Below are 56,920 nucleotides of genomic sequence, written 5' to 3'. Positions count from 1 at the left end.
TTCTGAACGCATTGAAATCCCCGTATTGCCTTTGCGCGATGTGGTGGTTTATCCGCACATGGTCATTCCACTGTTTGTTGGGCGTGAAAAGTCTATTCGCTGCCTGGAAGCGGCCATGGACAACGATAAAAAAATCATGCTGGTGGCGCAAAAAGAGGCTTCCACGGATGAGCCGGGTGTAAACGACCTGTTCTCGGTGGGGACCGTTGCGTCTATTTTGCAGATGCTGAAGCTGCCCGACGGCACCGTTAAAGTGCTGGTGGAAGGTTTACAGCGCGCGCGTATTACCACGCTTTCTGACAACGGCGATCATTTTACTTCCCAGGCGGAATACCTCGACTCACCGGCTATAGAAGAGCGTGAGCAGGAAGTCCTGGTACGCACAGCGATTAATCAGTTTGAAGGCTACATCAAACTGAACAAAAAAATCCCGCCGGAAGTGCTTACATCGCTGAACAGCATCGATGATCCAGCACGTCTGGCTGATACCATTGCCGCGCATATGCCGTTGAAACTGGCGGATAAACAGTCTGTACTCGAGATGTCCGATATTAACGAACGTCTTGAATATCTGATGGCGATGATGGAGTCCGAAATCGATCTGCTGCAGGTTGAGAAACGCATTCGCAACCGCGTTAAAAAGCAGATGGAAAAGAGCCAGCGCGAGTACTATCTGAACGAGCAAATGAAAGCTATTCAGAAAGAACTTGGCGAAATGGACGATACGCCGGACGAAAACGAAGCGCTGAAACGCAAAATCGATGCGGCTAAAATGCCGAAAGAAGCGCGCGAAAAAACCGAAGCGGAACTGCAAAAGCTGAAAATGATGTCGCCAATGTCTGCGGAAGCAACCGTAGTGCGTGGCTACATCGACTGGATGGTGCAGGTACCGTGGAACGCACGCAGCAAGGTCAAAAAAGACCTGCGTCAGGCTCAGGAAGTTCTTGATACCGACCACTACGGTCTGGAACGCGTCAAAGATCGTATCCTTGAGTACCTCGCAGTGCAGAGCCGCGTCAACAAGCTCAAAGGGCCAATCCTGTGCCTGGTTGGGCCTCCTGGGGTGGGTAAAACTTCTCTGGGCCAGTCCATCGCGAGAGCGACCGGACGCAAATACATCCGTATGGCGCTTGGCGGCGTGCGCGATGAAGCTGAAATTCGCGGCCACCGTCGTACCTATATCGGTTCGATGCCGGGCAAGCTGATTCAGAAAATGGCGAAAGTTGGCGTTAAAAACCCACTGTTCCTGCTTGATGAGATCGACAAAATGTCTTCCGACATGCGTGGCGATCCTGCATCGGCTCTGCTGGAAGTGCTTGATCCAGAACAGAACGTGGCCTTTAACGATCACTACCTGGAAGTGGATTACGATCTCAGCGACGTGATGTTTGTTGCGACCTCGAACTCCATGAACATTCCGGCGCCATTGCTGGACCGTATGGAAGTGATTCGTCTGTCCGGCTATACCGAAGACGAAAAGCTGAACATCGCTAAACAGCACCTGCTGCCGAAGCAGATTGAACGTAACGCCCTGAAAAAAGGCGAGCTGACAGTAGAAGACAGCGCGATCTCCGGCATTATCCGTTATTACACCCGTGAAGCGGGCGTGCGTAGCCTGGAACGTGAAATCTCCAAGCTGTGCCGCAAAGCCGTGAAACAGCTGCTGCTGGATAAAACGCTGAAGCACATCACCATTAACGGCGATAACCTGAAGGATTTCCTTGGGGTACAGCGCTTCGACTATGGTCGTGCAGATAGCGAAAACCGTGTCGGCCAGGTCACTGGTCTTGCGTGGACGGAAGTGGGCGGCGATTTGCTGACTATCGAAACCGCCTGCGTGCCGGGTAAAGGCAAGCTGACTTATACCGGTTCACTCGGTGAGGTTATGCAGGAATCTATCCAGGCTGCGCTGACCGTTGTTCGTGCGCGGGCAGAAAAACTGGGCATCAACGGCGACTTCTATGAAAAACGTGATATTCACGTTCACGTACCAGAAGGCGCAACGCCGAAAGACGGCCCAAGCGCGGGTATCGCCATGTGTACAGCGTTGGTTTCCTGCCTGACAGGTAATCCGGTGCGCGCAGATGTCGCGATGACCGGTGAAATCACGCTGCGTGGGCAGGTGTTGCCAATCGGTGGTTTGAAAGAAAAACTGTTGGCTGCTCACCGTGGTGGCATTAAAACGGTCCTGATTCCGGACGAAAATAAACGCGATCTGGAAGAGATTCCGGACAACGTGATTGCCGATCTGGATATTCATCCTGTTAAGCGTATTGAGGAAGTTCTGGCTCTTGCTTTGCAGAATGAGCCCTACGGCATGCAGGTTGTAACCGCAAAATAGTGACCTGACGCAAATACAGTTAAGAAAAACAGGGCTGGTAAGTGAATTCTCACTTGCCAGCTTTTTTTTGTATCGCTAAGTTAGACTGCTGGCTAAGTCAGCCTCGCATAACGGATGTTGTGCGGGCATGGCAGGCCTGATATAACTGCTGCGCGGTCGTGCTTTGATGGGTATGGGTACGATATAAATAATAACGAGAGGAAGAGAAGAGTGAATAAATCTCAACTGATAGACAAAATTGCCGCAGGTGCTGATATTTCTAAAGCTGCGGCTGGACGTGCGTTAGATGCTGTTATTGCCTCTGTTACCGAAACTCTGCAGTCCGGAGAAGACGTAGCACTGGTTGGCTTTGGTACTTTCGCGGTTAAAGAGCGTGCTGCCCGTACAGGCCGTAACCCTCAGACCGGTAAAGAGATCACCATTGCTGCAGCGAAAGTCCCAGGGTTCCGTGCGGGTAAAGCGCTGAAAGACGCGGTAAACTAAGTTCGATTATCTGTTAACTTAGCCGTAAAGCTTTGTCAGGGGCGCATCATCAGATGTGCCTTTTTTGTTTTAGCCGTCTTATTTTGCGCTTGCATGATGATTTGGAGCGGGTTTCTTGTCACAATAGCCCTCTTGTGCGCAGCGGCAGAGCTCGGCGCGTTCGAAAGGATGCACTGGCATCTGCGCAGGGTTTACCTATTACACTACAGCGGAGTGTTGTATCACCATGATGGACAATTTACGCGCGGCGGCAAACCACGTCGTGCTCAAGATCATTCTGGGTCTGATTATCGTGTCATTCATTTTGACTGGCGTGGGTAACTACCTGATTGGCGGTAATGCCAATTATGCCGCAAAAGTTAATGGCCAGGAGATTGGTCGTGGGCAGTTCGAGAACGCAGTAGCCAGCGAGCGTAACCGCCAGCAGCAGCAATTAGGTGATCAGTTCTCTGAGCTGGCCTCCAGCGAAGGCTACATGAAGCAGATGCGCCAGCAGGTGCTCTCCCGCATGATCGATGAAGCGTTGATGGACCAGTACGCCAGACATCTTGGCCTTGGTATCAGCGATGAACAAATCAAGCAGGCTATCTTTAAAGAGTCTGCTTTCCAGAGCAACGGTAAGTTCGACAACGCCCGCTATAACGCCATTATCAGCAATATGGGGATGTCAGCCGATCAGTACGCACAGGCGCTGCGTAACCAGCTGACCACTCAGCAGCTGATCAATGCGCTGGTGGGAACCGACTTCATGCTCAATGGGGAAACCGACGAGCTGGCAGCCCTGGTGTCACAGGAGCGTCTGGTGCGTGAAGCGACCATTGATGTGGCTGCTCTGACGGCAAAACAAACGGCTTCCGATCAGGAAATCAGCGCCAGCTACGAGCAAAACAAAAACCGCTATATGGCGCCTGAGCAATTCAAAGTGAGCTACATCAAGCTGGATGCTGCATCTATGCCGCAAACCGTAAAAGATGAGGAAGTGCAGGCTTACTACGATCAGCACCAGGACGAATATACCCAGCCGCAGCGTAATCGCTACAGCGTGATTCAGACTAAGACAGAAGCGGAAGCGAAAGCCGTGCTGGATGAGCTGAACAAAGGCGGTGATTTTGCAGCACTGGCGAAAGCGAAATCAGCAGACATTATCTCTGCCCGCAACGGCGGTGATATGGGCTGGCTGGAGCCGGGCACCACGCCTGACGAGCTGAAAAATGCTGGTCTGAAAGACAAAGGCCAGCTGTCTGGCGTGATCAAATCTTCAGTCGGCTTCCTGGTCGTTCGCCTGGACGACGTCCAGCCGGCGAAAACCAAGCCGCTTACCGAAGTGCACGACGCCATTGCGGATAAAGTGAAACAAGAGAAAGCGCTGGATGCTTACTACGCGCTGCAGCAGAAAGTGAGCGATGCGGCAAGCAACGACAACGAATCTCTGGCTGGTGCTGAGCAGGTTGCGGGTGTTAAAGCGGTTGAAACGGGCTGGTTTGGCCACGACAACTTGCCAGCCGAGCTGAACTTCAAGCCTGTATCGGAAGCTATCTTCAACGGTGGTCTGGTCGGTCAGAATGGCACGCCAGGCAGCAACTCCGACATCATTACCGTTGACGGCGACCGTGCATTTGTTTTGCGTGTCACCGAACATAAGCCGGAAGCGATTAAACCACTGGCTGAAGTTCGTGACCAGGTTATCGCTCAGGTTAAACGCCAGAAAGCGGAACAGCAGGCTAAGCTTGACGCAAACAAACTGCTCACTGCGCTTAAACAGGGTAAAGGTCAGGACGAACTGAAAGCGGCAGGTCTGAGCTTCGGCGAGGCGAAAACCCTGGCCCGTACCGGCCAGGATCCTGTGAGTCAGGCTGCCTTCACCTTACCGCTGCCGGCAAAAGACAAACCAAGCTACGGTGTGGCGAACGACATGCAGGGCAACGTGGTTCTGCTGGCGCTGGATGAAGTGAAAGCGGGCACCATGCCTGCCGAGCAGAAAAAAGCGATGGTGCAGGGGATCACTCAGAACAACGCTCAGATTGCTTTTGAAGCGCTGATGACCAACCTGCGTAAAGAAGCGAAGATCAAGATGGGCGACGTGGTCGACCAGCAGCAATAATCTTCGGCGTTTCTCGCAGAAAACTGCAACAGAATGCAAAAATCAAAGGCCGCTTTCGCGGCCTTTTCCACATTTAACTTTCGCTAATTGTTGTGATTTTTTTCTCCGGTTAAGGTGGCATCGCTATCAAACACATGGAGGAAATAGCATGAAAACAGCAGTGAAAGCGTTGTGTCTTACCCTGGTTCTGGCTGGTGCTGGTGCCTGTACTCCCGCCCATGCGGCCCCTGCCAAAGCAACCCCCGTGGCGCAGACATCTCCTGCGGCGGAAAAGATCGGCCCAAAATCGCCCTCAGACAAAGTGAGCGAAGCAAAAGCCGTCGATCCGGATGACGGAGTAGTGAGTATCAACACTGCCAGCGCGGAACAACTTGCTCAGGCGCTGAACGGCGTGGGGCTGAAAAAAGCACAGGCGATAGTCAGCTACCGTGAAGAGTACGGCCCTTTCAAAGAGGCTGACCAGCTACAGGAGGTGCCGGGGATTGGCAGCGCGCTGGTGGAGCGTAACCGCGGGCGCATAAAACTTTAATAGATAGTGCGTGCAGGCTCGCGTAGTCAGAAAACTTTGCTACGCTAAATAACAGGTCATACCAGTTGGTGTGGCCTGGCTATCTTACCTGCTTATTAAAAATAAAAGGTCATCGCGCTATGCAGACACAAATCAAAGTTCGTGGTTATCACATGGATGTCTATCAGCATGTGAACAACGCCCGCTACCTGGAATTTCTGGAAGAGGCTCGCTGGGAAGGGCTGGAGAGCACGGCGGGCTTTCAGTGGATGAACGAACGCAACATCGCCTTTATCGTGGTGAATATTAATATCAGCTACCGCCGTCCGGCGGTGCTGGGGGACGTGCTGACCATTACCAGCAGCCTGCAGCAGCTAAACGGCAAAAGCGGCGTGCTGAGCCAGATCGTGACTCTGGAGCCAGAAGGCCAGGCCGTGGCCGACGCGCTGCTGACCTTTGTCTGCATCGATCTGAAAACGCAGAAGTCGCTGCCCATTGAAGGTGAACTACGCGAAAAGCTTGAGCAGATGATGGAGTGACCGGCAGGGCGTGGCGAGCACCACGCCCGGGAAGGTTATTGCAAACCAGTTTTCTTTTTCATGGCGGCCATCACCATCGGCTTATCCGCCAGGTAATGATTCAGGCCGTTGGCGCGCAGGTGGCAGGCGGCGCATTCTCCGCAGCCGTCGCCCTTGATACCGTTGTAGCAGGTCAGGGTCTCCTGGCGTACCAGGTCCAGCTGCTGCCAGTAGTCCGCCAGCGCCCAGGTCTCCGCTTTATCCAGCCACATCAGCGGCGTTTCAAACCGGATATCGCGGGCCATGCCCAGGCTGACCGCATGGTTCAGCGCTTTAACAAATTCATCGCGGCAGTCCGGGTAGCCGGAGAAATCGGTCTCGCATACGCCGGTAATCACCGCCTCAGCTTCTACCTGATACGCATAAATTGCCGTCAGGGTCAGAAACAGAATATTGCGGCCCGGCACGAAGGTGCTGGGAATGCCGTTTTCCGACGGGTCGTAATGGGGTACGGGAATGCTGTCGCGCGTCAGGCTGCTGACGGCCAGCTCATTCAGAAGCGTCACGTCCAGCACCTTATGCGCGCGGGCACCTAATTTCAGCGCCAGTTCACGCGCGACGTCGATCTCTGCGCGGTGGCGCTGACCGTAGTCGAACGTCACACAGTGAACTTCATCATACTGCTGTAGCGCCTGAATCAGGCAGGTTGTGGAGTCTTGTCCACCGCTGAAAACGACAACTGCACGTTTCATGACTAATCCTGTAATGACCAAATGAATGTTACGTTTCGCCTATGGTAACGCCCTGAAACGTGGCTAACCAGTTTCTTTGCTGATGCGTCAGCTAATCGAAGGCGGGGGGAGCCAGGCTTGAGTAAAATCGAACCAACCCCATGCGTTAAGTTCAATGCCGTTAACCCCGGGCGGGGCGCTTATCTGGTAGCGGTAGTTAAACAGCGGCGTCACGATCGCCTCTTTCATCAGCGAGCTGAAGACATCTTTCAGGCCGGCATAGCGCGTCGCGTTATCGGGATGGATCTGCACCGCGTCAAGCGTAGCCTGAAGTCGCGCATACTGCGCCCCGGACAGCAGGCGCGGCCAGAGAATATCGCTGCGTAGCCACTGTTCGAGGGTGTATTCCGGCGCTTCGCCAATCAGCCTGTCGCCCATCAGAATATCCGCATCATCCAGCGCCGCGCAGTCTGCCCAGTTTTTGGCATCGTGGAAAATCAGCGTCAGTTCGCAGCCGAGCGCCGCCAGATGCTGTTTTATCTGCCGTGCCATGGCGTGCAGCTCCACCGGCAGATGGTAGAGCAGCGTCAGCTTCGGCGGCAGCGCTACGTTTTCGAGGGTTTGCCATTCCGGGATGGTCCAGCCGGGGATCATCTCGGTGCTTGGGGTGATCAAAGACTCTTCCACCGGCAGCGTGGCAATCACCTCGTGCTTGCGCACAATCTGCATCAGCATTCTCGCCTGCTGCGGGGTCAGGCTGCCGTTCTGCTTGATGGCCAGATAGCAAAACCCCAGGCTGATGCTGTTGCTGACCGGGCGCAGGTGAACCAGATCGTCCTGCTGGCCAATGGCGATCTGCACCGGATGGCGACAGCTTGTTCCCAGCGCCGTGTCAAAAAGCGCGGGCGTGATCCAGTATTCAATCGCCTTCAGCAGCGGGTGGCTCAGGTGATAACTCTCGTGGCTTTCAATGCGTACGAGATTCTCCTGAAAGCTAGCAATGCGGAACGCGCCGCAGCCCAGCTGGGCGTCGTCGGGATGGGAGAGGCGGCTGCAGTAGCTCGCCAGCCGCCACGGCAGCCAGTAATCCGGACGATGCAGCACAAACTGCAGACACTGCGCGTGGGGCTGCTCAATCGTCTTAACGCTGATAAACAGGCGGCGCATGGCGGGCAGGGTTAACAGCATCAGCAGGCGCTGCTGCAGCTGCGAGGTTTCTACCGCCTCGCCGCTGTGCCAGTGCAGCGTCGACCGAATAAAGAAATGCCAGCTCAGGCCGTCGTCGGAAACCTGCCAGTGATGAGCAAGATCGGGCTGGGGCAGGGTGCTGTGGGTAACAAAGCGGGTGAGACCGGAAAAAACCTGCCCGGCCAGGTGCTGTTCTGCGCGCCCCGGCATAAAGCCCGGCTGCAGGGGTTCGAGGGGACGATAGTACGGAATACGCAATGTAGGGGTGTCGTTTTGCCACTGGCCGCCCAGAAACGGCTGAAGCAGGTGGCGAAGCTGTTCCGGGGCGATCTGCGCCAGATCGAGCGCGTTCTGGTGCTGCCCTTTATGCAGCACCTCTTCCATCATGCTGGATCGCAGGCTTTCTGGCGTAACCAGGAAAGTCAGCTCTCCCCGCTTGCCGCGCCCGGACCGCGCCCGCCAGGTTAGCCAGCCTGCATCCTGCAGATGATTCAGCAGCGTGCGGACGTGACGCTCACTGCAAAAACAGCGGCCAGCAAGTTCTGCTATGGTTGCCTGCACGGGCTCACCTTCTGAGGGTTGCCACAGGCGCTGGAACTGATTAAGTCGATTAAGTAATCGCATAGCTAAACCCGGAACATTTTTTAAGAAGTATTCACTATTAGTTCCGTATATGCCAGGTAATACTGGCAGCCATGTTTGTAAGGCAATATTCAGGAGTCGCTATGGCACGTCTGGCAGCATTTGATATGGATGGCACGTTGCTGATGCCAAATCATCACCTCGGGAAAGAGACGTTGAACACGCTCAGACGTCTGCGCGACGAGCGACAAATGACGCTGGCGTTTGCTACCGGACGCCATGCTCTCGAAATGCGCCATATCCTTGGCTCGATAGATCTCGATGCTTTTTTAATTACCGGCAACGGCACACGCATTCATAACAGGGAAGGTGAGCTTCTGCACCGCCAGGATCTCTCACCCGACGCCGCCGAAGTTGTCCTCCAGAAGCAGTGGGACACCCGGGCGAGTATGCACGTCTTCAATGACACCGGCTGGATGACGGAGCGAGAAATCCCCGAGTTGCTTCATGCCCACGTATACAGCGGCTTCAAATACCAGATTATCGATTTTAAGCGTTTGCCTTTACATGAGGTCACCAAGATCTGCTTCTGCGGCGATCACGGCGATTTAAGCCAGCTGAAAATCCAGCTCGGCGAAGCGCTTGGCGAAAAAGCGTTCCTTTGTTTCTCGGCGGTTGATTGTCTGGAAGTCCTGCCGGTGGGCTGTAATAAAGGGGCTGCGCTAGGCAAGCTCAGTGAACATCTGGGTATGACGTTACAAGAGTGCATGGCGTTTGGTGATGCCATGAATGACCGTGAGATGCTCTCATCTGTGGGCCGCGGCCTGATAATGGGTAATGCCATGCCGCAGCTGAAGTCGGAATTACCGCATTTGCCGGTTATCGGCCATTGCAGTCAACAGGCCGTTTCGCATTATTTGAATCACTGGCTGGATACACCACACCTGACTTATTCCCCCGAATGACTCAAGGTTTTTTCAGCGCCGGGCTCTGCCCGGTTTTTTTATTCCTGTTATTCCTTGCGAACCATCAAAAAAAATGGCCCTCAAGAGGGCCAAAAGGACTGCCAGGAATAACACAACATCTCAGGTATTCCATTTCATGGAATGGCGGCGAGGATACATACTATTTGGCGTCACCGCTACGTTAAGTTTAATTATGAATATGATTGCATAATTTAAATACCGCCTGGTATGTAAAAAACAAAATAACAGAGTAAAAAGTTGACGATTTGAGCTATTTTTAAATCATCAATATGTCAGCGGCTGGCAGTATTTTCAGGATGTCTTTTGGGGCGGTGTAAACTCTAGCGCTGTATCAGTGGCTAGTTCATCAATAACCCCTTTTATATCATCAATGGTGATTGGCGAGCTTTCATTATCGATTTTTTTCCCTTGTCCCTTCCGCAGGACCTTCATCACCACTTTGTTGGTGTTGGCATCAATCAGCTCGCCTTCAAAGTAGATATGCGTGTCCATGGTGCGGTGTCCCGTGACCATCATGGTGCCAGCAACGACCATAGCAATTGGGACGACTTCATAGAACTGAATGTCCTGAGCGCTGCTGTTAACACCGGTAATCGCCCCACGGAAAATCAGGCTCCGCGGGCCGGGCGTGCTCACCAGCTCTATCTTTTCTGCTGCCCGCTCCCTCAGCCTGGAATTGGTGTAGGTGAGGATTTTATCCAGCGTTTCATGACCTAATTGCGAGTTAGGTTTCGGCTTCGGATAATACGTCAGGGGGTTGAACACCAGGCTATCGTAGCTACCAGGTTTATAGTCCGGTGAAACCCAACGTAAAATTGGCTTCCCGGTTCTGGACTCTGTTTTTTTAAGCCCGGAATAATCCTTCAGGAATCCTGAATATTTTTCTGGTGCTGTCACCGAAGATGAACAACCTGCCAGTGACAATAACCCTGTCAGACAGGCGGCCTTGAATAGAATAGAAAGTTGCATGAGTGCCCTCTAAAACTCCATGTAAAAAATCTGTAATTGCATACTCTGGCATAAAAGCCATGCAGTTATAGCAAATAAGATTTTCCATGACTATCTGGGCGCGAGTAATTGGCACGTTTTGAGATGTTTAACGATTCGTGGCATATTATACGTTCTGGGGTAATTATTATTGAATTAAATTATTGTGGATCTCAGACGGTATTTGTGGCCGGATTCACTCCGGCCATTATTCATTTCAGTAAATTCTGGATTTCAGCGCACCACGGCTGCAAATCACCGATATTTGTTTTCACCCATTGTGCATCGTAATAGGTTTCAAGGTAGCGCTCACCGCTGTCACACAATAGCGTTACGATCGAGCCGGTACGGCCTTCGGTGCGCATACGAGCAGCCATTTGCAAAGCTCCCCACATGTTTGTCCCGGTAGAGGCTCCGACTTTTCGCCCTAAAACGGTTTCGAGCCACTGCATGGTGGCAACGCTTGCTGCGTCCGGCACGCGCATCATTTCGTCGATGACGTCAGGAATGAAGGACGGTTCGCAGCGGGGACGACCAATACCCTCTATTTTGCTGCCAACTTTGCTGCTCAGGCTGCAATCTCGCTGGTGCCAGTAATCAAGAAACACGGAGTTCAACGGGTCAACCACTAACAGCTGCGTGGGATAACCCTGATAACGCAGGTAGCGGCCAATTGTGGCGGATGTTCCGCCTGTGCCTGCGCTCATTACAATGTAATCGGGAACCGGGTTCGGTTCGTGCTCCATCTGACGGAAGATACTGTCCGCGATATTGTTATTGCCTCGCCAGTCCGTCGCGCGTTCGGCGAAGGTAAACTGATCCATATAGTGGCCGTTCAGCTCACGGGCCAGCATCTCAGAGGCAGCATAGATTTCGCAGGCGCTCTCCACAAAATGGCAGCGACCGCCGTAAAATTCGATCTGTTCAATTTTGCGTTTTGCGGTGCAGGCGGGCATGACGGCGATAAACGGCAGGCCAAGCAAGCGCGCAAAATAGGCTTCTGACACGGCGGTAGAACCCGACGAAGCTTCGATAATTGTCGTACCCTCTTTGATCCAGCCATTGCATAAACCATACAGAAACAGCGAGCGCGCCAGACGATGCTTCAGGCTGCCGGTAGGGTGGGTACTTTCATCTTTCAGGTAAAGCTGAATGCCCGGAAAAGCTGGCAAAGCCAGGCGGATAAGATGCGTGTCTGCCGAGCGCTGATAATCGGCATTGATTTCACTGATGGCGTGGTTTACCCAGGGGTTACTCATGGCGGCGTTCCATTTGTCTATTTGTGCTTAGGGTAAAGCAAAAAGGAGATAAAAAAGTTGCCATTTAGCCTGTCTGAGGCTTTCATTATAGAAAATATTTCTCCCAAGAGTCGCCATGTTAGATAAAATTGACCGTAAGCTGCTATCCTTGCTGCAGGAAGACTGCACCCTCTCTTTGCAGGCGCTGGCGGATGCCGTTAATCTGACCACCACGCCCTGCTGGAAGCGCCTGAAAAAACTCGAAGACGACGGTATCGTGCGGGCGAAAGTCGCCCTGTTGGATCCCGAAAAGCTCGGGCTTGGCCTGACCGCTTTCGTGCTGATTAAAACCCAGCAGCACAGCAGCGACTGGTACGGTAAATTTGTCGCCGTCGTGGCGGATATGCCCGAAGTGCTCGGCTTCTGGCGCATGGCCGGGGAGTACGACTATCTGATGCGTGTCCAGGTGGCGGACATGAAACGCTACGATGACTTTTACAAGCGGCTGGTCAACGGTATTCCCGGTTTAACCGATGTCACTTCGAGTTTCGCCATGGAACAGATAAAATACACAACAGCTTTGCCGATAAGCAGCATCTAACCCTGCTTGTGGCGCTTTTCTTTATTTCAATACCCCGTTACCCAGGAACATCGCGTGCGATTATTTGCTCAACTAAGCTGGTACTTCACCCGGGAATGGCGACGCTATCTCGGTGCGGTGGCGCTGCTTATCATCATTGCCATTCTGCAGCTTGTGCCGCCCAAACTGGTGGGCGTGATTGTAGACGGTGTGACTTCGCAAAATCTTTCGGGCCGGCAGGTATTGATGTGGCTTGGGGTGATGGTCGCCATTGCCATTGTCGTCTACATGCTTCGCTATGTGTGGCGTGTGCTGCTGTTCGGGGCGTCTTATCAGCTTGCCGTGGAACTGCGCGAGGATTATTACCGCCAGCTCAGCCGCCAGCACCCTGAATTTTACCTGCGCCACCGCACGGGCGATCTAATGGCGCGCGCAACGAACGATGTCGATCGCGTGGTATTCGCGGCGGGTGAGGGCGTGCTCACGCTGGTCGATTCGCTGGTCATGGGCCTTGCGGTGCTGATTGTCATGTCTACGCAAATCAGCTGGGAGCTAACCCTGCTTTCCTTATTACCTATGCCGGTGATGGCCATCGTGATTAAACGCTACGGGGATCAGCTTCACCAGCGCTTCAAGCTGGCGCAGGCGGCGTTCTCGACGCTTAACGATCGTACCCAGGAGAGCCTGACCAGTATCCGCATGATCAAAGCTTTTGGCCTGGAAGACCGGCAGTCGGCGCTGTTTGCCGCTGAGGCGCAGGATGCGGGCAAGAAGAACATGCGGGTAGCGCGGGTGGACGCCCGCTTTGATCCGACGATTTATATCGCCATCGGCACGGCTAACCTGCTGGCGGTGGGCGGCGGCAGCTGGATGGTGATGCAGGGCACGCTGACGCTCGGGCAGCTCACCAGCTTCGTCATGTATCTGGGGCTGATGATTTGGCCCATGCTGGCGCTGGCCTGGATGTTTAATATCGTCGAGCGCGGCAGCGCGGCGTATAGCCGTATCCGCAGCATGCTGGCGGAAGCGCCGTCGGTGACAGACGGCAAGAAACAGGCACCGGAAGGCCGTGGCACCCTGCAGGCAAATATTCGCGCGTTCCATTATCCGCAAACGGCAAAGCCCACGCTTGAGAACGTTTCGTTTGCGCTCAAGCCGGGTGGCATGCTGGGGCTGTGTGGCCCGACGGGAGCGGGCAAGAGCACCATCCTGTCGCTTATCCAGCGTCATTTTGATATCGACCAGGGCGACATTCGCTTCCACGATATTCCTCTGGTGCAGATGCAGCTCGATTCCTGGCGCAGCCGCCTGGCGGTGGTGAACCAGACGCCGTTCCTTTTCTCCGATACCGTGGCCAGCAACATTGCCCTGGGCAAGCCGAACGCCACGCAGGAAGAGATTGAACATGTCGCAAGGCTTGCGAGCGTGCATGAAGATATCCTGCGCCTGCCGCAGGGTTATGACACCGAAGTCGGGGAGCGTGGCGTTATGCTCTCTGGTGGTCAGAAACAACGTATCTCTATTGCCCGCGCGTTGCTGCTGGATGCCGAAATTCTGATTCTGGACGATGCGCTCTCCGCGGTGGATGGGCGTACCGAGCACGATATTCTCCATAACCTGCGTCAGTGGGGTGAGCACCGCACCGTCATCATCAGCGCGCACCGTTTATCGGCGTTGACCGAGGCGAGCGAGATCCTGGTCATGCAGCACGGACATATTGCGCAGCGCGGCAGCCACGATGCGCTGGCATCGCAGCCCGGCTGGTATCGCGATATGTTCCGCTATCAGCAGCTTGAAGCGGCGCTGGACGAGGCGCCGGTCGAAGCGAACGACAAGGAGAACGCCAGTGCGTAAGTTAACGAAACAGTGGCCGACCATCAAACGCCTGCTGGCCTACGGCTCCCCGTGGCGCAAACCGCTGGCGGGCGCGGTGGTGATGCTGTGGATTGCCGCTGCGGCGGAAGTGACCGGGCCGATTCTGGTCAGCTACTTTATCGACAACATCGTTTCCGAAAACCGCCTGCCGGTTGCGCTGGTGGCCGGGCTGGCAACGGCTTATCTGCTGCTTTCTGTTACCGCTGCGGGCCTGCACTACTGGCAGGCGCTGCTGTTTAATCAGGCCGCGGTTGGCGTGGTGCAGCAGCTGCGGATGGACGTGATGGACGCAGCGCTGCGCCAGCCGCTGAGCGCGTTTGATACTCAGCCGGTCGGGCAGCTAATCTCCCGCGTCACCAACGATACCGAAGTGATCCGCGACCTTTACGTCACGGTTGTCGCCACGGTGCTGCGAAGCGCGGCGCTAATCGGCGCGATGCTGGTGGCGATGTTCAGTCTCGACTGGCGTATGGCGCTGGTGGCGATAACGATCTTCCCGGCAGTGCTGATTGTGATGATGATCTATCAGCGCTACAGCACGCCGATTGTCCGCCGCGTGCGCAGCTATCTGGCGGATATTAACGACGGCTTCAACGAGGTCATCAACGGCATGAGCGTGATCCAGCAGTTCCGCCAGCAGGCGCGTTTTGGCGAGCGCATGGGGGCGGCGAGCCGCTCACATTATCTCGCCCGCATGCAGACCCTGCGCCTGGATGGTTTCCTGCTGCGCCCGCTGCTGAGCCTGTTCTCAGCGCTGGTGCTGTGCGGGCTGCTGATGCTGTTTGGCTTCACTTCTGTGGGCACCATAGAGGTTGGGGTGCTCTACGCCTTCATCAACTATTTAGGCCGTCTTAACGAGCCGCTGATCGAACTGACTACCCAGCAGTCGATGCTGCAGCAGGCGGTGGTGGCCGGTGAACGGGTCTTTGAGCTGATGGACGGCAAGCGCCAGGATTACGGTCATGACGAGCAGCCGCTGCAAAGCGGACGCATTGAGGTGGATAACGTCTCCTTTGCCTACCGTGGCGATCGGCTGGTGCTTCAGGATATCAATCTGGACGTGCCGTCGCGCAGCTTCGTGGCGCTGGTGGGGCATACCGGCAGCGGCAAAAGCACTCTGGCGAACCTGCTGATGGGCTATTACCCGCTGACACGCGGTGAAATTCGTCTGGATGGTCGCCCGCTCGGTACGCTGAGCCACGGCACGCTACGCCGCGGCGTGGCGATGGTCCAGCAGGATCCGGTGGTGATGGCGGATTCGTTCTTTGTTAACGTCACGCTCGGGCGCGACATCAGCGAAGAGGCCGTATGGCAGGCGCTGGAAACTGTGCAGCTCGCGGATCTGGCTCGCACTATGGTTGACGGCATCCATACTCGACTGGGGGAGCAGGGGAATAACCTCTCCGTTGGTCAGAAACAGCTTTTAGCCCTGGCCCGCGTGCTGGTGGATGCGCCGCAGATCCTCATTCTGGATGAGGCAACGGCGAACATCGATTCCGGCACCGAGCAGGCTATTCAGCAGGCGCTAGCTGCCATTCGAGAACACACTACGCTTGTGGTTATCGCGCACCGCCTGTCCACTATCACCGATGCAGACACTATTCTCGTTCTGCATCGCGGGCAGGCGGTTGAGCGAGGCACGCACAGCGAATTGCTGACAGCAGAAGGGCGCTACTGGCAGATGTACCAGCTCCAGCTGGCTGGTGAGGAACTGGCTGCCGCCACGCGCGAGGAAACGCTCACCGCCTGATGCACTATAAGTATGCATAAATCCAGCGGCTACCGCCGTTGGTGCAAAACTGAAACGCACTCTGCACCAGCATGGTGCGTTTTTTCTTTCCAGGAACATTCTTAACCTCAGGTATCCTTTTCTCCCCACGATATATTCCACAAATCCCCTGATTAGCACGCCGGATCATGGCCGACTTTCATTTCTGGCACGGGCCTTGCTTTATCTCTTTCAGTGCTGCTGAGCAATTACCGATTGTCTTACTGGAGGGGAATCTATGAAGCTGGTTACCGTGGTCATCAAACCATTCAAACTCGAAGACGTTCGCGAGGCGTTGTCTTCCATCGGCATTCAAGGGCTGACCGTAACCGAAGTCAAAGGGTTTGGGCGTCAGAAGGGGCATGCCGAGCTGTACCGTGGCGCGGAGTACAGCGTTAACTTCCTGCCAAAAGTGAAAATTGATGTGGCGATTGCCGATGACCAGCTCGACGAAGTGATCGACGTCATCAGCAAAGCCGCCTATACCGGCAAAATCGGTGACGGCAAAATTTTCGTTGCCGAGCTGCAACGCGTGATCCGTATTCGTACCGGCGAAGCCGACGAAGCTGCACTGTAACGCCTCCCCCATCGTGAAAGGGACAGAAAAAATGAAAAAAATCGCCTCTGCTGCAGGCCTCTTAGCCCTGGCGCTTGCGCCATCACTGGCTTTCGCCGCCCCGGCCGTTGCTGATAAAGCAGACAACGCCTTTATGATGATTTGCACCGCGCTGGTGCTGTTTATGACTGTACCGGGTCTTGCGCTGTTTTACGGCGGCCTGATTCGCTCCAAAAACGTGCTTTCCATGCTGACGCAGGTGACGGTGACTTTCGCGATGGTTTGCGTGCTGTGGGTGGTTTATGGCTACACGCTGGCCTTCGGGACGGGCGGCAACTTCTTCGGCAACTTCGACTGGGCGATGCTCAAAAATATCGAGCTGAAAGCGCTGATGGGCTCGTTCTATCAGTATATCCACGTTGCGTTCCAGGGCTCGTTTGCCTGTATTACCGTCGGGCTGATTGTGGGCGCGCTGGCTGAACGCATTAAGTTCTCTGCGGTACTGATTTTTGTGCTGGTCTGGCTGACGCTTTCTTATGTGCCGATTGCGCACATGGTATGGGGCGGTGGTCTGCTGGCATCCCATGGCGCGATGGACTTTGCGGGCGGTACGGTTGTGCACATCAACGCTGCGGTGGCGGGCCTTGTAGGCGCTTACCTGGTTGGCAAGCGCGTGGGCTATGGCAAAGAGGCGTTCAAACCTCACAACCTGCCGATGGTCTTTACCGGCACCGCGATCCTCTACTTCGGCTGGTTTGGCTTTAACGCAGGCTCCGCAAGCGCGGCTAACGAAATCGCCGCTCTGGCATTCGTTAACACGGTTGTGGCGACGGCTGCGGCAGTCCTCGGCTGGGTGTTCGGTGAATGGGCGCTGCGTGGTAAACCTTCTCTGCTGGGTGCCTGCTCCGGCGCCATTGCAGGTCTGGTTGGTATCACACCAGCTTGCGGCTATGTAGGGGTTGGCGGGGCGCTGATTATCGGTATCGTGGCGGGCCTGGCTGGTCTGTGGGGCGTTACGCTGCTGAAGAAATGGCTGCGTGTGGATGACCCATGCGATGTGTTCGGCGTCCACGGCGTCTGCGGTATTGTAGGCTGCATCATGACCGGCATCTTTGCGGCGACGTCACTGGGTGGCGTAGGCTACGCGGAGGGCGTGACCATGGCACATCAGGTTCTGGTTCAGTTGGAAAGTATCGGTCTGACTATCGTCTGGTCCGGCGTGGTGGCATTTATCGGCTTCAAAGTCGCTGATCTGACCGTCGGGCTGCGCGTGCCGGAAGAGCATGAGCGCGAAGGTCTGGACGTCAACAGCCACGGCGAGAACGCTTACAACGCGTAATCGTCAGATTAAAAAAAGGCGGAACGTTTGTTCCGCCTTTTTGCATTTCAAATCGTAGGTCGGATAAGCGCAGCGTCATCCGGCAGGTTCTTAACTCCGTTTACGCATCACCCCTTCCTGCACCGTCGATGCAACCAGCACCCCATCCTGGGTATAAAACTCACCGCGAACAAAACCGCGGGCGCTGGACGCAGACGTACTTTCCACGCTGTACAGCAACCATTCGTTCATATCAAACGGGCGGTGGAACCACATGGAATGGTCGATGGTGGCAACCTGCATGCCCGGCTCGAGGAAACCAATGCCATGGGGCTGAAGCGCGGTTGGCAGGAAATTAAAATCTGAGGCGTAGCCCAGCAGATACTGATGGACGCGCAAATCGTCTGGCATCTTACCGTTGGCGCGCAGCCAGACCTGACGTGTAGGGTCAGCCTGATGGCCCTTCAGCGGGTTGTGAAACTCTACCGGGCGGATCTCCAGCGGTTTCTCGCAGAGGAATTTCTCTTTGACCTGCGGCGGGAGAAATTTTTCCAGCGAGCGGGCGATATCCGTTTCCGTTTTCAGGCCGTCAGGCGAAGGGGCCTGCGGCATGGCTTTCTGATGCTCAAAGCCCGGTTCGGGTGCCTGGAAAGAGGCGGTCATATAGAAAATCGGCTTGCCGTTTTGCACGGCGGCCACGCGGCGGGCGCTGAAGCTATTGCCGTCGCGGAGGGTTTCAACGTCATAAATAATAGGCTTCTGGCTGTCGCCCGGGCGCAGGAAGTAGCTGTGAAACGAGTGAATCAACCGTTCTGCCGGCACGGTTTCTTTGGCAGCATACAGCGCCTGGCCGGCCACCTGGCCGCCGAATACCTGACGTAACCCTAAGTCCTCGCTCTGCCCGCGAAACAACCCTTCTTCAATCTTTTCCAGATTGAGCAATGCCAATAAATTGCTGAGCGCCTGACTCATAGAACTTCCTCGAAATAGTAAAAACGGGCCGGTAACCTGCCTGATTATAACATGCTCTCAGCTTTAATCTCGTAGTGGCCCGACCTGATGAGATCCGCCGTTCCAGGCAAAATTCAGTGATATGTGCCACACTTAGCCTGATAAGCATGTTTTCACCGCTCATTACTTGTGGGACACAGCGCCCGCAAATGCATTGATAATAAGGAGAACAAATCAATGAAACTTGTGCCAATGTTAAGTGGTTTAGCCGTTGCGGTTGCCCTGGCCGGATGTGCTCAGAAGTCTGCGGATATCCCAACCCCGGCACCAGCCGCATCGACGTCATCCACGGGAGCGACTGCTCAATCGACGATTGCACAGCCAAGCGTGACCGGTACAGCCTGGATCCGTCAGAAAGTTGCGCTGCCACCGGATGCGGTGCTGACCGTGACGCTGTCTGACGCTTCGCTGGCGGATGCGCCGTCGAAGGTTCTGGCCCAGAAAGTCACTCGTACCGAAGGGAAGCAGGCACCGTTTAGCTTCGTGCTGCCGTTTAATCCGGCAGACATCCAGCCTAACGCGCGCATCATCCTGAGTGCGGCTATTACCGTGAACGATAAGCTGGTGTTTATCACCGATACTATTCAGCCGGTGATCAATCAGGGCGGGACAAAAGCGGATCTGACGCTGGTTCCTGTTCAACAAACAGCAGTGCCAATGCCGACCGGGGGCGGGGCGACAACCACTGTACCGTCCACCTCTCCGACGCAGGTGAACCCTTCATCAGCGGTTCCGGCGCCAACAACGTTCTAGGTGCTCTGCGCTCCGTAAGGGGCGCTTTTTTTAGTAGTTCCAGCGGTAACGCTGCATATCGATGTGTCCATCCCCGGAAACCATAATCCCTTCTGAGAGCAAAGCTTCGCGTTGACGCTGCAGGTCAGGACCCGTTAACGAAATGATACCGTGGCGGTTAACGACACGATGCCATGGCAGCTTACTTCCTTCCGGCAACCGTTTTAGTACGCCGCCAACCTGACGAGCCGCACGCGGCGAACCTGCGAGCAGGGCAACATCGCCGTAGGTCGTGACATGGCCTTCGGGAATGGCGGCAATAATCTGGTAAACCCGTTGCGGGAAAGAATCGTGGTTATCCATAGCGTGCTCCTTAATACGGCATCGCTAAGCATAATCGTCCATCAAGCCAGAGCAAGGAAAAACTCCGGCTGCGCAAGAAACCAACACCTGACCGCGAGCGGCTTGCAATTGCCGGGGTCAACATGGATAATGCGCCAGCGCGTCAGGGAACTGATGCTCTCAATGGGGGCCCTGTTGGTTCTCCCGCAACACTAACTTGTGAACTCGGTCAGATCCGGAAGGAAGCAGCCGCAGCAGGTGACGTGTGTGCCGGGATGTAGCTGGCAGGGCCCCCACCCAATTCTGCTAAGTACATGATATTAATCATGTAAACCCTCTGTTTTCGTGCATTGAAACGGCGGTGATACAATTTTCGTGTATCACTTAAGACGCTAATCAATGTCACATCTGATGCTATCCCGTCACGGAATCTGGTACTACCGTCGAGTATATTTAACACCTCGGAGACGGCGCGAGATTCGCATTTCTCTGCGTACACGTTCAAAGCGTGAAGCTATGAAACGTGCAGAGTAATACATCACCTCACAGCCTTTCGCCTGTGTTCCACAGGCCATCCCGGCACACTCATCTTCTACTGCGGCTGCTTCTGACTTGATAAAAAAGAAGAGGCAATCATTTCCGGATCTCAGTAGAGAACTTGAGAAGTACACCAACGCCAAAAAGGAAGCGGTGGGCGAGCGTGAGATTTTGACGATCAATAGATGCGTGAAGTCGTATCTTGCTGTCACGAAAGAACCGTTTAGTAAGCGTAGTGCTGCTGCGTTTGTCGATAGCTTAGAAGGTTCAGCCTCCACCAGAAATCGCTACATCAATAAGAACTCAGCATTTTTCAAATGGCTTGCTACACGCACAGATGAAGATATGCGTAACCCGTTTGAAGGGATGGGCGTAAAAGAAACCACGTCGCCGATGGATCGCCGTCCAGCATACACTCTCAACGATTTGAAACAGTTGCACATATCTTTGCATAGCGTGAAGGATTGGAAGCGCTGGGTTATCTTAATCGGGCGCTACACCGGTATGAGGCAGAATGAAATTTGCCAGCTTTACCAAAATGACGTGATGAAAGTTGACGGTATTTGGTGTTTCCGTATCGATAACTTAAACCCTAACCAGACGATAAAAACGGACAGTTCGCGGCGATTTGTACCGATCCATTCTCAACTGTTAGCGCTTGGCCTACTTGATTTCATCAACGACAGGAAAGGGCATTTGTTCCCTGAGTTAACCTTGCACCTTGGTAGCTATGGTCACTACTTCAGCCGCTGGTTTACGAGGTTCAGGGGGAAGAATGGTTTGCCTGAGTACCATTCGTTGTGGCATTACGCCGCTACAACGTTTAAGCAGCAAGGATGTCCTGAGCAGTTTGCCTTTCAAGTGCTCGGACACTCGAACGCAACGATCACTTACAACCGATACGGGAAAGGCGTTGATGTTTCGCGGTTGGTTGAGTTAGTGGAATTCCTTTAAAGAAATGCAGGGCATAACGGCACTTAAAGCATACGCCCCGCAGACCTTAGTTTGCTTATGGTTAGCACACTTGCCCGGTCATATTGGTGACTGAAGCAGTAATCAGTTTGATTAATTCTTCCTCATTCAAGTCTTCTGGGGTCAAATTCGGGTGCATCGCTGTAAGTGGGTACTTGGCGTATTCTTCTAATTCGATATAGCGACCGAGAGTTACGGTTTCGGTATACAGTTGGAGCAATAACTGTTTGTTGGTCATATTTTATCCTCAAAGATTAAATATCGCGTCTCGTTGCTATTTCTACCACTAACGGGGCTACCCAGCCTTTGGCGGTCATCTCTCTTTCTTGAAGATTAGCAAGACCAAAACAAGGCAAATGGCGCTACCGACAAATGCGGTGATCAAGAGGTTATCCACTGAATGCGATAAGTCATCTATGATCGCTTCACATAAACTGGCTTCCATCTGACCTGTTGAAGGGGGCCGTTGTATTTCCGGGTTAGCCCGAAATCAAACACTAGGATCATCAGGACTATAGAGTAGATGGCGAATACTGAAGCAATGCCTCCCCATCGAATGATAGTCTTTGCTCTATTCGTCATCATTAGCAGTCCTCCAAATCATCTCACCTTTTTAAAGATCAGTAGGATGAGAGGCACGCAGATCGCAAAGCCAAAAAGGGCGACAGTAAAAACGCCATCAGTGGCTTGCATGATCGAGTTTATAGAAGCTTGGTACTCTTTTAATGGGATTGGGCCAGAAAACCGCATACTTTCACTCTCGGTGAATGCGGAAAAAGAGAAGGTAGATAGCACCAGTGCGATAAAGTAGCATAGCGATACAATGACAATCCCACCCCATCGGAAAACGGTTTTAGTTCTGTTCGTCATCGCCATAAGATCCCCCTAATACTCCACCTACAGTGCCGCCGGAATACGGAGACAATGAATCACCAGTTGCTGCACCTTCCGCAGCAACATGCTGAACTACCCCGCCGGGGGGGGCCTGGAATGGTTGTAAGTTACCTGAATTAGGGTATTGCTCTTTGAATACTCCTGTCATCTCAACGACAAGCATTGAGGACATGTCTCCACCCTTCGCAATGAGAAATCTTTGCAGCGATACCGGAACGGTAAAATTTTCCTCGGCCTCAATAGATAGCTGGGTCGTCGTAGATGTGTAACCGTGCTCAAATACCCTAGAGCCAGCAAACTTAATCCCCGCAACTGAATGTGTGGTGCAGTTGCTGCCAGTAACGTCATACTCATCAATGGTATGGCCTCTCCTCCTTGTTGTCTCTGGCATTTTTGATGTTTGTATAGCTGGCTTACTGCTGTTCCATAGGTCTTCGAAGAACGCTCTTGTCTTCACCGGGTCAGCATCGTCTATGCGGAAAACACGAGCACCCATCTCATAGAGTTCAGAACGATAGTAAACCCTTGCATCTTCATCTTGCAGGAAGTTAAGAACACCATCTCCCGTAAAGCCTCCACGATTCGTTCTGCCATAGCGACCATACGTGTAGAGATAGACATTGTTATTCTCGTGCACCGAAACGAAAGCGTGACCTGCGTTTTTGGTTTCAGTCCAGATGTAAACGCCGTTCAATAACGGATTATCTTCGGGTTTGCAGGTGTCAGCAAAGCTGTTATGTTTCTTCGCTACTTGTGCGTGCTGCACTGGCTCTACAGGTGCTGTAGCCCAGGATGGGGTATTTACCTCAACGGTGCCTGGGGCAATCAGAAAATTGCTCCCCTGCGGACACCCGCAACGGATCGCCGAGCCATCCACCGCAACAGCGGCACTGTTTGAGCAGCGGTGATCGCCGTCCACAATGACCCCCACTTCCCCACATTTCGGGCAGGGGGTGGTCTTATCACCAATGTAAAGTTTCCACTTGCCCATTACAGACATACCAGGACGGGCGGCAATACATTGTGCGCCTGTAGAGGTTTTATCTCCGTGTAGACCAACGTTCTTACCGTGAACCGTGCAGCCTCTGTTTACTGATGCCATTGTAGCCGCCTTATTTCAGAAAATTAGCTGGCAACGTTTCCCCGGCTCGGACTGCTCTTCTGACACTCCCTTGTGGGCTACTGATTATTTTGTCACCGTTGTCGAGTAAGCTACCGACAAGAGCGGCGGATTTGCCGGAAGTATTACCCACACCAGTAGTGATCTTCGCGGTTGTTCCATCAGGGTAGCGAACCTCATCACCAACGATAGAGACATTAACTAACGTACCATTCTCAAGCTCGATCTGCTGCCCGTTGTGTTCACTGATAACCGTTCCCCCGTCGCGGGTTAAGCTACCCTCTGTAGCGATCAGATAAGCTGCTGTAACTGGGTGAGCGAGGTTGTAGGTGTTTCTTTCTGCGATCAAGTTGCGGGCTTCTTCGTTCATTTCCGCGAGCTGCTCGGTTGTGAATGGTGACTGGTCAAATGCTGCCAGCATTTCGGCGGTGAGTTCATTGGTGTACTGTTTCATAAGTCCCTCTACTTGTTATGGAAATAATTATCGTGGTCATTTTACAAACAATCACCACATGCGCAACAAGTATTAGGCCTAAGTAAAACTACGTTCCGTAACAACCAGTACTCAGGCATGAGGTAAAACGAGATCTGCCAGCTTTGCCACAATGATGTGATTCACGTTGATGGAATTTGGTTTTTTCGTATCGATAATCTGAATTCAAACCAGTCGGTAAAACTAGTTGGCGTCTAATATAAACCCGCGTTCTACGAGCTTGTGTCTAGTGTTAAGCTTGATTTTTCCCAGCCCCCGATCTGTTATAGCCGGAATCATCAAATATCAGAGAGGTGCTCAGGATGTCTTTAACCTGTAGAAGGTTGCTTTGCTGATCGCTAATCTATCCTGTACCGCTGCTGGTGGTAAACCCTGTGCTAACAGCTCCCGTACCTGTTCAACGGTTGCTTTGATTGGCCTGCCGCAATGCTTGCCTTTCGATTGGGCACGTTTGATACCTGCTGTTCTACGCTCTGCGATTAGGTCTTTCTCCAGCTTGGCGAGCTCAGCCACCCAATTCTGCATCCATTCTTCTCTCTATCTTCCACTGCTTCCACTCTTTCTGTCCGTCAGTTACCGGCATTATTTATAATTTTATTAATACAACTTGATAACAACTCTTCATTATTCCATGTTAAGGAATTTGTTATTTTCTTTTGTGACTGTTTCTGCGTGAATTAATTACCAGGAATTTTCTTGCTTTTGTGTGAATTTCCAACGGATTTATGCAAAATTAATGCTATTTACGCCGTTTGATAAATGTTCAAGGGTGTAATGAACATATCTTCAATATATACTTATTCCAGTTTTTAACCTGGCATTAATATTGTTTGTGTTTAAGAGGATTTGAAGATGGTGTTAACTTCACCAAAGCGTCCTGATGAGGCAATTGCAAGCCTTATTAACGCGCTGATGCCTTTAGGTGAACGTATAAATGTGACTTCACGTAAAAGAATTGGCTGGCGAACGAAAGAGACATCTTACCTGTATCTGTTACTCCGCGGCGAAATATCTGTCCTGCGGATTTCAGACGGTTTATTGTTGGGAACAACAAATCTACCTCACGTATTCGGTTTCACCGAGATGTTCTCCCCAATGGGCTGCAACATGCTCCGTGCCGAAACGGACTGCACACTGATGTGCATAGACACCGCGCTGGTCCTGCCAGAAATCGACAAGCAGGAGCTCTGGCGAGAGGTTGCTGAACTGTGTTCATATCATACCGCCAACATGCTTCTTCGTGACCTCAAGATAGTGAACCAGCGAACGCCGCCAGTTGTTCATAATTACCTTCAGGAATTAGACCGTTTACCCGCCGACAGAAAATATCGTGTGAATATTTTAAATTATATTCAGGAGCGGACGGGGTTGTCTCGCAGCAGCATTCTTAACGTTGTTTCGACCTTAAAAAAGAACAACTATATCGATTATGAACGCGGTGGCTATCAGCTGAAAATTAATAATTTGCCAGACTGATCTTGTTTTATTTGTATGATGTATAGCGTGCGGCATCATTATTTAATGTTGTCGGCTTTGGTAATTATTGCGCAAACAAATCCGTTGTTTGCGCAATAAGCTCTTTAGATAAGTGGAGTCTCATTCGATAACTTCAACCATTTTCTTTCGCGCCCGATCCCCCCAGCCCAGATTAATCCCCGCAGCGGCCAGTAAAATCATAATACCGCCAACGAACTGAATTGCGCTCAGGCTATGCCCAAAGACCAGGCGGTCAACAACCACCGCGATAACCGGATAGATAAATGAGAGGGAAGCCGTGAGTGCGGTCGGGAGTTTTTGAATTGCGCCGTAGAGCAGTTGATACATGATACCAGTGTGCAGGACGCCGAGCAGCAGCACAATCCCCCAGCCCGTGACGGACAGCGCCTGGTTAAAATTGACCAGCGGTAACAGCATCACGATACCTACGCTGACCTGCACAAGTGCGATTTGCTGCGGGGGAACACCTTTCAGCTGTCTGGTAATGATGGCAGTCAGCGCATAGAAAAAAGCTGCACCAAGCGCCATGGCAATACCTACGAGCCAGCTTTGTTCCCCTGAATGAGACAACCCGGTCGACACAACCAGCAGCATGCCCGTAAATGAGACGGCCAGCCAAAACCATTTAGCTTTACTGACCGTCTCTTTCAGGATGAATACCCCCATCCCAACCAGCATCAGCGGCTGCGTATTGTAGACAACCGTCGCCAGACCTATTGAGGTGCGGGAGTAAGCTCCGAACAGCAATAACCAGTTCAGCACCAGAGCAATACCGCCCAGTGCCGCTATCAGCGTCACGTATCCGGTGAGATGGCTTCGCCAGCTACCCTGATATAAGCCAAACGCCAGCAGCGTCAACGCGCCGAAAACACAGCGCCAGAACACAACGTTAGTGACCGACTGACCGGAGAGCAGAACAAACGCTCCGATAGTACCTGAAATCACCATCGCCGCTATCATCTGCAGGCTGCCGGTTTTCATCTCAGTTTTCATGTTTCTTCCTCCCCCTGTAAGTCGCTCTATTTTGACAATCGCAGGGGAGCGAATGAAGTGCTATTGTCAGGTGAAAGAGCAAAACTACCTTTTTTATCGAGGCAATAATGGCTGAATACCTTCCTGATGAGATCGACTACCGCATTCTTGCCTGCCTGGCGCAGGATGCGCGAATGTCCCTTAAAGCGCTAAGTCATCAAATCGGGCTTTCTTCACCCAGTACCGCGGAGCGCCTGAAGCGTCTGGAAGAGAAAGGGGTGGTGGAAGGCTACACGCTGAATGCTTCGCTACCGGCTCTCGGCTACAGCTTGCAGGCTATCGTGCGGGTAAAGCCGCTGCCCGGCCTGCTGCATAAAGTTGAAAAGCTGATTCAGGGGATCCCTCAGTGTATCGAGTGCGACAAAATCACCGGTGACACTGCTTTGTCATGCGTCTGGCGATCCGTTCTATTGGCCAGCTGGATGAGATCCTGGATGAACTGGCGGAATACGCTCAGAGCAATACCTCCATTGTGAAGAGTAGCCCGGTGAAGCGCCGGTTACCGCCAGTGAGGTAAAACAGGCTAGACCAACATACCCCTTGAGCTGTGGTTTCGCGTTTGAGCAAGATATTGCCAGCCAGGCTGTAGCCGCTCAAGCGCGTTGCGCATCTGCGCTGGCTCAAGGGTATAGGGCATCCTGAGATACCGTTCGAAGGCGCCCTCCGTGCCAAAACGTGGCCCTGCGCCAATGCGTATACCTTCGGACTCTGCGCTGACGGCGAACATTGTCGCCAGAGGTTTGGGCAACTCAATCCACAGGGAAAATCCACCCTGTGGTTTGCTCGTTATTCGCCAGTCAGGGAACAGTTCATGAATGGCCTCGCTACAGGCGCGCAGATTCTGACGCAGCATTTCCCGACGCTGAGGCAAAAAACTCTCCGCTTCTTTAAACAGATGAATTGCCGCCAGCTGTTCGAGAATGGGCGTTCCCAAATCAAGAGAGTTTCTGACCTGGATCAGCGAGGCAATGGTTCTGGTCGATGCGCGGATCCAGCCCAGGCGCAGGCCACCCCAGAAACTTTTACCCGCAGAGCCGAGCGTAATCACGCTATCCGTGTCGTCAAATGCGGCCAGAGGCGGCGGCGGCGGGGCGTCGAACCATAAATCAACCATCGTTTCATCTACGACCAAAGCGGTGCGGGATCGTGCAGCAATATCTACCACCGTTGCCCGGGTCGCGGCATCCATACAGCGTCCGGTTGGGTTATGAAAATCCGCGATCAAATAGGCCAGACGGGGAGAGGTCTGGGCAATCGTGGCGGCCAGCCCGTCCGTATCCCAACCGTGTTCCGGCAGGCTCACGGAAACCGGGCGGCAGGAGGCTCCCTTAATCGCTTCCAGTGCCATCGGGTAGGTGGGGTGATCGATAACAACGCGGTCACCCGGTCCCGTCAGCAGACGCAGGATCAGGCCTAAGCCGCTGACCGCGCCGTTCACCAGCATTATCTGATCGGCCGTGGTCGGTAACCCCCTGGCGGCATAGCCCCGGGCAATCACTTCGCGGAGTTCTGGCAAACCATGCTGGTTGTAGCCGCTGGACGTAAGATGTTCGGGTAGCGCTAACAGGGCACTGGAATAAGCCTGATGAATCTCAGGGCCAGCGGGAAGTGCTGCGGTGGAAAGATCCAGTACCGGAGCCATACCCGGTAACGGTGAAACGGAACGGCTGTTTTCGGGCAGCATGGTAACCGAGCCGGAACCCTGGCGGCTGAGCAAGTATCCTTCATCCCGCAGTTGCGCAAGCGCTGCTGCCACGGTCGTTCTGCTGATCCCAAGCGCGGAAGCCAGCTCACGCTCGCCGGGCAGCCTGCTGTCCAGCGACAGCCTGCCATCAAGAATCAACAGGCGCAGGCCATCCGCCAGCTGGCGATAAACGGGCGTGCGGGGAAGAGGCTGATGCCAGTGGCCAAGTAACTTGATTAGGGATGAGGTGCCGGTGCGTCGCTGTGTCATGTCAGTCCACTTAATGATAACTGGACCTTAATATTCAGTCCGCTTTGTCCGAAAGTATAGCCATGAAAGCGATGAGGAAGCTAAAAATGATGATGCGTCGATTAGTGCAGCTCTATGTCGGACTGGTGCTGTATGGTGTTTCAACGGCAATGTTTGTGCGCGCGGATTTAGGTGCGGATCCGTGGAATGTCTTTCACCTTGGGGTGGCGAAGATCTTCTCTTTGAATATTGGTCTGGTGATGATCCTCGTTGGCGCACTGGTGCTATTGCTGTGGATCCCACTGCGTCAGCGGCCGGGCCTTGGCACAATCAGCAACGTCATCGTTTTGGGGCTGGCCGCGGATGCGGCGCTGGCGCTGATGCCGCCGCTGGATTCCCTGTTCGTGCGCAGCATTCTGCTGCTGTCCGCAGTGGCGGTAAATGCCATTGCGACGGGAATGTATATCGGTGCAGGATTTGGCTCCGGCCCGCGCGACGGTCTGATGACCGGGATTAACGCCCGCACGGACTGGTCGGTGCGTAGCGTTCGTACGGCTATTGAGGTGACCGTACTGATTTCAGGCTGGATGATGGGCGGCACGCTGGGCGTCGGAACCGTTCTCTATGCGCTTGCAATCGGCCCCCTGATACAGCTTTGCCTGCCGTGGTTCCGCGTTCCCACGCAGAGTAAAAAATCGATGGCAGTCCCAGGCGTAGCGCCTTAAGCCGAAAAGCACAAAATCAACACCGTACCGGTTTCTCGCGCTATGGTTATCACTGCGAAAGTTAATTTCTCTCTCTTATGAGGTGCATGATGCACAGTCCGGTTATGGGTAAAGCGGCAGCGCACTGGAACAGCTACCAGCTGGCGGACATTCTGTCCCACTGCTTTGAAGGCTACCTGGTATCGTTTACGATTGATGGCGCAACCTTTGCCACGCGTTTTTCTTCAGAAGATATCAGCCTCAACGACAGCGTGGTCTGGCTGCAGGACGGCGAGCCCAGGGCGCTGGCTTTGATTACCCGTCGTGGGCAAAGCTGCCGTCTGGCCGCATTTGCTATCAGGCCGGAGCTGCGTGGGCAGGGGTATGGCAAACAGTTTATCGGGCAGCTTATCGACGCGGCACGCCTTCGTGGCGACAAGCATTTCTGGCTGGAAGTGATTGTGGGGAACGACAACGGGATCGCGCTTTACGAGCGCATGGGGTTTGTTCGCCAGCAGACGCTTGTTTGCTTTCATGCAACAGGATCGAGAGCGTTCCATCCTACGGGGGAACTGATGGAAATCGATCCCATACTGATGGCGAAGCTGATGATGTCGGATAGCTCTCTGCGGCTGCCCTGGCTAAGCGCCGCCGAATCGCTTTATAAGCTCCCAGGTAAAGCCTTCGTACTGGATGACGTGGCTTATGCGATGGTCATTCCAAATCTAAAACAGCCGAAGCTGCGCATGTTATATGTCGACCCCTCAGCGCGTGGCCAGGGAAAGGCGAAAAAACTCCTCACGCTGCTCCATGAGCGTTTTCCGGGGCTGTCCACGGCAGGCTCTGTCCCGGAACAGGTTGCGCCGCTTTATCTCAGCTGCGGCTATCAGCAGGATCCCATCACCCAGTATGAAATGCTACTCAAACTTTGAGCAGGCAGCATCCTGCCCCAACCACTACACTTAACTGGCGTAATCATCACGGGTAGAAATTATCTGCCCATTCTCCCCACCCCGTGGAGGTCACAATGCATTATGTCGATGGTTTTGTCGTGGCAGTACCCGCCGCCAATAAAGATGCGTACGTAGCGATGGCGGCTAAAGCCGCACCGCTGTTCAAGGAGTTTGGCGCGCTGCGTGTCGTTGAATGTTGGGCTGATGACGTGCCTGACGGCAAACTTACCGATTTTCGGATGGCCGTTAAGGCGGCCGATGATGAAGAAGTGGTCTTTAGCTGGATTGAATATCCTTCCAAAGAGGCGCGTGACGCGGCGAATGCGAAAATGATGTCTGACCCGCGTATGAAAGAGTTTGGTGAGTCCATGCCGTTTGATGGCAAGCGAATGATATACGGCGGTTTTATGCCGTTACTGGATGAATAAGGTGTTGTTTCGGCGGATGACGCTGGCGCTTTGTGACCCTATAGATTCGACTATGGTTCGGCAGAGCGAAGCGCCATCCCCGAAAGAGACTCTAAATCTGAATTTTCCCTTAACAGGTCAAAAGGCATTGCGTTTACGCCTCGTCGGGAACGGAGTGATTACGCTCTACCCAGCCAATAAACGCGTCTTTCGGCAGTGCTTTGCTGTAGAGCCAGCCCTGGCCGAACTGCACGCCCTGGTCGCGTAGCCATGCGGCCTGTCCTGCAGTCTCAATCCCTTCAGCCACCATCGCAATATTGAGCATCTTCGCCATCTCAATGATGTATGGGGTGACTTTTTTATACTCCAGCGCATCGACGAAAGATTTGTCTATCTTCAGCACGTCAACATCCAGATTTTGCAGGTAGCTAAGGCTGGAGTAACCAGTCCCAAAATCGTCAATATAGATAGGGTGCCCGGCCCGGCGGAATTGCTCGATAACAGGGGCTGTGAGCTTGGGGTCAGAGAAGCTTCGCTCGGTAATCTCAAAGGCAATTTGCTCTGGCTTGACGAAATATTTGGTCAGGTAGGGACGGATAACGCTCAGTATGTGGTCGCTGAGTAAATCACAAGTCGCGAGGTTCAGTGAAATATGATGACCCGGATGGCTGTGCAGCCAGCTTCCCATCTCGGTGAATAACTTTTCAATGACCTGTTCGGTGAGAACGGTAATCAGCCCGTTCTCTTCGGCTAGCGGAATAAACACATCCGGGCTTAGCCAGCTGCCGTCCGGCTGCTTCCAGCGCAGCAGAATCTCTGCCCCGACGCATTCACCGTTTTGCAAATCGACAATGGGCTGATACTTCACGGTGAACTCATTGTTATTGATGGCATCGGTAAGACGCGCTCGGGGAGATTGTAGGCGGCGAAGCACGCGGGTGATATACATTCCAGCCCCAAGGCTGAAGCCCATACCAATAGGGAGCCAGATCAGTAGCTGCTTATACCAGCTGTGTCTCAGGGGAGAGAGTGGGGCCCAGGCGATCATTGCCAGACCAAGGTTATTCTCACGGCGGATAACGTAAGCTGAATTCTGGAATTCATAACTACTCAGCCCCCGCTTTGCCTCAAGTTTCCAGGCGATGGCTTTGATCGGGACGCTACTGGCAATCACCTGATTTTTCCCCAGACTCACCATCGCGATATTCATTTGTTGGCCGCTGTAGGGGATCACATCAATAAACGAAAGGGGATCAATGACCGCAATATGCGGAGGCTTGCCGATGTAGATCATCGTACGTTTGAAGCCCAAATCGGTCGTGTTGGTGTACCAGGCGCTGAAACCTCCTCTGCCAACCTTATCCGGCTCACCAATATGCTGAGCGTCGCTGTGTTCCTGAAATGACGAGCAATGAATTTGCCCGCTCGTTTCGAACAATATTTCCTGGATATAGCGATAATTTAATGCAACGCGGCGCATAGCCTGAACGTGGGGGAGGGTACAGGTTTTATCGGTGCTCCGGTTTATCTCATCAACGGCGTCAGTAGATTGGTCGATCACCCTGCTGGTTCGTACCAGTGCCCGTTCGGCGAAATCATCAAGCTCATCATGAAAAACCTGGTTAGCCTTATGATGGGCGAGGAAAATACTCAGCAGAATAGGGATCAACACTGCCAGAATCAGCACGCTGTTGACCAGACCGACCAGTTTACTATTTGCCATTGTTTCAGAGTCCGGGGAAGGGCTTAGTTTTTATAATGGTTTTCAATGTCAGGCTAATTCTAGCCCAGCCCCGATGTGGATGATATGTTTCATCGCAAATGAACTACGCGTTAAGTGCTATTTGAGAAGACCATGAAGAAAAGTGAGTTTGTTACCCAGGATTTGCTCAGTAAAATTTATCAGCGCAGCGATAAAGAAATCAACAAATTACCGCCAGAAAGGCAACTTGCAGAGATTTATGGTGTTTCTCGTTTCACTATCCGCCAGGCGCTGGACAGGCTGGTGAGCATTGGTGTGGTCGATATAATTCAGGGCTCGGGGATCTGGATTAATCAACAGGCACGTAATAATCCCCTGGTTTATAATTCCATAACGGAAAAGCGATTTGACCAGATTGCTTTTCGGATGGTGAATCTGCATAAGAAATTACCCGACAGGGAAGAGCAGCAGGTATTTGGCGTGGGGGCGAACGAGTTTATTTGGCAGTTTTGTCGGCTGCGGCTGGTGGATAATCAAAAGGTCCAAATCGAAATATCCCGCCTGCCGGTGAAGGATTTTCCCGATCTTAATCAGCAGGTTATCGAACAATCTCTTCAACAGTATGTGCTCAGTAAGGGTTACTTAATTTCGCATCAGCTGACCAGCTATCAGGCAATCAGTATCAATAAAGAGCAGGCAGCACTGCTGGAGTGTAAAAAAAACATCCCGGCGATGCGCATTATCAACCGGGGGATCCTTGCTGGTGGGCGCGTATTTGAGATCAGTGAAATTGTCGATATCAACTATTCCTGCACCTATATCACGCCCTTTAATCATGACAACCTGGTGTTTCGCAGGGGTAATCAGGGCGTGTGAATCGTCCCGTCAGGCAGGCGGCTTTGCGTCCATTCATGAGGCCGATATTCTAGCGGGAAACGCTCGGCTTCCTGCGGATTAAACCCCACGCCAATACCAGGTTTATCAATAGGGTACATATAGCCTTGTTCCGCTTCCGGGCTGCCCGGGAAGACGGCCTGGGTATTCGGCTTATTGGGAATAAACTCCTGAATTGCCGAGTTATGCAGGTGAATATTCAAATGGGTGTTGACCGCGACGGCGATTGGCGTCATATCCGGTGGACCGTGCCAGGCAAGGCGCACGCCAAAGGCCTGACAAAGTACCGCCAGCTTTAAGGCCGGGGTGATGCCGCCAATTTGTGAAATATGGCAGCGAATGAAGTCGATACGGCGATTAACAATCAGATCGTGCCATTCCGCCGGGTTGTTAAACAACTCCCCCATGGCCAGCGGCACGCAGGACTGCGCACGAAGCTGCTCAAGCCAGGCGCTTTGCTGCGGCGGGAGAATGTCTTCAATGAACCAGGGTTGATAAGGCTCGAGCTGTTTCGCCAGGGAGATAGCCTGCTGGGGAAACAGCCTCTCATGGACGTCATGCAGGATGTGGAACTGGTTACCGTACTTCTCCCGTAGCCCTTTAAACATGGCGACGGTATTTGCCATGTACTCGTCCTGATCGTAGTAGGCGCCCGGCGTTGGATTTTTAGTCGCATGCAGTTCTTGCGGGGTGCCGCCATAGAACCCGAGCTGACAGCGAATATAGCGGTATCCCTCCGCCAGCAGCGTATCGACCTGCTGATACAGTGCCTCCAGCGTTTCACCGGCAGCGTGGCTGTAAACCGCAATGGCATCTTTCGATTTTCCACCCAGCAGCTGGTACAGCGGCATCTCCGCCAGCTGGCCTTTGATATCCCACAGCGCCATGTCCACACCGGCAATGGCATTGTTCATCACCGGGCCGTTGCGCCAGTAAGCGTTGACCGTCATCATCTGCCATAAATCTTCGATGTGGTTAGCATCCCGACCGATCAGCAAGGGCTTCAGATACTCATCGACCATCGTTTTTACCGCCACGGGGCGCTGCTGGAAGGTGGCGCAGCCGTGACCCGTCACGCCTTTATTGGTTGTGACGCGCACGGTGACAAGATTATGTCGGTCAGGTTTGGTAATAAAACATTCGATATTTTCGATTAGCGTAGGCAACACGAGATAACTCCACGGGCCACCATGATGTGGCCGGTTACTTATCGTAAACAGGGTTCTGTTAATTACTATCGCCCTATTAATATGCTCGGGTAAACCGCTTTTTTAATTAAATTTTATTGGTCAGGAATTTCTTTTAAAGTCTCGTAAAAACCAGACCAATTTCATGATCGTTGGCTTAGTAAGGCATGCCTGGTGGCTAAATGTGACGAGGTTCAAATTTCATTGGTTTGTTTTGTAGATTGCTTTTCTCTACCATCTAACCCCACAACACATAACAATAAGACAATCCGGAGTCATTCATGGGAACCGTAGAGGCCATCAATAATATTATCCGCCTGGTGGGGGGCGCCGATAATATTAATAAAGTCTGGCACTGTATGACGCGCCTGCGCTTCGACGTCATCGATGAAAGCAAAATCGACCAGCCTGAAATTAAAAAGCTGCCGGGAATATTAGGCGCGCAGATCCAGAGCGATCAGTTCCAGATAATCATCGGCCCGAAGGTGAACAGCTGGTATGAGCAACTCACCGCCGTACTGGGGACGTTTGAACAGCCTGCGACCAGCGAGCGAAAGCCTGAGCGTAAGAGCCTGGTTTCGCTGTTTATGGATACGGTTTCAGGCGTGTTTGGGCCGATTGTGCCCGCCATTGCCGGTGCCGGCATGATCAAGGGGCTGCTGGCGGGCCTGGTGGCGCTGAAGTTCATTTCGGCTAAAAGCGATACGGTGATCGTCATCGATCTGATTGCCAGCGGCGTATTTTATTTTCTGCCTTTCTTCCTGGCGATTTCTGCGGCGCGAATGTTCAAAACTAACGAATATCTGGCCGCAGCGGTTGCCGCCTGCTTTATGTACCCGTCTTTGATTGAGGCGGCAAAATCACTGGCCGGACACGCGCCGGATGCCGTCGATGCCTTCTATTTTCTGAACGTGATCCCCGTTTCGGTCTTTAATTATGCCTCGAGCGTGATCCCGGTGATCTTCTCGGTACTGGCGCTTAGCTATATTCATCGCTGGGTGGACAGCTTTATGCCGGATGTACTGAAAACGGTGTTCACGCCTACGCTCACACTCTTTCTGGCAGCACTGGTTGCGCTGGTCGTCATCGGCCCGGCGGGGATCTGGCTGGGTAAAGGCCTGGCGTGGTTTATTGAAGGGCTGTTCGGCGTGTCGGCAAGCTTTGCCGGGCTGGTGGTTGGGGCCATTCGACCCATCGCCATTCTGACGGGAATGCACCATGCGATGACGCCTATTGCGCTGCAAAACTTCACCGATCGCGGCTACGACATGCTGATGCCGATGATGTTTATGGCCAACATGGCGATTGCCGGGGCGACGTTCGCCATCTGGCGGCAGACGGCTTCACGGCAGGAGCGCTCAGTGGTGCTGTCGGCGGGGATCTCCGCGCTGCTGGGTATTACGGAACCCGCGCTGTTTGGCGTGCTGACTCGTTATAAAAAGGCGTTTATCGCTGCGACCGTCGCCAGCTCGGTGGCCTCCGCTTTTATCGCCTTCTTTGGCGTGCGGCTGTACGGCTACATTCTGTCGAGCATTTTCAGCCTGCCTGCTTATATTGGCCCGTACTTTATCTTTGCACTGATGGGCGTGGCGCTGGCACTGATCCTCTCATTCGTGCTGACCACGCTGCTGGTAAGCAAAAACGTATAGTGGCTGTGTGTCAGTTAATCGCTAATCATTTCTGACACATAGCTAACCCCACCGCGTTTTTTCTCCGTTTCATTTTTCAACACGCTTGCTTTTTTAACTCTCGTCACTTACTTTATTGTTATGTTATAACATATCGGAGTTAAGCCAATGAGACGCGATATTCATCCTTTCTACCGCACCGTTGTGTTCCACGACACCACTGTCAACGAATACTTTAAAGTGGGCTCAACCATTAAGACCGATCGGGAAATTAAACTCGACGGGCAGACTTTTCCATACGTCACGCTGGATGTCTCTTCCGCCTCACATCCGCATTATACGGGCAGGCAGAGAAGTCTGGATAAAGAGGGCAGCCCGGCGCGCTTCCAGCAGCGCTTTGGCCGTTTCTTTGGTGGGGAGGTTTAAGGTATGAAGGTTGTAAACTCTCTTCGTAGCGCAAAACAGCGCTACCCGGATTGTCAGATTGTGAAGCGTAAAGGCAGGCTTTATGTGATTTGCAAGAGCCATCCGCGGTTTAAGGCGGTACAGGGCGGGAAGAAACGGAAGCCGTCTTGAGATGCCTGGGGCCAGGCCCCAGGCTTTCACTGCCATCGTGCTGAGGACTTCAGGCCCGGGCCAGGGAGAAGATATCGTAAAAGGACAATTCGCCTTTGCGGGTCAGCATGGTGTGCAGCAGTGACTTCTGTTGATCTTCGACTTGCGGAGATTGCAGGATCTTATCGATCAGCGCGAGAGGCACGTTACGCGTGTTATACCATTCACCGTTGTAGCAAACCCGCAGGTCCAGCACGTCGATATCGCTGTAATGGTAGCGCGGGTTTACGTCGAAAAAGAAAAAGCCGTTCAGCAAGATGAAGAGCACGTTTAGCAGCCAGACCGACCCGGCGAGGGTCTCTGACTGCATCATGACGATAAGCGTAGCGAACCAGCCAATCCACATGCCGAAGAACAGTCCCGGATGTTTACGAATAAAGCTGATGCTAAAGCGTGGGCGGTTGTCGCGTTTCTCCACGACGTTGAGCTGTTCAATCGTCTCGTTTAGCAGGCGCTGGATTTCGGTCATGGGGTGCCTTCTGATTGCGGTTAAGTCATCGCTGTCACCAATGTGACAACTCTATTTTAAGAAGCCGCCCGTTCGCAAAAAAGTAACAGATTCAGCAAAATTAACCATAACAGTTAAGCGACCTGATTTTCTCAGACCGTCTTGATGACCCGCGCCGGGTTGCCGGCCACAACGCTATTTGCCGGGACGTTCTTAGTCACCACCGCGCCGGACCCCACCACTACGTTATCGCCAATCGTTACGCCTGGGTTAATCACCGCGCGTCCGCCAATCCATACGTTGTGACCAATCATGACTGGTTTACCCAGCTCAACGCCGCTGTTACGCGTTTCGGCATCCAGAGGATGGGTGGCTGTATAGATATGCACACCGGGCGCGAACATGCAGTTGTCACCGATATGCACCGGGCAGACATCCAGGATCACGCAGTCGAAATTAGCGTAGAAGTTATGACCCAGAAAAATGTTGTAGCCGTAATCACAGCGGAAGGACGGCTCGATATACGCCTCGTTGCTGCTGCCAAGCAGTTCAGCCAGCAACGCTTTACGCACCGCGGTTTCATCCGGTTGGGTATGGTTGTAGCGATGGATAAGGTGGCGGGCGTTCAATCTGTCGGCTTTGAGCTGCTCATCTGCAGGAGAGTAAAATTCCCCGGCTATCATCTTACGCTTTTCATCACTCATGGCTGTTGTGTCCCAATGGAGGCTAAAACCTCTACGGTAAACGAAAATGAATCATCATGGTTGGGAACGTTCCCTTTTTGTGTAGACAATCACAAGTTTCGCGTACCCACGGCCCGAGGGCGCATCAGCATAGCGATCTGGCCACAGAAAGGGGAGTAGACCATGTTAATGGGGTGAATACCGGAGTGTGGAATACTCAACATAAACATGGCTAGCGTATTACCGGCCGGTGCACTAAAAATGAACAGTTCTTCGATGAGGGATTAGCGGATAAATTTCCATACTGTCGGGGGTATCTTATCGTAGAGTTTATTCATGGTGAGTTCAGCAAGGCGATGGTCAGCTGCTGAATAAAAGACCGCCAGTTCATTGTCTGATAATTCGTATTTATTTTTTTCAATCACTCTTTCTAACGTATCAATTGTTTGGCAACGTCGCAGACGCATCAAATAATCAGTTTTGGTTAAGGGTTTCGTTGTCATACATTCACCTTAAGTATTTGTAATAATTTTTAAAAAGAGAGGCTCACGGGGTTAGCGCGGCTCTCGCTGACGAAACAGCGGAACAAGCGATTACCAGACTTACGCCATTTTTGCAGTTCCTGCGCGTTGATGCCGTAGTTGCTAAAGAGCATGAAGGTGTCATCGAGGTATTCGTCAATTTGCTCAATCAATTTACTATCATCGTCATACTTAATCTTGTAATTAAGTGCGAAGGCAGCAATGTGCTCAATCAATTCATTTAACTGTAGGTTAATGGCCGATGTCGGATCGTTAACCCAACCGTGATTACTCTCTCCCAGGTTGGCAAGGCAGTCATGATACAGGTTTTCGCACAAGAATTTAAGCTGTGCGATATCATGCCGTTTTGGTGAGTATTCGTCCATAATTCAGCCCCTTTTTATCGATAAAAATTTGATAAACACAACGCACTGGGGTGGACACACCTTGGTGAGGTGGGAGCAATTACAACGAGTATTCCATATGTCTTTACTATAAATCAATCTGCGCAAGATTTCCCTGGGCTATTACTAAAAATTACAATTCAAACATTAATTCATGAGATCTTGAGATTTTCTTCAGTATCACGGGGATGACATTCTCACATTAAGCCCTGGCCGTAATGTTAATAGGCATGACTGGTGTGGCTATCAGAGAACGGGCCTATTGACCCTGTAAATGTTAAATGCATGACGAATTAATACCATGTTAAGAATACTCTTAATATATAAGTATGGTTTCAAACGGAAGTTTTCGCTTTGAAAATTATAAACGTCTGATGAAGTTTTTTCTGCCATTTACCAAATAACTAACGTTTTGAAATGGTTGCTAAGAAGAAGACGCAGGGGGAGATATAACTTATGACTTGTAAGGTTAAAGGTAAGAAAAAAGGCCGCATAAGCGGCCCCAGACTGACGACAAACCTAAAGCAAATGAGTGTCGCAAAGATCTCACCGAATAAATAACAAGGAAAATCAATTCATTGATTTTCGCCTGCTAATCAAAAAGAAGGAAAAACCACGCTTTTTCCTTCTTTTTCAGCAATCTAAGGCCGCATAAGCGGCCCTTTTTAATAACACTCTGGATCAGTGATGGTGCTCGACTGAATGCGAATGTTCAACATCTTCGGTCTTGCGACTGAAGCGGCGGCGAACCACCACAAAGAACACTGGCACAAAGAAGATAGCGAGGATAGTCGCGGTAATCATACCGCCCATTACCCCGGTACCTACGGCATTCTGCGCACCACTACCTGCACCGGAACTGATAACCAGCGGCATTACCCCAAGGATAAACGCCAGAGAGGTCATCAGAATCGGACGCAAACGCATACGTACCGCTTCAAGCGTTGCTTCGATCAGGCCTTTCCCTTCTTTCTCCATCAGGTCTTTGGCGAATTCCACGATAAGTATCGCGTTCTTCGCCGATAGCCCAATGGTTGTCAGCAGGCCTACCTGGAAGTAAACGTCGTTGGTCAATCCGCGGAAGGTAGCGGCTAACAGCGCACCGAATACCCCAAGTGGAACAACCAGCATAACGGAGAACGGAATTGACCAGCTCTCATACAGTGCGGCCAGACACAGGAAGACGACGATCAACGAGACGGCATACAGAGCAGGGGCCTGGTTACCTGACAGACGTTCCTGGTAGGACATCCCCGTCCAGTCATAGCCAATCCCGGTAGGCAATTTGCCTGCCAGCTCTTCCATCAGGTTCATTGCTTCACCGGTACTCTTACCTGGAGCCGCCTGACCAAGGATTTCCATGGATGGCAGTCCGTTGTAACGTTCCAGACGAGGTGAGCCGTATTCCCAGTGCGCGGTAGCAAAGGCAGAGAAGGGAACCATTTGTCCAGCTGAGCCACGAACGTACCAGTTGTTAACGTCGCTTGGCAGCATACGGAATGGTGCATCGGCCATCAGGTAAACTTTCTTCACACGACCGCGGTCGATGAAGTCGTTGACATAAGAGCCACCCCACGCAGCGCCCAGCGTCGTATTAATGTCGCTGATAGAGACACCCAGCGCCTGCGCTTTCTCCTGGTCGATATCCACTTTAAACTGCGGCGTATCTTCCAGACCGTTAGGACGCACGCCGACTAACATATCCGGATGCTGGGCAATTTCGCCAAACAGCTGGTTACGTGCCTGAGTGAGTTTTTCGTGTCCAAGGTTCGCCTGGTCGATGAGCTGGAAGTCGAAGCCGGTAGCCGTCCCTAATTCAACGATAGCGGGCAGGTTGAACGCCAGCACAATACCATCTTTGATTTTCGAGAACGCCGCACTGGCTCGGGCAGCAATAGCCGGAACCTTGTTCTCTTCACCCGGACGCTCATCCCAGTCTTTCAGAGAAACGAACGCCAGACCGGTGTTCTGGCCCTGGCCCGCAAAACCGAAGCCGTTAACGGTAAACACTGAGTTAACGTTTTCTTTCTCATTCTTGAGATAGTAGTCGGTCACGTCGTCGAGTACTTTCTGCGTACGTTCCTGGGTCGCACCAGCGGGTAGCTGAGCCATGGTCAGGAATACGCCCTGGTCTTCATCAGGTAGGAAGGAGCTTGGCAGGCGAACGAACAGCAGGGCCATGCCGACGACAATCAGAAGGTAAAGCAACAGATAGCGACCCGTGCTGCGCAAAATGTTACCGACGCTGTCGGTATAGTGATGCGTGCTCTTGTCGAACATGTTGTTAAACCAGCCGAAGAAGCCTTTCTTCTCGTGGTGTTCACCTTTGGCGATCGGTTTAAGCATGGTGGCACACAGCGCTGGTGTCAGAATCATTGCCACCAGAACGGAGAGCACCATTGCCGAAACGATGGTAATGGAGAACTGACGATAGATAGCCCCCGTTGAACCGCCGAAGAACGCCATCGGGATAAACACCGCCGACAGCACCATGGCGATACCGACCAGGGCGCCCTGAATCTGCTCCATCGATTTACGCGTTGCTTCTTTTGGTGGCAATCCTTCTTCCACCATCACTCGCTCAACGTTCTCGACCACCACGATGGCGTCATCTACCAACAGGCCTATCGCTAGCACCATGCCGAACATCGTCAGGGTGTTTATTGAATAGCCAAAGATGGCAAGGATGGCGAAAGTCCCCAGCAGTACCACCGGTACGGCAATTGTTGGAATCAGCGTGGCCCGGAAGTTCTGCAGGAACAGATACATAACGATGAAGACCAGCAAGATTGCTTCAATGAGGGTTTTCACAACCTCTTTGATGGAGATTTTTACGAACGGCGTTGTGTCGTACGGGTAAACAACCTCAAGACCAGCCGGGAAGAACGGTTTGAGTTTTTCAACGGTGGCGCGCACCGCATTGGCGGTATCCAGGGCGTTAGCACCGGTTGCCAGTTTAATACCCAGACCAGACGCAGGCTTGCCGTTAAAGCGAGCGACAACGTCATAGTTCTCACCACCCAGTTCAACCCTGGCCACGTCTTTCAGCAGTACGCGTGAGCCGTCCTGGTTCACTTTCAGCAGTATTTTGCTGAATTCGTCTGCAGATTTCAGACGGGTTTGCGCAATGATAGAGGCGTTAAGCTGCTGGCCTTTCACCGGTGGCGTACCACCTAACTGACCTGCTGCAACCTGGGCGTTCTGCGCTTTGATTGCGGCGATAACATCCACCGGCGTGAGCTGATAGTTATTCAGTTTGTTCGGATCCATCCAGATACGCATCGCGTACTGTGCACCAAACAGCTGAACGTCACCAACGCCACGGGTACGGCTGATGGGATCTTTGATGGTGGCGCCTACGTAATCCGAGATATCTTCCTGAGTCATGGAACCATCGGTATTGATCATACCAAGAACCATCAGGAAGCTACTGGAGGACTTCTCAACGCTAACACCTTGTTGCTGGACTTCCTGCGGTAGCAGCGGCATCGCCAGCTGCAGTTTGTTCTGCACCTGAACCTGCGCGATGTCAGCATCCGTACCAGAGTCAAAGGTAATGGTTATGGTGACAGAACCAGAAGAGTCACTGGAAGAAGCCATGTACAGCAGGTTATCGATACCGTTCATGTTCTGTTCGATAACCTGTGTCACGGTATCCTGTACCGTCTTAGCATCTGCACCTGGGTAGTGTGCGCTGATCGAAATTGCCGGTGGCGCGATGGTTGGATATTGCGCGATAGGCAACTTCATGATCGCAAGCCCGCCCGCCAACATAATAATGATGGCGATTACCCAGGCAAATATTGGGCGATCGATAAAAAACTTAGCCATGTCTTAACGGCTCCTGTTTAAGTTAAGACTTCGTTTGTTCGGACTGTGCGCCTGCGGCTGGTTGCTGTTGAGCGTTATTATCAGCTGCGACTTCCTGCATTTTCACCTGAACACCGGGTTTAACTTTCTGCAAACCGGTTACGATAACGCGATCGCCATCATGCAAACCATCTGTTACCAACCACTTGTCACCGATGGCCTGAGTGGCCGTCAACTGACGCATTTCAACTTTGTTATCTTTACCGACAACCATCGCTGAGGCTTCACCACGCGGGGTACGCGTTACGCCTTGCTGAGGAACCAGCAGCGCGTCCGGGTTAGTCCCTTCGTCCAGTTTTGCTCGTACGAACATACCTGGCAGCAGAGTTTTATCCGGGTTCGGGAAGATGGCACGCAGGGTGATAGAACCGGTGGTCTGGTCAACCGTCACGTCGGAGAATTCCAGAGAACCTTCCTGCGTGTAGGCCGTACCATCACTGGTCACTAGCTGTACCTTCGCTTTGCCGTTTTCCTGTTTCAGCTTACCGGCAGCGAGTTCTTGCTTAAGGCGCAGGAAATCGTTGCTGGACTGCGTCACGTCGACGTAAATCGGATCGAGCTGTTGCACGGTAGACAGCGCGGTCGCTTGCCCGTTGGTGACCAAAGCGCCTTCGGTAACGGCAGATTTACCAATCCGGCCGCTGATAGGAGAGGTCACTTTGGTGTAAGCCAGGTTGATACGCGCGTTTTCAACGGCAGCTTTTGCAGCGACTACGGCAGCATTGGCCTGTTGCGAATCGGCCAGTGCAGTGTCGTAGTCTTGTTGACTGATGTATTTAGTGCCCAGAAGTTTCTGGTAACGATTGAGCGTAAGCTTAGCGATATTGGCGCTGGCCTGTGCTTTTGCCAGGTCGCCTTTAGCGCTGTCGTACGCTGCCTGATAGGTCGCAGGATCAATTTGATAAAGCGAGACACCCGCCTTGATTTCACTTCCTTCTTCAAAGTTACGCTTCAGGATAATGCCGCTGACCTGCGGGCGAACTTCTGCAATACGGTAGGCGCTGGTACGGCCTGGTAGTTCGGTCGTGATCTGTAAAGGCGCGCTCTTAAGAGTCACCACACCCACTTCGGGAGCTTGTGGGGCACTCTGCTGGGCCTCATTATCATTACATCCTGTAAGCGCTAAGCTGCCTGAAAGCATCAGAACGGCCGCCAGAGGCGTAAACCCTCTGTTTTTGTTCATAAGTAAACCTCGAGTGTCCGATTTCAAAGTTGTTCAATGGATCAAGTGTCCACAAACCCATTGCTGCGTTTATATTATCGTCGTGCTATGGTACATACATTCACAAATGTATGTAAATCTGACTCCAGTAAATTCCGCGACATATGGCACGAAAAACCAAACAACAGGCACTGGAAACCCGCCAACACATCCTTGATGTAGCTATCCGCTTGTTCTCGCAACAGGGCGTTTCTGCTACGTCACTTGCGGACATTGCCAAAGCGGCTGGGGTGACCCGTGGAGCTATCTATTGGCATTTCAAAAATAAGTCAGATTTATTTAATGAAATCTGGGCGCTAACTGAGTCCAGTATTGGGGATCTTGAAACTGAGTATCAGGCAAAATTTCCTGACGATCCACTCTCCGTTGTGCGGGAGTTGTTAATTTACATATTACAGTCAACGGTGACGGAAGAAAGACGTCGTCTGATGACCGAGATTGTCTTCCATAAATGCGAGTTTGTTGGCGAGATGGCCGTGTTACAACAGGCCCGGCGCGTCCTTTACATGGAAGGAAATGAACGTATCGAAGTCAGTCTGCAACGCTGCATCGATGCGGGGGCGCTGCCTGTCGATCTCCGTCTCTCGCATGCCGTTGTCCTGCTACGTAGCTACATTACCGGATTAATCGAAAACTGGCTTGTTGCCCCGGATAGCTTTGATCTGCATGGTCAGGCCCGCGATTATATCGTTATTTTGCTGGAAATGTTTCAGATGTCGCCAACGCTACGAAAAAAATCCCTGCCGGTCACGAATAATTCAGATTGAACCCAGGTAGTAGCCCCAAAGGTTCGCTATTCGGGTCAGGTAAGTCGTGATATTCTCCCTGCTCCTGTTGATGGCTTGTTTCGACGATCTCTCCGAACATCTTACTCATGACTAAGCAGCAAACTCTCTTACCGCGCATTTTCGTCGCTCTGGTACTGCTTTTCGGTACGCTCTTTCCCGTTTACTCCGCTCAGGCACAAATTAATGGCGATCTTCCCACGCGCGTTGACGTGCAAAGCCAGCTGGATGCCCTTAACAAGCAGAAAGACCTGACGCCTGATGAAAAGCTACAGCAAAGAGACCTGACGGAAACGCTCGAGACGCTCGATAAAATCACGCGTATCAAACAGGAAACTGCGGCGTTAAAAGCTCAGGTAGCCCAGGCACCGGAGAAACTGCGCCAGGCGACGGACGCCCTGAACGCCATCGGTACCGACAGCGACGATACACAAACGCGGGCCACGCTTGCCTCGCTCTCTTTGCGCCAGATGGAAGCTCGTGTCTCCGGTGTGCTGGATGATTTACAGGCCGCGCAAAATGACCTCTCCACTTTCAATAGCCAGCTGGTGTCGCTGCAAACGCAGCCCGAGCGCGTACAAAATGCGATGTACACCGCTTCCCAGCAGCTGCAACAAATCAGGAATCGGCTGAACGGCACAAGCCCCGGGGAAGCGGCGCTAAGGCCAACCCAGCAAAACCTGCTGCTGGTACAGCAATCTTTGCTTAATGCACAGCTGGAACAGCAGAGAAAAAGCCTTGAAGGGAATACCACCTTGCAGGATACGCTGCAAAAGCAGCGTGACTACACCACTGCGCACATCAACCAGCTTGAGCACGCTCTGCAACTGTTGCAGGAGGCGGTGAACAGCAAGCGTTTGACGCTCACCGAAAAAACGGCGCAGGAGGCGGTCACGCCGGACGAAGCGACCAGCATCCAGAACAACCCGCTGGTGCGTCAGGAGCTGGAAATCAACCATCAGCTCAGCCAGCGCTTAATCACCGCAACCGAGAACGGCAACAATCTGGTGCAGCGCAATATTCGCGTCAAGAACTGGCTGGACCGCGCCCTGCAATCCGAGCGGAATATCAACGAACAAATCTCGGTTCTGAAGGGCAGCCTGCTTCTGTCGCGTATCCTCTATCAGCAGCAGCAGACTCTGCCATCCGCGGACGAACTCGAAGATATGACCAACCGCATCGCCGATCTGCGCCTTGAGCAGTTTGACGTGAACCAGCAGCGGGATGCGCTATTCCAGAGCGATGTTTTCGTTGACAAAATCGAAGAGGGGCACAAAGCGGAAGTGAACGACGATGTTCACGATGCGCTGTTGCAGGTCGTGGACATGCGCCGCGAACTGCTGGACCAGCTCAATAAACAGCTCGGCAATCAGCTGATGATGGCTATCAACCTGCAAATTTATCAGCAGCAGCTGGTCAGCGTCAGCTCATCGTTACAGGCCAAACTGACCCAGCAGATCTTTTGGGTAAACAGCAACAAGCCGATGAACTGGGAGTGGGTTAAAGCCTTCCCGGGTGCGCTTCACGCTCAAATCAAAGGCATCAAAATTGATTTCAGCTGGAAAAAGGTGCTCGACGCGCTTTTCGTCTCCCTGTTTACCGCACTGCCGCTCTTGCTCATTGCAGGACTGATCCGCTGGCGTTTCAGGTGGATTGATAAAAAACTGGAGAAGCTTGCCGCAGACGTAGGTCAACTTCGTAGCGACAGCCAGCTCAACACGCCGAAAGCGATGTTGTTCAGCCTGCTAAAGGTGCTGCCCGCAACCCTTGCCATTCTGGCCGTGGGCCTGGTGTTGCTGTTTATGCAGACCAGCGTCAGCGATCTGTTGTGGAGCTTTGCCAAAGAGCTGGCGCTGTTCTGGCTGGTCTTTGGGTTGACCTGGCGCGTACTCTCTCCAAAAGGCGTGGGCGTCACGCATTTCAATATGCCAGAACAGCTGACGCGTCATTATCGTCGGCAGATTGTTCGCGTCAGCCTCGCATTGCTGCCGCTACTGTACTGGTCGGTTGTGGGTGAGCACTCACCGCTGCACCTGATGGATGACGTACTCGGTCAGTTCATTATCTTCCTCAACCTGCTGCTGATTACCGCTCTGGTTATCCCCATGTGGCGTGACAACTGGCGTAACAGAGAGTCCCATACGCTGCGGCTGGTCACCATGACCGTGCTCTCTATTGTCCCTGTTGCTCTGCTGGTGCTAACGGTGACAGGGTACTTCTACACCACACTGCGGCTGGCGAACCGATGGATTGATACTGTTTATCTGGTCATTATCTGGAATTTACTGCATCAGACGATCATTCGTGGTCTGAGCGTCGCGGCGCGCCGTATTGCATACCGACGTGCAGTCGCTCGCCGACAGCATTTGGTAAAAGAAGGGGCAGAAGGGGCCGAGCCGGTTGAAGAGCCGCCGCTGGCGCTGGATCAAATCAACCAGCAAACCATGCGCCTGACCATGCTGCTGATGTTCGCGCTGTTTGGCGTGGTGTTCTACGCCATCTGGTCTGATTTAATTACCGTTTTTGCCTATCTCGACAGCATTGTCCTGTGGCATTACAACGGCACCGAAGCCGGAGCCGCGGTAGTTAAAAACGTCACGATGGGCAGCCTGCTGTTTGCTTTAGTGGCCTTTATGGTGGCCTGGGCGCTGATCCGTAACTTACCAGGCCTGCTTGAAGTCCTGGTTCTGTCGCGGCTTAAAATGCGCCAGGGGGCGTCCTACACCATCACCACGATCATGAATTACACCATCATCGTGATTGGGGCGATGACGGTCTTTGGCTCGCTGGGCGTCTCATGGGACAAGCTTCAGTGGCTGGCCGCAGCGCTGTCGGTTGGCCTTGGGTTTGGTTTGCAGGAGATCTTCGGAAACTTCGTTTCCGGCCTGATCATCCTCTTCGAACGTCCGGTGCGCATCGGCGATACGGTGACCATCGGCACCTTCTCCGGTAGCGTCAGTAAAATTCGTATTCGTGCGACGACGATTACCGATTTTGACCGCAAAGAAGTGATCATCCCGAACAAAGCTTTCGTCACGGAAAGGCTGATCAACTGGTCGCTCAGCGATACGATCACCCGCGTGGTGATCCGCCTGGGCGTCGCTTACGGCTCCGATCTGGATAAGGTCAAAGAGATCCTGCTCAAAGCGGCTCACGATCATCCGAAAGTCATGCACGACCCGGAGCCATCGGTATTCTTCACGACCTTTGGCGCAAGCACGCTGGACCACGAGCTGCGCCTGTACGTGCGTGAACTCCGCGACCGCAGCTACACGGTGGATGAACTAAACCGCACCATCGACAAGCTTTGCCGTGAAAATAATATCAACATTGCCTTCAACCAGCTGGAAGTGCATCTGCGCAATGAAAAGGGCGATGAATTTACGGAAGTGAAGCGCGACAGGCTTAAGCCAGAGGGCGGGGACATTTCCCCCGCGTAAAAGTGTCAGCGGGAAGCTTCTTCCCGCTGTTTGCGCAGAAAATCGTCGCGGACGATTTCCAGCGCGCTCAGCACAGTAGCTGGCGGGATCTCGTGCTGTTCAAGCAGCATGATCAGATCGACGGCCAGCTTGACATCATCCGGTGCGTTATCCAGGGACATTGATATCCTCCTTTGTTTCGATAGCTGTAAAAAGTCGCATCAGCCCAGGCCACGCTCGCGGCGTTCAATGGCCCGCTCTATCCGCGTGATGGCCTGTCGGCAACGCTGAAGACGTCCTTCCTGAGCGGCAATTTCGCGCTGAAGCTGCTGCTGTCCGGCAAGCGTCGTTTGCGTACCCAGCTGGCTTTCCCTGTCGCTAATCATCGACAGTAATCGACGCTCATAATCCTGGTGGGTCGACAGCTTCTCGTAAAGATTCTCTGGCGCAGCCTTTTGGGGCTCATTGGTGCGGAGTTTCCACGTCGCCAGTTCTCGCTGCAGCGCGGCGATTTGCGCGACCAGTTTTTCTGCCAGAAAGGCAACCTGCTCCGTTCGACCAGTTTTCACGCTAAGCTGTAGCTGAGCGAGGTTGGCCTGCGCTTCGGCGAGATAATCTTTCAGCTGGGTACTGTGGGTATTGAACAGCTGCCTGTCAAAGCGGGCCTGCGAGGCGCGCTGCAAGGCAAGGGGTTCGATGGCTGACGCCAGTTCCGCGACGCGTGCATCAAGGGCTTGTAAGAGCGAAGCGGTTTTCACAAAATGTCTCTCCAGTGGCGGCGCGGCGTTCGCGCCAGTTTATTCCAGGAACGGGTATGCAACGGACTATTTTAATCATCATCGGTTGGCTGGCGGTAGTCCTCGCGACGTTTGGCGTGGTGCTGCCCCTGCTGCCGACCACGCCGTTTTTACTGCTCGCGGCCTGGTGCTTTGCCCGCTCGTCACCCAGGTTTCACCACTGGCTACTTTATCGCTCCTGGTTCGGTGGTTATCTGCGCCACTGGCAACAGCACCGGGCTATGCCGCCAGGTGCAAAGCCGAGAGCGATGATTTTTATCGTGTTAACTTTTGGCGTCTCACTCTATCTGGTCAACATTCTGTGGGTGCGGCTATTCTTGCTGATGATGTTAGGCGCGCTGCTTATTTTCATGTGGCGCCTGCCGGTAGTTGACGAAAAGCAACAAAAACCCTGAACCCCGCTTGCGGGAGTTGCAAATGTACGCGTCAGCCAGTAAATTCGACCGTTTTCGAGCACGGGTGCGGCTGGTCAATTTCTGGACCGCGGTTCAAACAGAACCTGCGACGCGCTCGGTGAGTTTCATGTTTTTAGCAGGCATTAATTATGACCGCGACTGCGCAGCAGCTTGAGTATCTGAAAAATAGCATCAAAAGCATCCCTGATTATCCAAAGCCGGGGATTCTGTTCCGTGACGTTACCAGCTTGCTGGAAGATCCGAAAGCTTACGCCCTCAGCATTGAACTGCTGGTAGCGCGCTTTAAAGACACCGGCGTCACCAAAGTGGTGGGCACCGAAGCACGTGGTTTCTTGTTTGGCGCACCTGTTGCGTTAGAGCTGTGCGTGGGTTTTGTACCTGTGCGTAAACCGCGCAAGCTGCCACGTGAAACGATTGCTGAGAGCTACGAGCTGGAATACGGCACCGATCAGCTCGAAATTCACGTCGATGCAATCCAGCCGGGCGACAAAGTGCTGGTGGTGGACGATCTGCTGGCTACCGGCGGTACCATTGAAGCAACGGTTAAACTCATCCGTCGTCTGGGTGGCGAAGTGACCGACGCGGCCTTTATCATCAACCTGTTTGATATCGGCGGCGAGCAGCGTCTTGAGAACATGGGTGTGAAGAGCTACAGCCTCGTGCCTTTCCCGGGTCACTGAGTCCTGAAAAAACGGTGGATGCCGCAGCCGCTTATCCACCTTGCGGCTCGTCTTCCCGCATCATAGAGGCCTCGCCCATCGGGTGGGGCTTATGTTAGCATTACCCCCTCACATTCACCTTTCCCGCGATCAAACAAAGAAGCCAATCTGAGAATGAGCTACCAGGTCTTAGCCCGCAAATGGCGCCCACAAACTTTTGCTGATGTTGTCGGCCAGCAACACGTGCTGACCGCGCTGGCTAATGGTTTGTCGCTGGGCCGTATCCACCATGCTTATCTTTTCTCCGGAACACGCGGCGTGGGGAAAACCTCCATCGCCCGGCTGTTGGCGAAAGGACTGAACTGTGAAACCGGCATTACCGCCACCCCCTGTGGCGTGTGTGATAACTGCCGCGAAATCGAACAAGGGCGCTTTGTCGACCTGATAGAAATCGATGCTGCCTCGCGCACCAAAGTAGAAGATACCCGCGACCTGCTGGACAACGTTCAGTACGCCCCGGCGCGCGGCCGCTTCAAGGTCTATCTTATCGATGAAGTGCACATGCTCTCCCGCCACAGCTTTAACGCGCTGTTGAAAACGCTGGAAGAGCCGCCTGCGCACGTTAAATTCCTGCTGGCGACGACGGATCCGCAGAAGCTCCCGGTTACCATTCTTTCCCGCTGCCTGCAGTTCCACCTCAAAGCGCTGGACGTCGAACAAATTCGCCATCAGCTTGAGCATGTGCTCGGTGAAGAGAAAATCACCAGCGAACCGCGAGCGCTGCAGCTGCTGGCCCGCGCCGCAGACGGCAGCCTGCGAGACGCGCTAAGCCTCACCGATCAGGCGATTGCCAGCGGTGACGGGCAGGTGACCACCGCTGCGGTAAGCACCATGCTGGGCACGCTGGACGACGACCAGGCGCTGTCGCTGATAGAAGCGATGGTCAGCGCCGACGGCGAGCGCGTGATGGCGCTGCTTAACGATGCGGCCGCCCGTGGCGTGGAGTGGGAAGCCCTACTGGTTGAAATGCTCACTCTGCTACATCGAGTGGCGATGGTTCAGCTATCGCCATCTGCGCTGAGCAGCGACATGGCGGCCATCGAACAGCGCATGCGCGAACTGGCCCGCACGGTTCCGCCTGCGGAAGTCCAGCTGTATTACCAGACGCTGCTGATGGGGCGTAAAGAGCTACCGTTTGCGCCGGACCGCCGCATGGGCATCGAAATGACGCTGCTGCGTGCGCTGGCGTTCCATCCGCGTAAACCGATGCCGGAGCCGGAACAGCCCCGTACTGTAGCGAGCATACCGGTTGTTAATCCGGGGTCTCCGCCTCCGAGACAGCAGGCGGCACCGCCGCCGGTGCAAAGCGATGCCCCGCTGCCGGATGCCACCAGCCAGATACTGCAGGCGCGAACACAGCTGATGCGCCAGCAGGGAGCCCAAAAAGCAAAAAAGAATGAGCCGGCGGCGCCAAATTCAGCGCGGCCGGCAAAAAACACTGCGCTGGAGCGTCTGGCATCGGTCACCGAGCGGGTACAATCCCGCGCCACGGCTATAGTTGAAGAGAAGCCTGAAGCTAAGCCGGAAGCCTATCGCTGGAAGTCGCAAAACGTCGCTGAGGAAGTTGTTGAACCCGTAGCGACACCGAAGGCGCTCAAGCGAGCGCTGGAACATGAAAAAACGCCCGAGCTGGCGGCAAAGCTTGCTCAGGAAGCCATTGAACGCGACGCCTGGGCGGCGGAAATTAACCAGCTGGTGCTGCCAAAACTGGTGCAGCAGCTGGCGCTGAACGCCTGGAAAGAGCAGGAAGGCACAAAAGTTTGCTTGCATCTGCGCGCGAGTCAGCGTCACCTGAATTCCCCGTCCGCGCAGAAGGCGCTGACGGATGCAATGAGCGCCCACTGTGGTGAATCCGTTGAACTGACAATCATTGAAGATGATAATCAGGCACAGCGAACGCCGCTGGAATGGCGTCAGGCTATCTATGAAGAGAAGCTGGCGCAGGCAAGAGAGTCTATGAGTGCGGATAACAACATCCAGACGCTGCGTCGTTTCTTCGATGCGGATCTTGATGAGGACAGCATTCGCCCCATTTGACAGACCGGTTAACCGGTCTGTTGTAAACCCTGATAGCCGCTAACCGCATTCTGCGCGTCAGCGGCCCGAGCGAAAGAGAGAAGATTATGTTTGGAAAAGGCGGTGGTCTGGGTAACCTGATGAAGCAGGCCCAGCAAATGCAGGAAAAAATGGCCCAGGCTCAGGAAGAGATCGCTCAGATGGAAGTCACCGGTGAATCCGGCGCGGGTCTGGTTAAGGTGACCATCAACGGTGCGCACAACTGCCGCCGCGTGGAAATCGACCCAAGCCTGATGGAAGACGATAAAGAGATGGTTGAAGACCTGGTTGCTGCGGCCTTCAACGATGCGGCCCGTCGTATCGGCGAAGCGCAGAAAGAGAAAATGGCCGGCGTCTCCAGCGGCATGCAGCTGCCGCCAGGCTTCAAAATGCCGTTCTGATGATCGGCGGATGACGCACTGCTTTCCGTCCTACGGTTGGTTACGTAGGTCGGATAAGCGCAGCGTCATCCGACAAAAAACGTCCTGAATTACTCCTCTTCAAACGCCGCGTAGCTCTCCACCAGAAAATCAATTAGCGCCCTGACCGCCGGTAGCTGACCGCGCCGGGAAGGAAACACCACGTGAATAATCTCCCGCCTTGCCCGCCAGTCCGGCAGCAGGTGCACCAGCTTACCCGCAGCTAGATGCTCGTTTAACATCAGCTTTGGCAGCTGCACTATTCCCACACCGGCGACCGCCGCGCTGCGCAGCGCAATCATATCCGTGGTAATAAACCGTGGCGCGTGATGAAGAATGACTTCCTGCTGATTCGGGCCATACAGGCACCAGCGATACACCTGCTGCGGCTTGCTTAAGGCGAGGCTCGGCCAGTGCTGCAAATCCGCCGGGGAATCAGGCTGTCCGAACTGCGCCACCAGCTCCGGGCTTGCTACCAGGCACATCCCTCTGTCGGCAAGCTTGCGCATCACCAGATCGCTGTCCTCCAGCGGCAGGGGGCGCACGCGAATGGCCAAATCCACGTTTTCATTCAGCACGTCCACCTGACGATTCGTCTCCTCCAGCTGTACGGTCACCTGCGGGTAGAGCGCCATAAAGCGCGCCAGCATCTCACCCACGTGGACGTGAAGCAGGGTGATGGGGCAGGCCAGACGAATCAGGCCGCGCGGCTCCGCCCGCAGCGTATCAATCGCCTCCTGAGCCGCCTCCGCCTCGATCATCATCGCTTTACAGTGGCGATAAAAAATCTGCCCCGCTTCGGTGACCGTAAAGCTGCGGGTCGATCGCTGGATTAATCGCGTCTCCAGCCTCTCTTCCAGCAGCGCGATGCGGCGGCTAAGGCGCGATTTTGGAATGCCAACGGCCCGGCTGGCGGGCGAAAATCCCCCGTGATCGACCACCTGCACGAAATACCAAAGATCGTTTAAATCCTGCATTTTATTGTCCTGTTTATAGAACGCTGATTCCATTTTACCAGTCTACCGGAGCTACTGTCTTGTGAGTAAGCTTTATCCATCAGATACAGCATTCACAGGAGAGAAAAAATGAAATCGATTCTCGGCGTCTATTCCGCCCCGGCCTCCCATTGGGTTGGCGACGGCTTCCCGGTTCGCTCGCTGTTCTCGTATGCAAAATTCGAGAAGCAGCTCAGCCCGTTCCTGCTGCTGGATTACGCAGGCCCGGCAGAGTTCAAACCGAGCAACAAAGGGCAGCGTGGCGTGGATCAGCACCCGCATCGCGGCTTCGAGACGGTCACCATCGTTTATAAAGGCGAAGTGGCGCACCGGGATTCAACCGGCAGCGGCGGGGTTATCGGTCCGGGCGACGTGCAGTGGATGACCGCAGGCAGCGGCATTCTGCACGAAGAGTTCCACTCTCCGGCGTTCAGCGAGAAGGGCGGAACCCTGGAAATGGTGCAGCTTTGGGTGAACCTGCCTGCGAAGGACAAAAACGCGCCCGCTGGCTATCAGTCCATTACCGACGCGGATATTCCGGTGGTCACGCTGCCCGACGGTGCCGGTGTGGCACGGGTCATCGCCGGTGAAATGGACGGGCAGAAAGGCCCGGCAAGAACCTTCTCGCCGATGCGTATTCTCGACCTGCATCTGAGCGCCCACGGCGTTACGCAGCTGAACCTGCCGGACGGCTGGAACACGGCGCTGGTGGTGCTGAAAGGCACCGTACAGGTAAACGGCCAGGAAGTGGGGCGTGAAGCGCAGCTGGTGGTGCTGGATGCCAAAGGAGAAGGCGTAACGATTGAAGCCAACAACGATGCCGTGGTTCTGGTGCTGAGCGGCGAGCCGCTCAACGAGCCGGTGGTGGGTCACGGTCCGTTCGTGATGAACAGCCGTGAAGAAATTAACCAGGCTATTGATGACTTCAACCAGGGCCGTTTCGGCCAGAGTATCGCGTAAAATAATCCCCCTGTGCGAGCCGTCGCGCAGGGGGATTATCTTTTTCTATACCCGCCCGCGGCGCTAATGTTAGGCTATGCCCCACTGTTTTTTTAGAAGCCTGAGCGATGCAAACCAGTCCTTTACTTACTGCCCTTATGGAATCCCTGCGCTGCCTGCCGGGCGTTGGCCCTAAGTCCGCCCAGCGCATGGCTTTTGCCCTGCTGCAGCGCGACCGCAGCGGCGGCATGCGTCTTGCCCAGGCGCTGACCCGCGCCATGTCTGAAATCGGCCACTGCGCGGACTGCCGTACTTTCACCGAACAGGAAGTTTGCGCCATCTGCAACAATCCTCGTCGGCAGGAAAATGGTCAGATTTGCGTGGTGGAAACCCCGGCGGATATTCACGCCATCGAAGCCACCGGGCAGTTCTCCGGCCGCTATTTCGTCCTGATGGGGCACCTTTCGCCGCTCGACGGCATCGGCCCGGCGGACATTGGCCTGGAGCGTCTGGAAGAGCGCTTAGCCAGCGAAAGTATCAAAGAGATTATTCTCGCCACCAACCCGACGGTGGAAGGCGAAGCCACGGCGAACTATATCGGCGAACTGTGCGGTCAGTACGGCGTGGATGCCAGCCGCATTGCCCACGGCGTGCCGGTCGGCGGCGAGCTGGAGATGGTAGACGGCACCACGCTGTCCCACTCCCTGGCCGGTCGCCACAAGATTACTTTCTGAGCAAACGCGGGAGGATCCTCTTCTTCCCGCTTGAAAATCTCCTCCGCTGTCCCCATTTCACACTCAACGTTTTCATCACCCTGTTTGATTTTGTTGAGGTATCAATGACCATGAAAGGACAAGAGACCCGTGGCTTCCAGTCTGAAGTGAAGCAGCTTCTGCACCTGATGATCCATTCTCTGTATTCAAATAAAGAAATCTTCCTGCGTGAGCTGATCTCCAACGCCTCTGATGCGGCCGACAAGCTGCGCTTCCGCGCCTTGTCCCAGGCCGATCTCTACGAGGGTGACGGTGAACTCCGCGTCCGCGTCTCTTTTGATAAAGAAAAGCGCACGCTGACCATCGCCGATAACGGTATCGGTATGACCCGCGATGAAGCTATCGACCACCTCGGCACCATTGCTAAATCCGGGACTAAAGCCTTCCTCGACTCCATGGGCTCCGACCAGGCGAAAGACAGCCAGCTGATCGGCCAGTTCGGCGTGGGCTTCTACTCCGCGTTCATCGTGGCGGACAAAGTCACCGTGCGTACCCGTGCGGCGGGCGCGCCTGCTGATGCAGGTGTGTTCTGGGAATCCGAAGGCGCGGGCGAATATACCGTTGCGGATATCACCAAAGCCGACCGCGGCACCGAAATCACTCTGCACCTGCGTGAAGGCGAGGACGAATTCCTCGACGACTGGCGCGTGCGCTCCATCATCAGCAAATACTCCGACCATATCGCGCTGCCGGTAGAGATTGAAACCCGTGAAGAGAAAGATGGCGAAACCATCCTCGGCTGGGAAAAAATCAACAAGGCGCAGGCCCTGTGGACCCGCAGCAAGTCTGAAGTGAAAGACGAAGAGTACAACGAGTTCTACAAGCACATCGCCCACGACTTTACCGACCCGCTGGCGTGGAGCCACAACCGCGTGGAAGGTAAACAGGAGTACACCAGCCTGTTATATATCCCATCGCAGGCACCCTGGGACATGTGGAACCGCGATCACAAGCACGGCCTGAAGCTGTACGTGCAGCGCGTGTTCATCATGGACGACGCCGAGCAGTTCATGCCGAACTACCTGCGTTTCATCCGTGGCCTGATCGACTCCAACGATCTGCCGCTGAACGTCTCTCGCGAAATCCTGCAGGACAGCCGCGTCACCCAGAACCTGCGCAGCGCGCTGACCAAACGTGCATTGCAGATGCTGGACAAGCTGGCGAAAGACGACAGCGAAAAATACCAGACCTTCTGGAAAAACTTCGGCCTCGTGCTGAAAGAAGGCCCGGCGGAAGACAACGCCAACCAGGAAGCGATTGCGAAGCTGCTGCGCTTTGCAACGACCCACACCGACTCCTCCGCACAAACTGTGTCGCTGGAAGAGTATGTGTCCCGCATGAAAGAAGGCCAGGAGAAGATTTACTACATCACCGCCGACAGCTATGCGGCGGCGAAAAGCAGCCCGCATCTGGAGCTGCTGCGTAAGAAAGGCATCGAAGTGCTGCTGCTTTCCGACCGCATCGACGAGTGGATGATGAGCTACCTGACCGAGTTCGACGGCAAGATGTTCCAGTCCGCCAGCAAAACTGACGAGTCTCTGGAAAAGCTGGCCGAAGAAGAGACGCCGGAAGCGAAAGAAGCTGAAAAAGCGCTGGAGCCGTTCGTTGACCGCGTGAAAACCCTGCTGGGTGAGCGCGTGAAAGAAGTCCGTCTGACGCACCGTCTGACTGACACCCCGGCTATCGTCACCACCGACAGCAACGACATGAGCACCCAGATGGCGAAACTGTTCGCCGCGGCGGGCCAGGAAGTGCCGGAGGTGAAATACATCTTCGAGCTGAACCCGGACCACGGCCTGGTGAAACGCGCGGCGGACACGCAGGACGAAGCGCAGTTTGGCGAGTGGGTAGAGCTGCTGCTTGACCAGGCGCTGCTGGCGGAACGCGGAACGCTGGAAGATCCAAACCAGTTTATCCGTCGAATGAACCAGCTGCTGGTATCTTAACTACCTCTGGTAGGTAGCGGGGTAATTGTCGGGTGGCGCTGTGCTTACCCGACCTACGAATGAACCGGTGTTGCAGGGTGGATGAGCGTTTAGCGC

At 53.6% G+C, this 56,920-nt stretch carries 53 protein-coding genes, 1 other RNA gene, 2 pseudogenes and 1 other annotated feature (1 of these 57 running past the window's edge); of the genes and pseudogenes, 33 read left to right on the top strand and 23 right to left on the bottom strand.

The features are described from left to right. The 5 genes from lon to HYQ67_RS05350 all read left to right on the top strand — a co-directional run. A protein-coding gene (gene lon / locus HYQ67_RS05370) for an endopeptidase La (RefSeq protein WP_202302116.1) crosses the window boundary here: on the top strand, positions 1-2,341 show its 3' portion. Its footprint begins 14 nt before the window's first position; 2,341 of the gene's 2,355 nt are visible here — the last part of the coding sequence; its start codon lies beyond the left edge, outside the window; its stop codon occupies positions 2,339-2,341. Between the two features lie 210 nt (positions 2,342-2,551). Beyond that, entirely contained in the window at positions 2,552-2,824 is a 273-nt protein-coding gene (gene hupB, locus HYQ67_RS05365) for a nucleoid-associated protein HU-beta (RefSeq protein WP_202302115.1), read from the top strand. A gap of 226 nt (positions 2,825-3,050) precedes the next feature. Beyond that, positions 3,051-4,925: a peptidylprolyl isomerase gene (gene ppiD, locus HYQ67_RS05360; RefSeq protein WP_202302114.1), complete on the top strand. Its 1,875-nt coding sequence runs from the start codon at positions 3,051-3,053 to the stop codon at positions 4,923-4,925. A gap of 148 nt (positions 4,926-5,073) precedes the next feature. After that, a complete protein-coding gene (locus tag HYQ67_RS05355) occupies positions 5,074-5,454 on the top strand; it encodes a ComEA family DNA-binding protein (protein ID WP_202302113.1) in 381 nt (126 codons plus the stop codon). A gap of 119 nt (positions 5,455-5,573) precedes the next feature. Continuing rightward, on the top strand, positions 5,574-5,972 hold the full coding sequence (locus HYQ67_RS05350; RefSeq protein WP_202302112.1) for a YbgC/FadM family acyl-CoA thioesterase: 399 nt from the start codon (positions 5,574-5,576) through the stop codon (positions 5,970-5,972). Positions 5,973-6,007: 35 nt separating this feature from the next. Here HYQ67_RS05350 and queC read toward each other — a convergent pair whose 3' ends face one another. Beyond that, a complete protein-coding gene (queC, locus tag HYQ67_RS05345; RefSeq protein ID WP_202302111.1) occupies positions 6,008-6,703 on the bottom strand; it encodes a 7-cyano-7-deazaguanine synthase QueC in 696 nt (231 codons plus the stop codon). An 87-nt stretch (positions 6,704-6,790) separates the two neighbouring features. Next, the gene (locus HYQ67_RS05340; RefSeq protein ID WP_202302109.1) at positions 6,791-8,494 is read right to left on the bottom strand and encodes an SgrR family transcriptional regulator; all 1,704 of its coding nucleotides are present in this window, start codon (positions 8,492-8,494) and stop codon (positions 6,791-6,793) included. A 101-nt stretch (positions 8,495-8,595) separates the two neighbouring features. Here HYQ67_RS05340 and cof point away from each other — a divergent pair, with 101 nt between their 5' ends. After that, positions 8,596-9,417, top strand: coding sequence for an HMP-PP phosphatase (gene cof / locus HYQ67_RS05335; RefSeq protein ID WP_202302107.1), 822 nt, complete (start codon positions 8,596-8,598; stop codon positions 9,415-9,417). A gap of 312 nt (positions 9,418-9,729) precedes the next feature. On the opposite strand, the gene HYQ67_RS05330 is transcribed toward cof, so the two are convergent. Continuing rightward, on the bottom strand, positions 9,730-10,407 hold the full coding sequence (locus HYQ67_RS05330) for a DUF3313 domain-containing protein (protein ID WP_202302105.1): 678 nt from the start codon (positions 10,405-10,407) through the stop codon (positions 9,730-9,732). Between the two features lie 230 nt (positions 10,408-10,637). Beyond that, positions 10,638-11,684 carry a PLP-dependent cysteine synthase family protein gene (locus HYQ67_RS05325; RefSeq protein ID WP_202302103.1) on the bottom strand — a complete coding sequence of 349 codons (1,047 nt, stop codon included), beginning with the start codon at positions 11,682-11,684 and terminating at the stop codon, positions 10,638-10,640. A 115-nt stretch (positions 11,685-11,799) separates the two neighbouring features. On the opposite strand from HYQ67_RS05325, the gene HYQ67_RS05320 reads away from it, so the two are divergent. The 5 genes from HYQ67_RS05320 (at position 11,800) to amtB (ending at position 17,781) form a co-directional block, all read left to right on the top strand. Continuing rightward, positions 11,800-12,264, top strand: a complete 465-nt coding sequence (locus tag HYQ67_RS05320) for an Lrp/AsnC family transcriptional regulator (RefSeq protein WP_202302101.1) — start codon at positions 11,800-11,802, stop codon at positions 12,262-12,264. A 54-nt stretch (positions 12,265-12,318) separates the two neighbouring features. Next, positions 12,319-14,097, top strand: a complete 1,779-nt coding sequence (locus tag HYQ67_RS05315) for a SmdA family multidrug ABC transporter permease/ATP-binding protein (RefSeq protein ID WP_202302100.1) — start codon at positions 12,319-12,321, stop codon at positions 14,095-14,097. Beyond that, the gene (locus HYQ67_RS05310; protein ID WP_202302098.1) at positions 14,090-15,868 is read left to right on the top strand and encodes a SmdB family multidrug efflux ABC transporter permease/ATP-binding protein; all 1,779 of its coding nucleotides are present in this window, start codon (positions 14,090-14,092) and stop codon (positions 15,866-15,868) included. The genes HYQ67_RS05315 and HYQ67_RS05310 overlap by 8 nt, the downstream gene beginning before the upstream one ends. Before the next feature lie 256 nt (positions 15,869-16,124). After that, a complete protein-coding gene (gene glnK, locus HYQ67_RS05305) occupies positions 16,125-16,463 on the top strand; it encodes a P-II family nitrogen regulator (RefSeq protein ID WP_002891893.1) in 339 nt (112 codons plus the stop codon). Between the two features lie 31 nt (positions 16,464-16,494). After that, on the top strand, positions 16,495-17,781 hold the full coding sequence (gene amtB / locus HYQ67_RS05300; RefSeq protein ID WP_202302096.1) for an ammonium transporter AmtB: 1,287 nt from the start codon (positions 16,495-16,497) through the stop codon (positions 17,779-17,781). A 90-nt stretch (positions 17,782-17,871) separates the two neighbouring features. Here the strand turns inward: amtB and tesB are convergent, their stop codons facing one another. Continuing rightward, positions 17,872-18,732: an acyl-CoA thioesterase II gene (gene tesB, locus HYQ67_RS05295; protein WP_202302094.1), complete on the bottom strand. Its 861-nt coding sequence runs from the start codon at positions 18,730-18,732 to the stop codon at positions 17,872-17,874. 216 nt (positions 18,733-18,948) lie between these two features. On the opposite strand from tesB, the gene HYQ67_RS05290 reads away from it, so the two are divergent. After that, positions 18,949-19,524: a YbaY family lipoprotein gene (locus HYQ67_RS05290; protein WP_202302092.1), complete on the top strand. Its 576-nt coding sequence runs from the start codon at positions 18,949-18,951 to the stop codon at positions 19,522-19,524. A gap of 30 nt (positions 19,525-19,554) precedes the next feature. On the opposite strand, the gene HYQ67_RS05285 is transcribed toward HYQ67_RS05290, so the two are convergent. Then, positions 19,555-19,866, bottom strand: coding sequence for an MGMT family protein (locus HYQ67_RS05285; RefSeq protein ID WP_202302090.1), 312 nt, complete (start codon positions 19,864-19,866; stop codon positions 19,555-19,557). A 172-nt stretch (positions 19,867-20,038) separates the two neighbouring features. Between HYQ67_RS05285 and ffs the strand changes: the two genes are divergently transcribed. Beyond that, positions 20,039-20,135: signal recognition particle sRNA small type (ffs, locus tag HYQ67_RS05280), an RNA gene on the top strand. A gap of 322 nt (positions 20,136-20,457) precedes the next feature. Continuing rightward, complete coding sequence (locus HYQ67_RS05275; RefSeq protein ID WP_237391102.1) at positions 20,458-21,336, top strand: site-specific integrase; 879 nt, start codon at positions 20,458-20,460, stop codon at positions 21,334-21,336. Positions 21,337-21,397: 61 nt separating this feature from the next. Here the strand turns inward: HYQ67_RS05275 and HYQ67_RS05270 are convergent, their stop codons facing one another. Then, complete coding sequence (locus tag HYQ67_RS05270) at positions 21,398-21,592, bottom strand: hypothetical protein (protein WP_202302088.1); 195 nt, start codon at positions 21,590-21,592, stop codon at positions 21,398-21,400. Between the two features lie 285 nt (positions 21,593-21,877). Here HYQ67_RS05270 and HYQ67_RS05265 point away from each other — a divergent pair, with 285 nt between their 5' ends. Further along, a complete protein-coding gene (locus HYQ67_RS05265) occupies positions 21,878-22,165 on the top strand; it encodes a hypothetical protein (protein WP_202302086.1) in 288 nt (95 codons plus the stop codon). 42 nt (positions 22,166-22,207) lie between these two features. On the opposite strand, the gene HYQ67_RS05260 is transcribed toward HYQ67_RS05265, so the two are convergent. The 3 genes and pseudogenes from HYQ67_RS05260 to HYQ67_RS05250 all read right to left on the bottom strand — a co-directional run. Then, positions 22,208-23,350, bottom strand: coding sequence for a PAAR domain-containing protein (locus tag HYQ67_RS05260; protein WP_202302084.1), 1,143 nt, complete (start codon positions 23,348-23,350; stop codon positions 22,208-22,210). A gap of 10 nt (positions 23,351-23,360) precedes the next feature. After that, entirely contained in the window at positions 23,361-23,822 is a 462-nt protein-coding gene (locus tag HYQ67_RS05255; RefSeq protein ID WP_202302083.1) for a PAAR domain-containing protein, read from the bottom strand. A 336-nt stretch (positions 23,823-24,158) separates the two neighbouring features. Beyond that, positions 24,159-24,371 (bottom strand): annotated as a pseudogene (locus tag HYQ67_RS05250) (helix-turn-helix domain-containing protein); the annotation flags it as partial. A 342-nt stretch (positions 24,372-24,713) separates the two neighbouring features. Here HYQ67_RS05250 and HYQ67_RS05245 point away from each other — a divergent pair. Further along, a complete protein-coding gene (locus HYQ67_RS05245; protein WP_202302081.1) occupies positions 24,714-25,337 on the top strand; it encodes a helix-turn-helix domain-containing protein in 624 nt (207 codons plus the stop codon). Between the two features lie 120 nt (positions 25,338-25,457). On the opposite strand, the gene HYQ67_RS05240 is transcribed toward HYQ67_RS05245, so the two are convergent. After that, the gene (locus HYQ67_RS05240) at positions 25,458-26,351 is read right to left on the bottom strand and encodes a DMT family transporter (RefSeq protein ID WP_202302079.1); all 894 of its coding nucleotides are present in this window, start codon (positions 26,349-26,351) and stop codon (positions 25,458-25,460) included. Positions 26,352-26,458: 107 nt separating this feature from the next. Here HYQ67_RS05240 and HYQ67_RS05235 point away from each other — a divergent pair. Next, positions 26,459-26,907 (top strand): annotated as a pseudogene (locus HYQ67_RS05235) (Lrp/AsnC family transcriptional regulator). 6 nt (positions 26,908-26,913) lie between these two features. Here HYQ67_RS05235 and yczR read toward each other — a convergent pair. Further along, positions 26,914-28,344, bottom strand: a complete 1,431-nt coding sequence (gene yczR / locus HYQ67_RS05230) for a MocR-like transcription factor YczR (RefSeq protein WP_202302077.1) — start codon at positions 28,342-28,344, stop codon at positions 26,914-26,916. Positions 28,345-28,433: 89 nt separating this feature from the next. Here yczR and yczE point away from each other — a divergent pair, with 89 nt between their 5' ends. The 3 genes from yczE (at position 28,434) to HYQ67_RS05215 (ending at position 30,408) form a co-directional block, all read left to right on the top strand. Next, complete coding sequence (yczE, locus tag HYQ67_RS05225; protein WP_202302415.1) at positions 28,434-29,048, top strand: membrane protein YczE; 615 nt, start codon at positions 28,434-28,436, stop codon at positions 29,046-29,048. Positions 29,049-29,134: 86 nt separating this feature from the next. Then, positions 29,135-29,959, top strand: a complete 825-nt coding sequence (locus tag HYQ67_RS05220; RefSeq protein WP_237391101.1) for a GNAT family N-acetyltransferase — start codon at positions 29,135-29,137, stop codon at positions 29,957-29,959. A 95-nt stretch (positions 29,960-30,054) separates the two neighbouring features. After that, positions 30,055-30,408: a DUF1428 domain-containing protein gene (locus tag HYQ67_RS05215; protein WP_202302075.1), complete on the top strand. Its 354-nt coding sequence runs from the start codon at positions 30,055-30,057 to the stop codon at positions 30,406-30,408. A 133-nt stretch (positions 30,409-30,541) separates the two neighbouring features. Here HYQ67_RS05215 and HYQ67_RS05210 read toward each other — a convergent pair whose 3' ends face one another. Continuing rightward, positions 30,542-32,110, bottom strand: a complete 1,569-nt coding sequence (locus HYQ67_RS05210; RefSeq protein WP_202302073.1) for an EAL domain-containing protein — start codon at positions 32,108-32,110, stop codon at positions 30,542-30,544. 132 nt (positions 32,111-32,242) lie between these two features. On the opposite strand from HYQ67_RS05210, the gene HYQ67_RS05205 reads away from it, so the two are divergent. Next, positions 32,243-32,965, top strand: coding sequence for a GntR family transcriptional regulator (locus HYQ67_RS05205; protein ID WP_202302071.1), 723 nt, complete (start codon positions 32,243-32,245; stop codon positions 32,963-32,965). Here the strand turns inward: HYQ67_RS05205 and HYQ67_RS05200 are convergent. Beyond that, the gene (locus HYQ67_RS05200; RefSeq protein ID WP_202302069.1) at positions 32,953-34,152 is read right to left on the bottom strand and encodes an enolase C-terminal domain-like protein; all 1,200 of its coding nucleotides are present in this window, start codon (positions 34,150-34,152) and stop codon (positions 32,953-32,955) included. The two genes, HYQ67_RS05205 and HYQ67_RS05200, sit on opposite strands and share 13 nt — an antisense overlap. A gap of 299 nt (positions 34,153-34,451) precedes the next feature. On the opposite strand from HYQ67_RS05200, the gene HYQ67_RS05195 reads away from it, so the two are divergent. The 3 genes from HYQ67_RS05195 to ykgO all read left to right on the top strand — a co-directional run bounded on the left by HYQ67_RS05195 (position 34,452) and on the right by ykgO (position 36,374). Beyond that, the gene (locus HYQ67_RS05195) at positions 34,452-35,819 is read left to right on the top strand and encodes a PTS transporter subunit EIIC (protein WP_202302066.1); all 1,368 of its coding nucleotides are present in this window, start codon (positions 34,452-34,454) and stop codon (positions 35,817-35,819) included. Between the two features lie 147 nt (positions 35,820-35,966). After that, positions 35,967-36,224 (top strand): type B 50S ribosomal protein L31, encoded by a 258-nt coding sequence (locus tag HYQ67_RS05190; RefSeq protein WP_202302064.1) that lies wholly within the window; start codon positions 35,967-35,969, stop codon positions 36,222-36,224. 3 nt (positions 36,225-36,227) lie between these two features. Beyond that, positions 36,228-36,374, top strand: coding sequence for a type B 50S ribosomal protein L36 (gene ykgO, locus HYQ67_RS05185; RefSeq protein ID WP_202302062.1), 147 nt, complete (start codon positions 36,228-36,230; stop codon positions 36,372-36,374). 49 nt (positions 36,375-36,423) lie between these two features. Here the strand turns inward: ykgO and HYQ67_RS05180 are convergent, their stop codons facing one another. The 6 genes from HYQ67_RS05180 to acrA all read right to left on the bottom strand — a co-directional run bounded on the left by HYQ67_RS05180 (position 36,424) and on the right by acrA (position 43,522). Then, positions 36,424-36,882, bottom strand: a complete 459-nt coding sequence (locus tag HYQ67_RS05180; protein WP_202302061.1) for a YlaC family protein — start codon at positions 36,880-36,882, stop codon at positions 36,424-36,426. Positions 36,883-37,013: 131 nt separating this feature from the next. Further along, the gene (gene maa / locus HYQ67_RS05175) at positions 37,014-37,565 is read right to left on the bottom strand and encodes a maltose O-acetyltransferase (protein WP_202302059.1); all 552 of its coding nucleotides are present in this window, start codon (positions 37,563-37,565) and stop codon (positions 37,014-37,016) included. 263 nt (positions 37,566-37,828) lie between these two features. Beyond that, positions 37,829-38,047, bottom strand: a complete 219-nt coding sequence (locus HYQ67_RS05170) for an HHA domain-containing protein (protein WP_202302057.1) — start codon at positions 38,045-38,047, stop codon at positions 37,829-37,831. A 29-nt stretch (positions 38,048-38,076) separates the two neighbouring features. Next, positions 38,077-38,451, bottom strand: a complete 375-nt coding sequence (gene tomB / locus HYQ67_RS05165) for an Hha toxicity modulator TomB (protein ID WP_202302055.1) — start codon at positions 38,449-38,451, stop codon at positions 38,077-38,079. Between the two features lie 699 nt (positions 38,452-39,150). Next, on the bottom strand, positions 39,151-42,300 hold the full coding sequence (gene acrB / locus HYQ67_RS05160; RefSeq protein WP_202302053.1) for a multidrug efflux RND transporter permease subunit AcrB: 3,150 nt from the start codon (positions 42,298-42,300) through the stop codon (positions 39,151-39,153). A 22-nt stretch (positions 42,301-42,322) separates the two neighbouring features. Then, positions 42,323-43,522 (bottom strand): multidrug efflux RND transporter periplasmic adaptor subunit AcrA, encoded by a 1,200-nt coding sequence (gene acrA / locus HYQ67_RS05155; RefSeq protein WP_202302051.1) that lies wholly within the window; start codon positions 43,520-43,522, stop codon positions 42,323-42,325. 143 nt (positions 43,523-43,665) lie between these two features. Between acrA and acrR the strand changes: the two genes are divergently transcribed. After that, positions 43,666-44,328: a multidrug efflux transporter transcriptional repressor AcrR gene (gene acrR, locus HYQ67_RS05150; RefSeq protein WP_202302049.1), complete on the top strand. Its 663-nt coding sequence runs from the start codon at positions 43,666-43,668 to the stop codon at positions 44,326-44,328. Between the two features lie 107 nt (positions 44,329-44,435). Further along, complete coding sequence (gene mscK, locus HYQ67_RS05145; RefSeq protein WP_202302047.1) at positions 44,436-47,786, top strand: mechanosensitive channel MscK; 3,351 nt, start codon at positions 44,436-44,438, stop codon at positions 47,784-47,786. Positions 47,787-47,791: 5 nt separating this feature from the next. Here mscK and rsmS read toward each other — a convergent pair whose 3' ends face one another. Then, positions 47,792-47,947, bottom strand: a complete 156-nt coding sequence (gene rsmS, locus HYQ67_RS05140; protein WP_202302045.1) for a pleiotropic regulatory protein RsmS — start codon at positions 47,945-47,947, stop codon at positions 47,792-47,794. A 39-nt stretch (positions 47,948-47,986) separates the two neighbouring features. Beyond that, the gene (gene priC / locus HYQ67_RS05135) at positions 47,987-48,523 is read right to left on the bottom strand and encodes a primosomal replication protein PriC (protein ID WP_202302043.1); all 537 of its coding nucleotides are present in this window, start codon (positions 48,521-48,523) and stop codon (positions 47,987-47,989) included. A gap of 56 nt (positions 48,524-48,579) precedes the next feature. Here priC and HYQ67_RS05130 point away from each other — a divergent pair, with 56 nt between their 5' ends. From HYQ67_RS05130 to HYQ67_RS05115, 4 genes are all read left to right on the top strand, one after another. Continuing rightward, positions 48,580-48,957: a DUF454 family protein gene (locus tag HYQ67_RS05130; RefSeq protein ID WP_202302041.1), complete on the top strand. Its 378-nt coding sequence runs from the start codon at positions 48,580-48,582 to the stop codon at positions 48,955-48,957. 149 nt (positions 48,958-49,106) lie between these two features. Next, a complete protein-coding gene (apt, locus tag HYQ67_RS05125) occupies positions 49,107-49,658 on the top strand; it encodes an adenine phosphoribosyltransferase (protein WP_202302039.1) in 552 nt (183 codons plus the stop codon). A gap of 153 nt (positions 49,659-49,811) precedes the next feature. After that, positions 49,812-51,734 (top strand): DNA polymerase III subunit gamma/tau, encoded by a 1,923-nt coding sequence (dnaX, locus tag HYQ67_RS05120; RefSeq protein WP_202302038.1) that lies wholly within the window; start codon positions 49,812-49,814, stop codon positions 51,732-51,734. Further along, positions 51,067-51,131 (top strand) — a sequence feature (DnaX frameshifting element). (Overlaps the previous gene by 65 nt.) Before the next feature lie 86 nt (positions 51,735-51,820). Next, positions 51,821-52,153: a YbaB/EbfC family nucleoid-associated protein gene (locus HYQ67_RS05115; protein WP_202302036.1), complete on the top strand. Its 333-nt coding sequence runs from the start codon at positions 51,821-51,823 to the stop codon at positions 52,151-52,153. An 89-nt stretch (positions 52,154-52,242) separates the two neighbouring features. On the opposite strand, the gene HYQ67_RS05110 is transcribed toward HYQ67_RS05115, so the two are convergent. Further along, positions 52,243-53,148: a LysR family transcriptional regulator gene (locus HYQ67_RS05110; protein WP_202302034.1), complete on the bottom strand. Its 906-nt coding sequence runs from the start codon at positions 53,146-53,148 to the stop codon at positions 52,243-52,245. A gap of 108 nt (positions 53,149-53,256) precedes the next feature. On the opposite strand from HYQ67_RS05110, the gene HYQ67_RS05105 reads away from it, so the two are divergent. The 3 genes from HYQ67_RS05105 (at position 53,257) to htpG (ending at position 56,824) form a co-directional block, all read left to right on the top strand. Beyond that, complete coding sequence (locus tag HYQ67_RS05105; RefSeq protein WP_202302032.1) at positions 53,257-54,126, top strand: pirin family protein; 870 nt, start codon at positions 53,257-53,259, stop codon at positions 54,124-54,126. Between the two features lie 107 nt (positions 54,127-54,233). After that, on the top strand, positions 54,234-54,839 hold the full coding sequence (recR, locus tag HYQ67_RS05100) for a recombination mediator RecR (protein WP_202302030.1): 606 nt from the start codon (positions 54,234-54,236) through the stop codon (positions 54,837-54,839). A 110-nt stretch (positions 54,840-54,949) separates the two neighbouring features. Continuing rightward, entirely contained in the window at positions 54,950-56,824 is a 1,875-nt protein-coding gene (gene htpG, locus HYQ67_RS05095; RefSeq protein ID WP_202302028.1) for a molecular chaperone HtpG, read from the top strand. The last annotated feature ends 96 nt before the right edge of the window (positions 56,825-56,920 follow it).

This window comes from Dryocola clanedunensis subsp. sulfonylureivorans (genome assembly GCF_016756775.1).
GTDB classification, from domain to species: Bacteria; Pseudomonadota; Gammaproteobacteria; order Enterobacterales; family Enterobacteriaceae; genus Dryocola; species Dryocola clanedunensis.
This window is presented reverse-complemented; position numbering and strand designations above follow the sequence as displayed.

Coding starts and splice junctions, on each gene's coding strand:
- ppiD (WP_202302114.1), top strand. CDS start 3,051: ATGATGGACAATTTACGCGCGGCGGCAAACCACGTCGTGCTCAAGATC.
- HYQ67_RS05355 (WP_202302113.1), top strand. CDS start 5,074: ATGAAAACAGCAGTGAAAGCGTTGTGTCTTACCCTGGTTCTGGCTGGT.
- HYQ67_RS05350 (WP_202302112.1), top strand. CDS start 5,574: ATGCAGACACAAATCAAAGTTCGTGGTTATCACATGGATGTCTATCAG.
- queC (WP_202302111.1), bottom strand. CDS start 6,703: ATGAAACGTGCAGTTGTCGTTTTCAGCGGTGGACAAGACTCCACAACC.
- HYQ67_RS05340 (WP_202302109.1), bottom strand. CDS start 8,494: ATGCGATTACTTAATCGACTTAATCAGTTCCAGCGCCTGTGGCAACCC.
- cof (WP_202302107.1), top strand. CDS start 8,596: ATGGCACGTCTGGCAGCATTTGATATGGATGGCACGTTGCTGATGCCA.
- HYQ67_RS05330 (WP_202302105.1), bottom strand. CDS start 10,407: ATGCAACTTTCTATTCTATTCAAGGCCGCCTGTCTGACAGGGTTATTG.
- HYQ67_RS05325 (WP_202302103.1), bottom strand. CDS start 11,684: ATGAGTAACCCCTGGGTAAACCACGCCATCAGTGAAATCAATGCCGAT.
- HYQ67_RS05320 (WP_202302101.1), top strand. CDS start 11,800: ATGTTAGATAAAATTGACCGTAAGCTGCTATCCTTGCTGCAGGAAGAC.
- glnK (WP_002891893.1), top strand. CDS start 16,125: ATGAAGCTGGTTACCGTGGTCATCAAACCATTCAAACTCGAAGACGTT.
- amtB (WP_202302096.1), top strand. CDS start 16,495: ATGAAAAAAATCGCCTCTGCTGCAGGCCTCTTAGCCCTGGCGCTTGCG.
- tesB (WP_202302094.1), bottom strand. CDS start 18,732: ATGAGTCAGGCGCTCAGCAATTTATTGGCATTGCTCAATCTGGAAAAG.
- HYQ67_RS05290 (WP_202302092.1), top strand. CDS start 18,949: ATGAAACTTGTGCCAATGTTAAGTGGTTTAGCCGTTGCGGTTGCCCTG.
- HYQ67_RS05285 (WP_202302090.1), bottom strand. CDS start 19,866: ATGGATAACCACGATTCTTTCCCGCAACGGGTTTACCAGATTATTGCC.
- HYQ67_RS05270 (WP_202302088.1), bottom strand. CDS start 21,592: ATGACCAACAAACAGTTATTGCTCCAACTGTATACCGAAACCGTAACT.
- HYQ67_RS05265 (WP_202302086.1), top strand. CDS start 21,878: ATGGCGAATACTGAAGCAATGCCTCCCCATCGAATGATAGTCTTTGCT.
- HYQ67_RS05260 (WP_202302084.1), bottom strand. CDS start 23,350: ATGGCATCAGTAAACAGAGGCTGCACGGTTCACGGTAAGAACGTTGGT.
- HYQ67_RS05255 (WP_202302083.1), bottom strand. CDS start 23,822: ATGAAACAGTACACCAATGAACTCACCGCCGAAATGCTGGCAGCATTT.
- HYQ67_RS05245 (WP_202302081.1), top strand. CDS start 24,714: ATGGTGTTAACTTCACCAAAGCGTCCTGATGAGGCAATTGCAAGCCTT.
- HYQ67_RS05240 (WP_202302079.1), bottom strand. CDS start 26,351: ATGAAAACTGAGATGAAAACCGGCAGCCTGCAGATGATAGCGGCGATG.
- yczR (WP_202302077.1), bottom strand. CDS start 28,344: ATGACACAGCGACGCACCGGCACCTCATCCCTAATCAAGTTACTTGGC.
- yczE (WP_202302415.1), top strand. CDS start 28,434: ATGATGCGTCGATTAGTGCAGCTCTATGTCGGACTGGTGCTGTATGGT.
- HYQ67_RS05220 (WP_237391101.1), top strand. CDS start 29,135: ATGATGCACAGTCCGGTTATGGGTAAAGCGGCAGCGCACTGGAACAGC.
- HYQ67_RS05215 (WP_202302075.1), top strand. CDS start 30,055: ATGCATTATGTCGATGGTTTTGTCGTGGCAGTACCCGCCGCCAATAAA.
- HYQ67_RS05210 (WP_202302073.1), bottom strand. CDS start 32,110: ATGGCAAATAGTAAACTGGTCGGTCTGGTCAACAGCGTGCTGATTCTG.
- HYQ67_RS05205 (WP_202302071.1), top strand. CDS start 32,243: ATGAAGAAAAGTGAGTTTGTTACCCAGGATTTGCTCAGTAAAATTTAT.
- HYQ67_RS05195 (WP_202302066.1), top strand. CDS start 34,452: ATGGGAACCGTAGAGGCCATCAATAATATTATCCGCCTGGTGGGGGGC.
- HYQ67_RS05190 (WP_202302064.1), top strand. CDS start 35,967: ATGAGACGCGATATTCATCCTTTCTACCGCACCGTTGTGTTCCACGAC.
- ykgO (WP_202302062.1), top strand. CDS start 36,228: ATGAAGGTTGTAAACTCTCTTCGTAGCGCAAAACAGCGCTACCCGGAT.
- HYQ67_RS05180 (WP_202302061.1), bottom strand. CDS start 36,882: ATGACCGAAATCCAGCGCCTGCTAAACGAGACGATTGAACAGCTCAAC.
- maa (WP_202302059.1), bottom strand. CDS start 37,565: ATGAGTGATGAAAAGCGTAAGATGATAGCCGGGGAATTTTACTCTCCT.
- HYQ67_RS05170 (WP_202302057.1), bottom strand. CDS start 38,047: ATGACAACGAAACCCTTAACCAAAACTGATTATTTGATGCGTCTGCGA.
- tomB (WP_202302055.1), bottom strand. CDS start 38,451: ATGGACGAATACTCACCAAAACGGCATGATATCGCACAGCTTAAATTC.
- acrB (WP_202302053.1), bottom strand. CDS start 42,300: ATGGCTAAGTTTTTTATCGATCGCCCAATATTTGCCTGGGTAATCGCC.
- acrA (WP_202302051.1), bottom strand. CDS start 43,522: ATGAACAAAAACAGAGGGTTTACGCCTCTGGCGGCCGTTCTGATGCTT.
- acrR (WP_202302049.1), top strand. CDS start 43,666: ATGGCACGAAAAACCAAACAACAGGCACTGGAAACCCGCCAACACATC.
- mscK (WP_202302047.1), top strand. CDS start 44,436: ATGACTAAGCAGCAAACTCTCTTACCGCGCATTTTCGTCGCTCTGGTA.
- rsmS (WP_202302045.1), bottom strand. CDS start 47,947: ATGTCCCTGGATAACGCACCGGATGATGTCAAGCTGGCCGTCGATCTG.
- HYQ67_RS05130 (WP_202302041.1), top strand. CDS start 48,580: ATGCAACGGACTATTTTAATCATCATCGGTTGGCTGGCGGTAGTCCTC.
- apt (WP_202302039.1), top strand. CDS start 49,107: ATGACCGCGACTGCGCAGCAGCTTGAGTATCTGAAAAATAGCATCAAA.
- dnaX (WP_202302038.1), top strand. CDS start 49,812: ATGAGCTACCAGGTCTTAGCCCGCAAATGGCGCCCACAAACTTTTGCT.
- HYQ67_RS05115 (WP_202302036.1), top strand. CDS start 51,821: ATGTTTGGAAAAGGCGGTGGTCTGGGTAACCTGATGAAGCAGGCCCAG.
- HYQ67_RS05110 (WP_202302034.1), bottom strand. CDS start 53,148: ATGCAGGATTTAAACGATCTTTGGTATTTCGTGCAGGTGGTCGATCAC.
- HYQ67_RS05105 (WP_202302032.1), top strand. CDS start 53,257: ATGAAATCGATTCTCGGCGTCTATTCCGCCCCGGCCTCCCATTGGGTT.
- recR (WP_202302030.1), top strand. CDS start 54,234: ATGCAAACCAGTCCTTTACTTACTGCCCTTATGGAATCCCTGCGCTGC.
- htpG (WP_202302028.1), top strand. CDS start 54,950: ATGAAAGGACAAGAGACCCGTGGCTTCCAGTCTGAAGTGAAGCAGCTT.